Genomic DNA, 55,639 nt, shown 5'->3' with positions numbered 1-55,639 from the left:
CAAAAGAACTTTAGGGGAGGAAGCCCAATGACACAAAGGGACTGGCAAAAGGATATGGAGATGTGTCAGGAAGAACAACTGAAAGAGGATTCCAACATTCAATCTCGGATGATGGGTGCGTTAGGTTCACATATTGCATCCTACTGGCTCCAAGAAGCCAAGATGCTTAAAGAAACGATAGAAATGGCAATGAACGAATATCACCTATGGCAGAGTGGAGATACCGCAGCTCCGATGATGTACGGAATTCTTCAAGAGGCTATGTCCACCCTTTACCCAGATACCCCAGCACCCACACCCACCAAGGAGGATGGACATGGAGCGTAAACCATTCTTCAAGGGGTATCATCCACAATTCTACTTCAGAACAAATCCGAAAGTAAAAGTTGACCAGTTGCTACTCGTTAGAATGAGAGACTTTACACCTGAAGAATCAGCAGATTATGAAGCATCGCTAAATAGACTATTCAAACCAACAGGACGGAATCTCTTTGATATCACCCCAGCACCCAAGGAGGGAACAGACTGGCTTAACGAAGAGTCTTGTGCTCGTTGTGGAAGAAACACTCCCGTTGAAGGATATGAATGGTGTTCAGAGTGCAGACCGGATTTGGAAGCCAAGGAGGAAATTCATGAAATTTAACTTTACAAAGCAGCAAGTGATTATCCCGGTCCCATTATTTTTAGATGAAAATGGGATCGATACAGATTCCGAGTTGGTGAGTGTAGAAATACAAGGCGACAAGGTGGTCATTACCTACAAGGATGGCGAACAGCAATGACAAGAAACGATCTGCCTAAATTTGAATCGTGGCTTAAGAAAAAAGGCTGGACGATTGGTTTCCCTGCTGGTAATTTCGTTGTCCTTCGCGCAAAGAAAGGAAAAGAGTTTGTGACTCTTTATGCGGGTACAAATCGGGATGATTTGAGTTGGACAAAGATACACGATGGAATTGTAAACGAATTTTTAGTTGAGGAAGGAGATAACCAATGACACTCAGCTGGGGCACACCATTAAAGCCAAAGTATCTATCATTCGTATTCGGTAGTGGATGGGAGAAAGGGGATTTCAGAATGTTTCAGGTTCGGAGAGTACCGTTAGGTTGGGATATGAATATCTGGCGCATATCAGTTTCTTATGACAATTACGGGAAGGTGAAGCCGCAATGACACTCACAAGGGAAGAGATACTGAACCAGTCATCAGGCAGAAAATTAGATCGGTGGATACAGGAGCACGTTTTTAATTGGATACCTTGGGCGGAACAGCGCGGTGATTATCTTATAGTCGCTTTTCAAAAGCCCGGAGAAAGTGAGCCTTATAAACGCTCACAAAATTGGAAGTCACAAATGGACCGTTACTCAGTGATCCAATATTCAGACCTTGATCCAATGAAACACGCTGTATATGGAGACAAGGACTGGTCAACAGACATATCCGCAGCATGGGAAGTGCTAGGAAAACACAAGACGCATCAGGTCACATTTAACTAAACTGGATTCTCTCACTCAGAATTAAAATATCGAGTTATCGTAGGCAAAAATCAAAATGTCGCCTATGCAAATGCTGCGCCTGAAGCCATATGTAAAGCAGCATTATTGGCTGTACTTAACTTATAAGGGGGCTGAGACCCCAATCAAAGGAGACGATACACGATGGGCAGAGAGAATAAATTTCGCGGTAGACGCAAAAACGGCGAGTGGATGTATGGCAGCTTAGTAATAAGCAGCGAGGGTGATACGCACATCATCGACCATAAAAGCTGGCACAAATGGCAGGTTGATCCGAAAACGGTCGGGCAATTCATCGGGCTTACTGACAAGAATGGACGAGAGGTTTACAGCCACGATCTGGTAGAAGACGAAAACGGAATTGGAGAAGTTGAATGGGTACAGGAACATTGCGCTTACTTGGTATTCACCCGGAATCCTAGCCAATACCACAGACTTGAATCAGACGGACAGTTGAGCCAAACCGTGGTAGTTGGTAACGCGATAGATAATCCAGAACTAATAGAGGTATAAGGGGGAGAAGAGGATGGGTATTCCAAATCAAGGACACGGCGAAGTGGTGCTAATGCAATGTGAGGGCGGTCACGTACAGTTGAGGGACGATTTAACCCGGTTCTGGTGCGCCTGTGGTCAGCCTGCAGTTGCTTGGACCGATGAGGTCCTACCGCAGTATAGCTTCAAATGCATCAAATGCAATCATCAGGCCGAAGGCCATCGAGACGCGACCGAATAGACCCAACGAAGTGGGGGCCGGGGTAAGGTTTACATAACTTCTGCTCCCCATAAAGAGAGGAACAAGACAAATGAACTGGATCAAGCAACTATTTTGCAGACATGACTATCAGCCACATACGAAACAATCAAAGTTTCAAAATCTCAGTGGAGATCGAATCTATCATATTTGCATCAAATGTGGAAAGCACAAGGGATCAGAGTTTAGAAAACATTAATCGAGAGAGGGGCAAAACAATATGAGTGAACGATTAATCTCAGCAGACAAACTCATGCAACACATACTAGATAATTGGCAAATGGAACGTCATGCAGGAACGGATGATTCAAGGATTCGTGCAGAGGTATGGGCAGAACTAAACGACTCATTGCAGTCCGGTATGTTTGAACCCACACCAGTACAGCAAGGAACAATCGATGTAGCGAAGTTTATAGAGTGGTTAAATAGCCCGGATTCTGAATATTTCCGTATTGGAAATGATGGTATGAACGAGTATAACATTTACGATGTTTTGGTAGATAAAATCAAATCGGGTGATCTCCAAGTGAGTGCCAATGGAAACTAAATCAGGAGACATATATCAAGCGCAGATAATGACCATTAAGAACAAGAAAGGCATTCCAACAGTAATTGCAATGGACGGTCGCATTTATACTATTCAGCCATCTTATCAACATAAGGAAGTGAATAAGAATGCCAAACGATGATATTAGTGATTTCAACTTGTTCGATGAAGACTTTGTAGAATTCCAGCGCCGAGGCATGGAGGCTTACGGCATAACAGAAGATCAATTATCCGTAGTAACACCGTATGAAATCCACTCTATACTGACAGTAAATATATAAGACAGCTGTAGAGAGGAGAATTATCCATGATTGAAGTATTACCAGTAATAGAGAGCGACTTTAATCCTAAGAATGATGTTGAATTGATTTCCCAAGTGTATCAGGTGCAGTTTTTCGAAAATGCAGATCATGAAGATATTCGAAAAACCATTTGGTTGCTGAACAGTTACCGGACAATAAAGGGATTAGTGGATAGTTATGAATTTGTACTTAAACAGCCGCAGGAGAATGGGCTAAACGATTTTGATATGGCTGGAGTTGAAGGTGCAGTCAAGAGACTTGGCTCAAGTGATTCGATATCAAATTTGCCAGCCAATGTGCTCATAGCCAAAGAAACACGTCATAATAACTATCTACTATATAAACGAGTTACAGAAGCTGTAGCGCACGCAGCTAATAACATCATCGATCCACATGAACATAAGATTGTACAACTACTCTTTATAGGAGAAAGAAAATATCGATACAAGGATGCTGTCGAGTACATGCGGAAGGGTTATAAAACTGTTGCATACGGCATCGAAGCTACTACATTTGCGGAAAAACGACGCAAGGTTATTGCATCCCTTGCAAATACGCTGCTATTCAATGGAACATTGGATTACGTTACTATCGATTATGGAAGAGGACGAAACAAAGAAGGTGAAATAGGATTGAGACAGCTAAACATCCGCGAAGGGTAGATACCTTGAGCGGTATTTTTTTACCTATCAACATTATAAGGTTAGAATTCCGTAGCGTATCAGCAACAAGCCCCAAATATAATAAAGATACCGAGGCGAGAGCTTCCGTACTACTCCATATCTGGTTGCGGCAATCTGTGACGGGACATCACACCGCAGCTCATACCCGAACACCTCCTGGGCAACCGTGATCTCAGCGGCTAAAGATATGGATCGAGAACGTGAACCGGATACGTAAATAAATAACCGGGTCGAACTACTAATTGGAGACAGTGCACAGAGGGGAATACCCCGAAGCGTTAAAGGTGCACATTGTTGCCCAAGCCGGGGCATGGCGGATTAGCGGTAGCCGCGTGATATAAATTACCGCCTAACAACATAAGCTAGCGCTCAGTATGCATGGGCGCATAATAAAAACAGTCGATGGCCTTCTACAGAGGCACGTGCTAAGGGGACACTCCTGATATGAGTGTTAGACCAAGCATTTTCGACTGTTTTTATGATTTTTATATGAAGAATGAAGGTGAAATTAACATAACTACATATTCAATAACTTCTAATAATTTCATAAATATTATATAATTTGTACATTCCAAATATAGGGAGTGTGGCTTTTTTTGAAGAGGGAAGCAGTGTATCGCATGTTATCAGTGGTTGGAATAGCGGCAGTTATGCTTGGTTATAGAGAGTATAAAGATTATCGTGATCATCAGAATTTCCTTAATAATATACAGAAGGCTAAATCAAATGAAACACTAAGCTCACAGAAAAACGAATCGGAATTCGGAAGTAAAGAGGTAAAAAATATTGAGGGAAATAACACATTGTTAACTCAGGTACAAAGTACTAATTCGGGAGATGGTACTAATATAAATGGAGGGGATTTAGATACATTAAATTACAAAGCGGAAGTGACAGTATTAGAAGCTTATGCGGAGTTTCAATTTTCAGGAGAGAATGACCAGATTACAATACTGTTTAAGGTTAATATAGAACATACTGGATCTGATAGGAAGTGGGGTGTTAATTCAAGAGACTTTACATTATCTGATGAACATGGTGAAACGTCGTTAGAACATGACTACTCAAGAGTGATTGATGGAGAAAGAGAAAAGAATTTGGATTTAATAAGTCTATTACCTGGTCAAAGTGCGACTGGATGGATAGGATTTGATGCAAACAGATCCCATAAATATACTCTTTCGTATGAATATGACGGTCAATATATTCAGTTTCCTATTGAGTTTCCGGAAATGGATGGCACGCAATCTATTGATGTCTCCCTTTCGAAAACTATAAAGTATATACCGTGAATCATATTTACGCACTATTGTCGCAATAATCAAGTGATACGATGTACATATAACAAATTTATCTTCACCCAGGAGCGCCCTATGAGGCGCTTTTTCTTATTGCCCAGGAAAACTTTCCTTAACTCTAAAATGGAGGTGATGAAATGAAATTTGTACAACCAATACGAGATCCCAAAAAACTAGATGCTATGAAAAAGTACTTATATTTCAAGAACATCCGTGACTTCATTATGTTTTTTGTAGGAATTAACACAGGATTTCGTATTTCGGACATTCTTCCCCTGACAGTCCGGGATGTAAAGGGGACGCATATTACAATAACTGAAAAAAAGACCAAGAAGGTAAAGAGCGTGCTTATCCGCAAATCACTTCGGAAGGCACTTGATGCCTACATCAAAGACAAAGCGGATTTCGAATATTTGTTCCCCAGTAGGAAGCGTAAAAGAGGTAAGGCATACCCGATTTCACCAAACATGGCTTACAAAATTATTAGAGGCGCTGCTAAAGAGCTTGATCTTGAAGAGATCGGTACCCACTCAATGAGAAAGACATTCGGATATAGATTATACCTCGAAACGAAAGACATAGCGTTACTAATGGATCACTTTAACCACTCAGAAGAAAAGATAACTTTGAGGTATGTCGGACTACTCCAAGACACTTTAGACGATGCTTTAGAGGACTTTGAGCTCTAATGAATTCACTATAATAGGGCGATGATGAATTCAATTTGGGGAATAAAGAACAAAACAAATCACATCAAGGGAAATCCGCACTTTACGAATGACATACAATATATACTGTAGTGAATTCAAATACCAATTATTAGTAAAATATAACTATTTCTGAAGCCTGAGAAAAATCTGAGGCTTATTTTCATTAGCAACGTTTGACCAATTTAGACCTTTGATGTGAATTCCAACTCAAATACGTAGTAGAGCCGAGGTGAATAAAGGTGACAAGAGAGAAAAGTCCGAATCGTGAGAAAGCGTTGAAAATATGGTTGAAAAGTGGAAGAGAGAAAAAACTGAGTGAAATTGCAGCTGAACTCGGACTCAATCCTTCGATGGTTCGCAAGTGGAAAAGCGTAGATAAGTGGGCTGATATACCGGAAACAGGAAGACCGCGAGGAGCTAAGAAGGGTAATCAGAATGCCAAAGGAAATAAAGGCGGTAAGGGTGGCCCCCCCGGCAATGACAAGGCTGTTACACACGGAATGTTTAGGAAGTTTGAACCGCAAGACCCCGAATATCTCGAAATCTTGGAGATGGCTCAGCAGATGGAACCTATCGACATGATTTGGTACAACATAACGAAAGGATTCCAAAAGATCGTATGGGCTCAACGCATCTTCTTTGTTCAGGATAAAGACGATAAGACAAAAGAGCTTAAAAAATCTAAGTTGGCTACTTCTGACAAGATGGATGTTGAAGAAACTGAATGGGAGATTCAATTCGCTTGGGATAAGCATGCCGCAGCAATGAAGGCCGAGGCAGTTATCATGCGTGAAATACGCGGAGCAATCAAACAGTTTCTTGCAATTGCTCCTGAGAACGATGAACGGCGTCTGAAGCTTGAACAGATGCAAGCAGATGTCGAGAAAACCAAGATGCAGATTGAAGAGTTGAAAAACGGGGAAAACGACAAGCCAACTGAGATCAATGTAAAGAGGTGGTCCAATGTCACTCGCCCTTGATCTAGACCCCTTTGATGGCTGGGCTCCTCACGCCAAGCAAATAGAGGTTATGGAAAGTCAAGTTCGCAACAATGTATTAAACTGCGGACGGCGCGGAGGTAAGACCAACGTAGGAGCGCGGAAATTCTTCGATAACATTCTTGATGATATTGAGCGTGGCAAAGGCATGCCTTATAAGCCACCAAAGAACCTCAAAAAAATGAAGAAGCCCAAGCCTAAGCTGGAATATTGGTGTGTATCTCCGACCTACGCAATGTCTGAAATCCAACAAGAAGAACTATCAGATGTTCTTCCCGAAGAAATGATTGAATCATGGGACCTATCCAAGAACCGAGTCTGGTTAAAGGGATGGGTCCTTATTCAGTTTAAGTCAGCTGACAATCCTAAATCACTAGTTGGTAAGGGGTTAGACGGAGTGTGGCTAGATGAGGCTAGTAAGATGAAGGCTGAAACTTGGACAGGTTATCTATCCTATGCATTAGCTGACAAGGGCGGTTGGAGCGTATGGACTACAACTCCAGAAGGAATCAACTGGTTTGCTGAGGATATTGTTTTAAGAGGTCAATTTATCGATGCAGGGTTAGAAGAGGAACAGTATCTGAATGATCCAGAATGGCGTAATTTCTATTGGACTTCACTCGATAATCCTATACCCGAGCTGCAACGAAACATTCAGCGGATGATTGAGACTTACCCCGAACGATATGTAGATCGAGAAATCAGAGCGAAGTTCAACGTATTCCACGGACAAGTATATGATGAATTCAAACGTACAACCCACGTAGTTGATATGCGTTGTCTTGATCAAAGCATTCATCTTTACGAAGTGACTTATCCAGATGGGAGCACAAAAGATATAACCTTTAGTAGATTTATCGGAGGAATGGACCACGGATGGAATGATCCAGCTGTTTTGCTTGCTATAGGCTGCATAGGCGAGGACTATTACATTGTTGAGGAGGCTTATGCTCAACATGTCAATGTACTTGTAGTAGGAAATGACGGTGTATTAGAAGATTGTCTTGTTAAGCGGTATAAGGAAATGCATGACAGATACAGTTTCGATGAAATATGGGCTGACCCATCAGAACCGGAATACATCAGCACATATCGGAATTATGATCTTCCTGTTAGAGAGGCTAACAACACAATAGGACCAGGTATCCGCGAGGTATCCACACTCTATAAGGTCAAGTGTGGTACAGGAAGACCAAACATATATGTTAACCGCGAGTGCAAGAATGAAATAAAAGAAACTGAAAACTACAAATGGAAAGAGAAGGCGGGTCAACATACTGAGGAACCTGAGGATAAGAACAACCATACTCAGGATTCAAAGCGTTATGCGATTTATAACGATCGTGAATGTGACAACGGATATTCTTTTGGATCTATTTCCACTTAATCACTTAAAATATCATATCCTTCAACTCTCAAATATAGTATATTCATGTATAAATGAGGGAAAGGAGGGATCTTTTATGAATCAAAATACGAGATCGGCCGTTGCATATATAGCAGCGAGACTAATCACTGGGAAAAAATCTAGTTCTGTTTATGATTATAACCGTTCAAAGCATGTAAGTATTGATGGTAAAGTGGAAAATGGTAGTGTAGATGTATACGACTACGAAATAAGGGCATCTATTTCTGGAAGTTCATCTAACACTAATTACAATCTATATCACTATGGTTACAAACACCATATTGAATTGAATATAAAAGGTAAAAAGTTCGAAGGGTATGATTACGGAGAACGATGCCACTTTAATGGTGATGTTAATGGAACAAGTATATCATTTTATGATTACGGTGAAAGTAAATGGTACAACTATAGTATATAGATCTACGTAATAGTTCGGATGTTACGATAAAATGAACTTAATCTAAATTTAATAAGAGGTGATTCTTAATGTGGATTAATTATTGCGAAGAAGACGGAGATTGTTTTTATCAAGAGAAGAGAGAAGATTATGCTGACATCATTACCGTATTAACTTCTGGAAAGCCTGAAGTTGATGTTAAGATATCTTCACAAGAGTTTCAGTTTACCGGAAAGTATATGAAACATATCTTTTCACTCCAAGAGTTAAAAGAAGAAGGGATTCTAGAGGGCAATCTATACATCTTTTTCAAGAAAAAAGAACCAAACTTCTCATTTGGTTAAACGCAAATCCCGTAGTAACACCGAATAAAACCAATGGTATTCTTAATTCATAGAAGTATGAGCGAAATCAGAAGGTCAGGAAACATTTCCTGCCTTCTTTTTATTGTCCAAGAAAGGAGGTAAAACCTTGGGTATAAGACAAATCCTAATAGATTGGCTTGCAGCTGGTCGAACAAAGAATGAACCGGATCGGCAAACTGAGGCGTACTCACAGTCATATGGATGGTGGACACGTAGTGGAAATGCTCAGCCAGTTCCAAAACGAACTCCAACAAACCTCAGAACATTGAGTGAGTCTCCAATACCACGTAGAGCAATCAATGTGATAAAGAACGGCATCACTAAGCTGAACTGGACTGTGGCAGCTATAGATGAGAATGACACTGAGAAGTATAAAGATATATGCAAGACAATCGAACGATCATTACTCAAGCCAAACTCTGGAGACTCCTTTCGTTCATGGCTAGAGCAAATCGTTGAAGACATGCTTGTAGGCAGTGCAGGAAGTTCTGAAATACAAAGGGCAGGAGATCCGCTGAGACCATTTAGGATGTATCCAGTAGATACCTTTACAGTAGAACTCTTTCCACAATGGGACGGAAAGCCAAATTCATATCGATTTGCTCAACGAGTTAGCGGTAATACGATTCCTTTGAAAGCATCTGAAATGATGTATATCAGAATGAATCCTCGGACTAATACACCATTTGGTCTTTCTCCACTTGAGGTAGTATGGGAGTCGGCAACCAATTTTATTGAAACGCATCGTTCTGGAGGGAAACAAACCAAGTCAACATTTATGAGAAAGCTACTGAACCTCGGTAAGAGCTCAAGTCCAAAGGCTGCTGATGCGTTTATGGATTTCTGGGCTAATGAAGTTATGGGCCAAGGGAAGATGCCGATAGTAAGTGGGTTTGAAGGTACTAGCGTTCTTGACTTGGGAGCAACTGATGATAAGGCGCTTTTCATCGAATGGCAGCGCTTCTTAATCGAAATTGTGGCTTTAGCTTTTGATATATCACCCAAAAAATTAGGTCAAACCAAGGATGTTAATCGCAGCACAGCAGACAGTGAAGATGAAGATACTGAATCTACTGTACAATCTATAGCTGAAAACATAGTTGAACACATAAACAACCAGATCATTGATGGGATGTTTGGGATGGGTGACGTTCTAGAGTTTAAATTCCATTATGCTACATCCCTAAAAGACCTGAAGACCCAAGCGGACATAGACGCTATTTATTTAGATCGAAGAGTAGATACCCCAGATGAAGTAAGAGACAAACGAGGTAAGAAAGCACTTCCAAATCAACACGGCGAGGTGTTATTACAGCCAAGTAAACTGGAAGTTATTGATATCAACTCAACACAGGAAGAACTCGCAGCTACGAAAGATCCGCCGCCAGAACCTCCAGAAGCCAAACCTAACAAAGAAGAAACAAACACCGAGCAAACGTAACGGTGTTTTTATTATGCCCTGAAGGGGGGTGAGAACCAAAATGCTTAAGACATTGAAAATGAGTAACTCGAAAATGCGCGTTCAGGATTTCAAGTTATCTGATTCTGGCGGACATCCCAACAAGGTGCCATTCAAATGCGTATTATTCACGGTTGATCAACCGAGTGACGGTTCGCCCTCAGGGGCAGGCGGTAAACTGATTCGCATCTCTTCAAGTGTCTGTGACCAATACCTTCAAACATTTGTAGGAATGGCACTAAACATCGATTACGCAACAGGAATGGCTGACCATGAACCACGTTTCAAAGTGGCCGTGATCGATAAGGCTTACCGTTCCATGGAAGGATGCGCCTGGGTCGAGGGATACATTTACGGTAAAGACTTCCCGGATGTTGTAGCGACAATTCGTTACTACAATGGGTTAGCGGCTGAATACAACTGGAGCGAATACAAATTCGGCGCTTCGCTTGAAATGGAAGCTTCGGTTCAAAACGCTACAGACATGGAAAACGTGCTTGATGTCATGGAGTTCTGCGGTACTGGCGCTGCGATTCTATTCGCCGATGCTGCCGCTTATAAAACAACTAGTTTTGCAGCAAGAAACAATAAATCCATAGAGGAGGATGTTGAAATGACACCCGAACAAATCAAAGCCATGGAAGATGGCATGAAATCATTGCAGGAAGCAATGGGAGGCATTACAGCCAGTGTGCAAAGCGTTGTGACTGAAGTAGGTACTATCAAAACTGATCTGGCGAGCATGAAAGCAGCTAGTAGTGAGGCAGATCAGAAAACTGAAGAAGAAAAAGCTGCTGCTGATCTTAAAGCGGCAAAAGATGAGGCTGAATTATTGAAGCAAGAACTAGCCGAACTCAAAGCAAAGGGGGCGCCTCCAGCAGAGCCAGAGCGCAAAACCTTTTCGGCTTCACAGTTGCTTTCTAAATATGGGAAGGAACTACAGGAGGGAGAAGGCACAGACCATGCCTCTTTCTGCGCGACAGTTGATCGTATGAATCTAAGTGCTTCGGAATCGATTGTACTGAAAATGAAGCATCGTGAAATGAACACACAGTCCTAAATTATCAATTCTTAAATCGAATTAAAAACCATTTGTAATTATAAGGAGAGTGTAAAAATGAGTGTTTCTCAAACTCAATGGATCGACTTGGCGGCAGCAGCACAGATTATTGCCCCAGGTTCAATTGTTGTAGACGAATATCAAAAGGAAATTACTGATGCAATGAAGCGGAACTCCATTCTCGATGGACGAATTAACTACGTTCCGGCTACAGGCGACTTTACGGCTTACTTCGAGCAAACAGAATTGAATGGCGGTGCTTTTACTGATCCGCGAAACCCCACCTCTACAGCGACTAGCAATGCAAGAGTACCAAGATCAGCTAAAGTAAAAGCTCTCACCAACGCCACTAACTTTGGTCATTACGACATCACCTTGGGTCAACAACAAGGAAACTTCACCGAATTGCAAGCCAAAGATGTTAACGATATGATCAACGGAATTACATTAGCACACGGCAAAGGATTATGGAGAGGTAATGATACTGCTCTAGCAACACCTACTACGTTTCAATATGTAGGTCTTCAAAAGCAAATCACCAATACCTTTGAAATTCTTCCTGATGCCTCCATCATAGCGGGTATTCGTGCTAAAGTAGCGGCTATGGTTGGTTCTGAGAAATTCGAGTTACGTCCAACGGCGATCTATATTGACCCGATTGCACACTACTACTTGGAAGAAGAAGAACGTGAAGCAGCAAACAACAATACCCAAATCGCTGGATTAAGCAAAACAGTAGTCGCTGGGCTGGAAGTCAGAGCTGTAATGACATCAGCAGGAATCTTGCCAATTATCCCGGAACCATTCATCACCTCGTCAGTTAATTCAACTGATGCAACTAAAACAGATTATGGCATTGTCATTGTGACAGAGCCGATGCTTGAATATCACTATGTAGGCAAAAAAGACGCGTATGTCTTCCAACTCGGTACGACATCTGACCTACAGATGAAATTCGTAGGTATTAAATATGGTTGCCCGATTGCAAAGGGTGCTTCTTATGCGCATGCAGCTGGAAAAATCATTCGTCCAACGATTGCAACTATCGGCTAGTAGCTACTAAATTCAAATGGCGGCCCTTGTGGTCGCCTATTTTACTCTAAAAGGAGCTGATAAACGTGCCAAAACAAAAACCTCAAGACGAAGTTAATAAAGGAACTGAACAAAAAAATGAAGAATCTTCTGCTGGAGAACTGAGTAGTGGAGATCAATCATTATCAGACGCAGCGGCATCTCAAACAACCGAAACAACGCCAACTACCGAATCGATAAAACCAACTACAGAAAAATCAGACGTTGATGAAGATAAACTTGAACCAGAAGTTGTTACATTGAAAGGTTGGGAAGCTGGACGAGAAGGGACCCATAGTGTACACACTAAAAAGGGTGTATTTAATTTCGTTAATGGCAAAGCGTCCTTCTCTTCTGTAACAGCAACTGAACTGCGGGAAGCTGGTTATATTGAATGAGCCAATATCTAACTGTAGAAGACACCGACTACGTACCCGCAGGAGTGGTTCTGACCCTCCCTTTAATTATTAGAGCATCAGCTATCATTGACGGACGCTGTAAGCGTGAGATCGGCGTTAAGAGCTACAACGAGCGAATACCATTGACGAATCAACGAGGACATTTATCATTTTACCCAGTGAAAGATATCACCGAAGTTAAAGGTAGAGCTGCTTACGGTATAACAGGTGACAATTTCTTTGGTGCTCCAGGGTTTGTAGAAACCGATCTAAGCGTCTTGGACGTTGATAAAGAGATCGGTTCTTTGACATGTGGTAATTCAGAGTTTGGTGCACCATATGCGGAAATTGAGGTTACTTACACCAGTGGATGGGACCCTATTCCCGACAAAGTAAAAGTAGCTTGTGGTTTGATAATTGCTCAGTTATCTGCCAATGCAAACACTAACGTTAAGTTAAAAAAAGACGTTGACTCCACGATTGAATACTTCGGAAACAATATGATCACTCCAGAGATAGCTGATCTACTGTCAGAGTATCAGTATTGTTCATTCAGGTAGGTGAGTGTATGTTTCATGATTTCTCGCACCGACATACTCCTTGTACAGTGAACGGACTGCCGGAAGCAGTAATACTGTCTCGCGGATCAAGCGGATCTTCTCAATTTGGTAGAGAATCAGACTATATTGGTCGATTTGCTCCTGAATCGTCAGTTGTGTCAGGAGCATTGATAGAAACAGGAGAAACATTCCTTGTCTGTTCACAACGACCAACGCCAGAACGTGATAAATATTGTGGGATGGTAAAGACGAATATGATTGTCAAAATTCAGCGGTATAGTCAGAAATATGATGGGAATTACAATCCTATCGGCGACCCTGACTTTCTGGACATTGAAACGGGAGTGCATTCATTCGTTCGTTATGTAAATGGACAACTAAGACAAGAAGACCCCGGACTATTACCGACTTCAACGCATCTAGTGCGTTTGCAAAATACGGTTGATGTTCGTCGTCCTGATGATCCCAAATTGCTCAAACCAGATCGCATTGTATTTAATGGACGCCCATATCAGGTGGATGATATCAACGATATTCAATTTCCTGGGCTTTACCAGATACAGTTATCGGAGGATATGCGATGATTACCGGATATGATGCTGCAAGAGCTACTAAGGACCTTGAGAGCAAACTTGCTATTGAGATTACCGGACTTACTAAGTTAGTCTTGCTTACTGCCAAAGGTGGCATACGCTACTACCCAGCGGTACGTGACAAGCTGCAAATGGAAATGTTCGTACTTGCTAATCAAATGATCTCAGGAGATATTACAGCTGATTACTGGCAGGCTTGGTTAGAGCAGTTCGGCAAAGGATCTTTGATGGCTGATGTTACTCAGAACCCCGGATTAGTTACCTATATGAACAGTGATGCGTGGAACCGATTGAGATCACGAAGCAGCAAAGTTGTTGTTGGACGAGGACAAGGGAACTATAAAAGCATTGATGGCACAATGCGGTTCTCAGGTGGTGGTTATGCGGGAGTCGATTTAGAAGAATTGGCTGAACGCGGTGACATAGACCCAAAGTTTAAGCCATCGCCACCAACGTTTTTCCTACGAGTGGCAATTCAGTCAAATAGGAATCGAATTCTTCAAGGCATTGCTGAAGTAATCGAAAACTTTCCTTACCATCGTTACTTTACGGAGGTGAATGATTGAGTCTACAACTGATTGACGCTATTCAGAATACGCACATGGCTGATAGTGAATTCATGGCGCTATTGAAGCTTACTCTTTCGCCTACCCCTGAAGAAGTAGTCAAGCGCTTTACTAAGGGCGTAGAGCCCGAGATAACGGTCACGAAAGAGACCGTGCCACATCTATGCCAATACATCATGCCAGGGCAGTTCGCCTCCCAAAACCACCTAGTGTTTCAAGGGAAGTTCTGCATCGACTTTTACGGCAAGACAGGGTATGAGGCGAAACTGCTATTTGAGCGGTCGTTCAAACTCCTTCACGATGAGAAGATTGTTCAACCGGGGTTTCATTCCTTCCTTTGTGTACTTGCCTATGACGGTGATTTTGCAACAGGAATCAGCGGCGTTAAAGGTTATAAAGGTATATACGATATTGACTATATCCGCATGAATTAGGGAGCGATCATGAACAAAGGCACTGTTAAGCTATTACATGAGGTAGTGCAACACACAGCAGGAACAGGTGAAGTAATCGGCAAGGCTTGGAAAAGAGCCCTTCAAGAATTGAGGTGAGTAACTTGACCGTACAAAATAAATTAAAGAAAGAACCATCAGAATTGGAAGCACTAGTGAAGGAAAAAGTAACGTTGGCAAGTAAGTTAGGTTTGATGGGTGAGGGTGCACAACCGATTGAAGGTTATGAAGAAACAGAAGAGTACAAGCGTATCAACGAAATAGATTTGCGATTATGGGAATTAGTCAAATAATCTGACTGGTTCTTTTTTTATGCCATAAGGAGGCTAAATTAATCATGAGACCATTAGTATTTGATGGTGTGGGTACAGTTTCCGTTTATCAAACGGATGGAACATTGAAATACTTGGATGATAAAATTTCTAAAGTATCACTTCAACTTCAACTGGATTGGCAGAAGGTTATGGGCGGCGAATCGGGGTATGCTTTCCATTACACAGCACAGGATTTGGCGGATAAGGCTAGTATCGAAATACCGCGGTTCTCTACGATTCTGGCTGAAATCTCTCAAGGCGCTGAAACTGAACGCGGAACTGTAAAATTCAATGAAACTGAAACGGGTGTTCTAGTCGCTACCGATGGATACACAGTTAAAGCACCTGTAAAATACGGCGGGGTATTTGTTGCGGATAGCGATAAAGTGTTTTTGAAGGATGCGGACACCGGAGAACTAGTGCCTTTAACACGAGCTGCAACAGCCCCTACTGCAACTCAATACTCTATTACTGCAGCTGGAAAAATTACAACTGATGCCACAAACAACGGAAAAGTTGTAGTTGTTACATTTTCATGGACGAAAGAGGACTCCACGAAGAGCAAGTTGAGCGGCAAGCGCCGACCTAAGCCTTTTAAATTGGTCCATAGATTTGAACTTATTGATGATGCAAGTGGGAATCCAGTGCCATGCCAACTTACAATTTGGAAAGCACTAGGCGGTGGAACACTGGACGTTTCCCAGGAACGTAAAAAGCCGACATCAAACACTATGACTCTTGAAATCATGGAACCAGACATTTCAGCGGATAACCCAGATGGTGTTGCAGTAGAATTGATCTTTGGTATTTAATCTTAATTACCATATCAAAATTGAATCCCTCGCTCATAGGTGAGGGATTTTCATTTATAGGAGGAATACTCATGGATAGTCAAATTGATGAAACGCTTAATATTGGTTCAGAAGTACGATTAGCTGAAGATATTGTTAAAAATGTAAAAATCGGTAGTATTGGGTTGATTCGTAATGTACGACAAGTAATGAAGATAACACCATACAAGTTTTCCACTTCGATCGGACGAGACAAATGGCCAGCGACAGAAGATCGTAATGAGGTAGATTGGCCTGCCATTGAAGCGGCTTATCGTGAGGCTTTTAATCTGGTTTTGGTAGACGGTCTATCAGAGGACGAATATGAGCGAGTAGATGATAAAGGCATCAAGGAGTTGGATACTCTCCTAGATCGATTTCTATAATGAGTCCTTTCCTCCAGATCCAGATGCAGAAGATGAAGAGGAAAACGACGAAGTTGAAGAGGAAGAAAAAGAAACTAATTGGCTTGATTTATGGGCTTTGTGCGTAAGTAATGGGATATCAGATAGCGAATGGATTAACATGACGATCCCAAAAATTCGTGCACTTATGAAAGCAAAGAATAAAAATAGAGAATTCGAAGTCATTCTGCACGGTGGGGAAGTTGGAATCAAAAAGCCGAAGCAGGCCAAGTATCTTTCAGACTTAGGGTTCTTTCCAAAAAAATAAATAAGAGACCTCCGTTTATCAGCGGCAGGTCTTTTTTTCTGTATATATGGCATGTCACTAGTTCAGGAAAAATTTCCTGACCACCAATAAGGGGTGAAAATACATTGACAGATATGAATAAAGATGTTGTTGGGGCGAAGCTTAGTCTTGATACTTCGAAGATGCTCCCAGCCTTTCAGGCCATTGACCGAGGAGCAAAAGGCAACGCCGAGACATTCAAGGTATTGAATTCAGAGATTACCGTAACTACAAAGAACTATACTGCTTTAGCCGCAGCAGCAGACAAGATGGCTCTGACATCCGAAGATCGACGTAAAAAGATTATGGCTGAGTCAGAGGCATTAATTAAACAACGTACGGCACAAGCTGAATTGCTTAACACCAAGAAGAACCAACTTGATCAAGCGAATCAGATCGTAAATGCGAAGCTTGCTGCTCAGGAAGCAATTATTAAGAAGAGATATGATGCCATAGAACATCAAGAGCTTGAACATCAAAAGCGGATGGAAATCCTTCAGAATAAAGCGTATGCCAGTGCTCTTAAGGTAACAACTACAAGAGGTTCCAATACTTCAGACAGAACTAGAGAACGAGTTTTAATGGAAGAGCAGTCTATTCGCCAAAAGCTCATGCAGTTAGCAGAGAGAGAAGGACAACAGGCAAAGCAACAGGCAGCAGAATATGAGCAGTTTTGGATTAAGGCACTAAGAACTCGGGAAATCAAAGCAGAACAGATGCGTGAGAAAGTATTACAGGAAGAGCAGAAGATTCGTCGCGCAATACAACAAACTGCTACACAGTCAAATGGATCGTCAAGTTCTATATTTGACACTTCTGGAGAAATGAATTCTGCCACATCAGGGTGGGCATCGAGATTACAACAAATGGCAGCCCATGCCGTGGTCTTTAACACAGTTTATCGTGGTATCCATGAAGTTCAAGCTGCCATGAAAGTAGGCTTAGTGGATATCGAGTCTAATATGGCTGGATATGTTCAGACAAATGAAAAGTACTTCCTTGAACATAAAAATGGCACTGAAGAAATGGTTATGAATACTCAAATCCTCAACGAAGAAACTACTAAATTTCTCCACACTGCACACAATCTTGGTTCAGAGATTACAGATGTAACCGAATCAGCGCGTCTGTGGGGACGGATGTACAAGGATGCTGCTGTTGTTCAGGAAATGGTGCGGAAGTCCACCATGCTATCTACAGTAGATATGGTGAGTCTTGAAGATGCTACAAAGAGTATGGAGTCTACCTTAGCGCAATACGGAGTGCAGATTAATAACGCTAATGATGCAATGGTATTAGGTGGGCGCATATTGGATTCCTGGTCTAAGGTAGCACATGATACCATGGCACCAGCGAAAGACCTTGGAGCAGCATACGAACGTACGGGTAAGATTGCTGCTGAGACAGGCGTTTCATTTGATGTTATGAATGGACTGATATCATCGGGTGTTAGAAACACTGCTCTTTCGGGTGAAAACCTCGGGAACATGTGGAAAACGGTCCTTGGTACAATCCGAACAGATAAAGCGGTAGCAGAAATTGAAAACTTAGGTGTTGCAACGAAAGAAATTGTAGATGGGAAAGAGCAATGGCGTAGAGCAGATGATATCTTACTGGATCTCTCTACTAAAGTCATCGATAAGAATTATGACTTAACTAAATCCTATGCAGATATATCACGCGGGGTATATCAATACGCAAAATTAGCAGCATCACTTAATGCGGGTGACATTTTACTTGGCACTGCCGCGTCCATTGGATCTACTGGATCAACTCTGGAATACCTCAAGGTACAGATGGATACAATCTCACGGAAAGCAGCTCAAACCAAAACATCGCTACTAGAGATATTCAACCAAGCTGGAGATGATGGCCTGCGTTCAGCCATTAAGAATTCCTTGGATGTAATAGATCAATTATTAATTGGACTAACCAAGATTCCCAAGGGAGCGGTAGGAGCTACTGCCTCTATTGCAGGCCTCATTGCGTTATACAAGCTTATGTCACCATTACTAACCCAGTGGAAGACAGCTCAGACTGCCTTGAGTACGGCTATTGCTATGAACACGACACTACAAACAGCAGCTACAGCAGAAATGGTTGCTTTTACAGCAGCAGCAAGAGCGGCCATGTTGACAACAGCGGCATGGACAGCTGGGATCACTCTCATTGTTGGGGCTATTGCTTTATTCGTCTTTCAAAGTGGTAAAGCGGAGAAAGCGACCAGAGAGCATGCCCAGGCAATGAAGGACCAAGATTCTTCCAGCCAGCAAATAATTAGCCAATATGAACGTCAAATTGAATTGCTTCCTAAATTGGTTAACGCTCATAAGTCTTTAGAACAATCCATGAATTCTGGAAATATGTCAGCTGAGAAGCAATCAACAGTAAAAAAACAATTGGATGATGTTACTAAAGCTCTGATCATTACTCTTGGAGAAGAGGGAGCTAAGCAACTAGAAGCCGCCAATTACACAGACGAAGCTGTTAAAATCCAAGTTAACGCGCTAAATCAACTGATTACAAAACAGAATGAAGCTAGAAAGAATGTATTGCTTGATAGTAAATCATCTTTGGAAGGGCAATTAGCAGAGAATTCCGAAAAACTGTCTAATGCCCGAGAAAAACTTAGTAAAGCAGAAGAAAAACTTACTCGTCTCCGTGAGGATGGAGTTGGGGTATCTTTTAAGGTAACTAATGCTGAAAAAGATGCTCAAACAAAGGTGGAGGAACTAACTACTGCTCATAACAAGTTGCAAGAATCATTAGCGGATACTAATGTACAATTGGGCCAACTAACAGTAGATGGTCTTGATCAACTCGCGGGGAAGGCTGGTGTATCTTCTGAGAGCCTTAATGACATGGGGGCAGTACTTGCAGACCTCCGAGAACAGATAGATGGAAATGGGACGGCTATCAGTGAAATGAATAGCATCTTGAATGAACTTTCTGGAGAGCAATCTTTAAATGCATCTGCTGCCGCAGAATTAATCTTAAAATATCCGCAATTAGCTACTGAAATATACAAGACTGCAGATGGATGGGAGTTTGAAAAGGGAGCACTTGAGAAATTAAGAAAAGAAAAAGTCGCTAAGGCAATAAGTGATCTAGAAGCTGAAAAGACATCTGCTTTTAATACTAAAATAGCTACCGAAGATAGACTTGCTGCTTATGGAATAGAAGCCGCAGCAATCAAGAGTCTTGCTGATCTGAAGGCTAAAGTGAACGGTTCTAAGGTAATCACAGCAGATAATGTAACCACAACAGGAGATGACTTAAAGTACTTTAAGTCAGAGTTTAAGCAGCAAGGATTGGATCAGGCAAAGGCTGAAAGTGAATTAGACGGATTGTTTGCTGAATACGATGCCGAGGCGAAATCTTATGATGAAAAAATAAAAGCTTTAGGTGCTCTTTATAAAGATCCTGATTTTGGAGTAAGTTCGACCAAGGATAGTAAGAAAAGTAAAAGCAAAAGTGCTGCTGATAAATCTGCTGAAAAAGCAGCAAAGGATGCAGCAGCGGCTAGGAAAGAAGCGTATCAGAACGATCTTGATAACTTTAAGTATGTTGCGGAACGCCAAAATTGGACCATAGACCAACAAGTATCTGGATATGAAAAATTAAAGAAACGGCACGCGCAGTTCTTGTCGGAGGACAAAGATGCGCTAAAGCAATGGAGTAGGGACGTCGTAGCTTTAAGTGATGCAAGGTACACCGAAGATGTGGCCAACTTAGAAAAGAAGACTGAGCGCATGCGGCAAGCCAACCTTCAGGAAATCGAAATGGTTAAAGCTTCTCTTGATTTTTATACCAAGGAACAAAACAAGACCTACCTGACTACGGAACAAAAGACTGAAGCACAAAAACAAGTCTATGATTTGACAAAGCAATATAATGAGATGCGATATGTTAACTCCACGAACTGGATCGATAAAGAATCCACAAAGATGGAGATGGCTGGGAAGAAAAAAGCTGAGATTGCACAAATGGAACTAGATGCATATAAACGCATGTCTCTAGACAAATCACGAACTGCTGAACAAAACTTCGCATTAGAGAAAAAAATCTATGAAAAGAAAAAGAGTTTAGTTGAAGAAGAATTCTCGCAATTTCAGAAGAATGTAAATCACAAGAAAAACATCGGGGAACTAACTACAAAAGAGGAACTAAATGAGTGGATCAAGATCCAGAGTATGTATAGAGAAGGAACTGATCAGCGAATGGAAGCGGATGAACAAGTATACTCCCTTCGCAAGAAACTCATAGAAGAGGAAACGAAGATTGTTGATGAACTCGGAAAGAACTACAAGAAAAAGTTAGAGGATTCTAAAAACGCAGCTATAAAAGCAATAGAAGCAGAGCGGGACGCTTATATTGCCGCGAAGGACGCTGAAATAAAGGCTATTGATGATTTACTTAGCAAACAACAGGAATTAAATGAAGATCAGGATTACGAAAGTGCGTTGGCAGAAAAACAAGCTAGATTAGCTTTACTTGCTTCAGCTGTGGGACCGGATGGAATCGCAGAACGAAAACAGGTTCAAAAGGACATCGAGAAACTGCAACTCGATCATGAGCGTACCTTAGCTAAGAGAAGTTTGGAAGAACAAAAGCAAGCCCTACAGGATGAAAAGGACGCCAAGAAGGAATCTTTTGACAAAGATATCGAATCTACAAAAACGCATTACGATGAGTTACTTCAAGCGTTAGAAAGTTTTTCATCAGATACCGCTAATCGTTCGGAGATTATGAAAAACATTCAAGTTCTTAAGGAAGCTGAGAAGAACGCCGAGATATTGGCTCAGCTAGATCAATTTATCTCAGACTACCAGCATAAGATGAGCGCGATCAATTCTTTAACACCAACTGTAGGTGGCTCTTTATCTTCCATTACAACAATGACAACATCTAAGAAGGATTTGGATTTAATCGAGTACAATTCTAACAAGGATGCATGGGATGCGGCAAAAGCGGCTGGTAAAAAATCAGAAATGGAGCGTTTAGCGGCAAGAAATGAGGAGTTGCGTAATAAATACGGCATTGATAAAGACACTGGAAAACTTCAAAGCTTTTCTGAAGGCGGTAAAGTTAAGGGACCCCGTGGAGCAGCCACATTGATTGAAGCACATGCAAGTGAAATTGTTGTGAATGAGCGACAACAGGACAACTTACTCAAACTGATGAACTTTAGAGTGCCTTCATTCAGCTTCGCAATGCCTAGCACATCAGCAACAAATTCTTTTGGTGGATCAAATCCGCAGCAAATCCACAACCATTTCGAATTATCCTCAGGAGATAATTATTTTGAGAATAAATCAGATATTAATGTTTTTTGGAACGAAAGAGACAACTTTGTGCGGAGGGCACAATCCAGAACGGGGGCGAAATAATTGGTTGTAGCAACAGCTGACGGTGTATCCTTTGAGAGTATAGGCTTGGGGCTTAAATCTCATAACATCCCTGTATTACCACCAACAAAAGATAATACACTAGAACTCGCAGATCGAGATGGAGCCATAGATTTTGGCAGCACTTACGGACCACGAACATTTAACCTCGAATGCATCGTTATGGCTGATGATTCGACAATAGACTATCACAACAGAGTCGCCCAAGTGGCGGCTCTTTTTAATATCCGTAAGGGGGATATTGTATTTACGTTCTCAGATCGACCAGGCAAACGTTATAGGGGTCGGTATGCTGGAACAATGGATATTACCAAAATTATCTTCGATGGGGAATTAATGATCCCTATAACCATGGCTGAGAATCCATTCCCAGAAAGTGAAGAAAAAATCCTCGAAACAACAATTACCATTTCTCCAGAAGTTTTTTTTGTTAGCTCTGATGGTGATGAAAAATCAGAACCAGTTATCACTCTTACGAATATCGGAAGCAATTCAATACGAAATTTCAAATTAACCAATGAATATTTTTTAAACTAACATTAGGAGATGATCAAATTGGCAATGCAAATATCGAATTGGCTATCTGCAGCATTTCTGAATGCAGCATTTAGAAACGTAGCATTAGGCGCTCCACCAACAGTGTACTTGGCGCTATATACGTCAGATCCAACGCAAGCAGATACTGGAATCGAAGTTACTGGTGGAGGATATGAGCGTCAACCTATTACATTCTCGGTTGCCGCACTAGAGAATGGGAAAATGACGGTCAGATCTGCAATTGACGTTAGTTTCCCTATCGCATCTGCTGATTGGGGGATGGTGACACACGTAGCCTTAAGAACGGCGGCAACGGGGGGCAACTTGATGTCTTCACAACCATTACAAGACGTAAATGGAAAACCAGCAAGTAGATCAATCCTCATAGGGGATAAAGCGAAGTTTTACGCTGGGTCAACTCTAGTGAGATTCTCACAATAGCATTCACTTTTAGGAAAGGAGGGTATGGAAAATGGCACAACAGCCAATGTACCCAGCTGTAGCGAACAGTATAATAACGGAGTTGGCAGCGGATGTTACAAATTCATCAATAACGATAACAGTAGTTAATGGAGCATCTCTCCCAGCAGGACCGAATTTGATAACAATAGGTTGGGATGAAACAGCAGAGACGGTTCTTTATACAGCAAAGAGTGGAAACACACTAACTGGTTGTACTCGTGGTTTTGGAGGAACGATAGCTAGACCTTGGGGAACATCATCAAGAGTGGCACGATATTTTACGGCAGCAGATCATGAGTCATTTCGGAAAAACATCTTAGATGTTGCGGGAGAGGTTGAAACAGCCCGAACAGGAGCGGGTCCAGACTATATTGGATATGACTCATTGCCTGAGAGACTAGAAGCCGAGAAGGCAGAAATTGACTCTCGGATCGATGCTGCTAATGCGCAGTTGGCGGATATAGCGAAATTTCAGTTTGTTGAGGATATAGTTAATACGACTTATAAAGCGGGTAAAAAAATTGATCTAAACTACGTACAATCTCAACAGGCTATTTTGCTAGCTAAATTTTATCAAAAATTACGAAATGGATTAGAAACAAAAATTATTTGTAAAGGCGATTCTTTAACTTATGGCTATGATTTAATAAGTTCTGATATTCGACCTGGAATAAACGGGAGCACAACTACCATAGCAAGTGCAACATATCCAGAAAAGCTACAGGAGTATTTAAATCAAATCTACAATAACAAGGTTACGGTACTAAATCGAGGGTATAGTGGAGATTGGGTTAAACAAGGGTTTTACAGATGGCAAACTTACCAGGCTTCTGATTTAACCATTTGCATGTATGGTACAAATGATTATAATGCAAGCTGGGTTCCTGATGACATACGAGGCAATATCGAACAATATTTATATTGGTATGAGCAATTTATAGTGCGTGAAATTTTATGGGGGAAAGCCGTTATTATTTTAACTTCTCCTAAGATGCAAAGCGCTGCAGCAAATGCCCTTGATGTATTTAGAAACTCACTATATTTGTTAGGGGAAAAATATGGCGTCCCTGTTATTGATGCAGAAAAATTTTCAAAGAACTATCCTATTTCTATTTATTCAGACACGGTACATTTTAATGGCGCTGGTTACTCTGTTTTTGCTGCACGTTTGGCAAGTGTTTTTATAGGTGAAGGTCTCAAAAATATAAATTTTGTGGGTAATGGATCTAAACTTTTAAGTAGACCAACTATGGATAATATTGTTTATTTTAACGGGTCTAGCTTTACAGTAAATAGTCCAACTAACACACCTAATGAAACGGATGCAAGCAAAGGAATAGTAGCGAGTATTCCCAATGGAGCAGGAATTATTTATAGCTTTTATGCTGAAAAGGATGACCTGGTTGTCCTTCCTTATGCTTATTTAACTGGCGGATCTATGATTTTAGAATTGGATTTCGGCGTAATCCAACCACAGAATAGTATTGATGGTGCACTATTTAGTCCATATGGTTCAGAATTAGAACCAAGTTCTATTACGTATCTTAAACTGGCAAATGATTATTCTAAGCGCATGATTTTAAAAAATAATTTAGCTACATTAAGAATAGTGAGTGATGGATGGCATACATTGAAAATTAAATCAGCAGGTGGGACCACTATCTTCAATGGTGTAGAATTTATCTCAAAAGAAAGTTTCATCGATTTACCAAAGAAAAGCTCTTATTTGGGAAGAACGTCAGATACCTATACTTCAGACGTCATAACAGAGACAAGAATAAACTTAGATGATCTAGTTATTTCTTTGGGATTAAGAGATGTATTTATTGAGACATCACAGTATTGGAAACATCCAGCTATTGAAATAACAGTGTCGAATTATACACAATCTGTGATTAAGTATCAGTATATACAAGGTTCCATGAGTGATAACTCCGGTAGTGCTTTTTTAGGTGAAATTAGTAGGAAAAATATTGCCGCTACGCCAGTAGAAAGAACTATATCAAATGTCACCTATAACACACAGACCAACGAATTTGTAATCACATGGAGTGGAGCTACGAATAAACCTGCCGTATTTAGTGTTAGGTTAGCGTAAACAAAGACAATATGACCATACTGCGGCTAGATTGTCTCTTAGATATGAGGAAAGTAGATGTCTAAATCCTGAGAATTTATAAAAGTCGGTGTTTACACCAAGTATCTTGTGATAATGTTGATATAAGAAGCTGGGAAATCAACAGCTCCGCAGACTATGATCCCCTCAGGCCTCAGTGATTTGAAACAGTTGGTAATTGAAATGGGACTTATTCTTCTACAATTACAAGGTCAGAACTTGAAATTTGATTCTGAGCTCCACAGTCATCACACTTCATAACAATAGTGTTCGAATTTGCTAAATGAATCGTCATTTGAGGATTTCCTTCAACGACAATTCCTTGATATGTTTGAGTATTTCCACATGTTTTACATCTATATTTTACCGATTCCATTATTCCACCCCCTTTACATAAATATATTCTACTGGGAAAGTGAGGATATGGGTAGGTGAAAAGTAGCATCCACACAGAAGGGTCATACAACTTATCCCAATTCTAATGTAAATAAACTAATTGCAAGAAAGTTCATTGCTGTATTGAAAGAAACTAGTCAGTTTTATAGTCTGAATCGGATTCTTTTCTACTATAGTAGGTGAAAATCAACCACATGAGGTTATTAAGTGGTATATATGTTATAATATCCCTGAATTTAAGTCATGGAGGCGATCTCATGTTTGATATGTTCGCGTTGGACCGGACTATTGACTACGGAGGAATTATTTATCAAGTAATAGAGGTATTAAAAAGTGACATGTTGCTAGTTGTAGAGAAAGCTGTCTTCGATCGCCGTGAATTTCCTATGCCGACATTTATCATCCCTGGTCAATAGAATCTACGGGTAACCTTTAATTATTGAAAAATAGGACCATACTGTTCACTAGTGTGTATTGATGTGTATTGATATTCACCTGTGTATATTGGACAATATTACCATGCTTGTAGGAGGTGGTAATGCTGGTCACATCGAGACACAACATCACGGTTGAAGATGAAGTCTATGAAGAGTTCTGTCGGTTCGCCGGGAAGAAGGGCATTAAGATTTCAACTTGGGTAACGCAGAAAATGAAAGAGTTCATCGAAGAAGAACAGATGATCGAGGAGTTCAGAAAGAAGCGCTCATAATGGGTGCTTCTTTTATTTTGTACAAACCAAAATAGGAGAGTGAAGAAGATGAGTAAAAATAAAATCACTGTAGCAGATGTTGAAGCGATCTATGAAAACTCGGAGATTAAAGTTTCTAAAGAATTTGGTAAAACCACGGTAGTCAGTTGTAAGCTGCCCAATGGCTTTGTGATTGTCGAGTCCTCATCCTGTGTAGATCCTATCAACTTCGATGCAGCTATGGGGATGGAGATCTGCAAACAACGCATAGTTAATAAGATTTGGGAGCTTGAAGGCTATAAATTGCAGTGTGAACTTGCTGCGCAGTAGTAGATATTAACCCTTATAAATGCCTATAAATGCTGATAAATCAACGTTTATGGATATATCGGAGCCAAGGACCATACTGCGCACTAGTGTAAGTGTACTTGATAGCAATAAAACCCTATCAGTTACCGCCGATAGGGTTTGGAACGATTATGAAAATTGTAGTTTTGCTTCAGAAACAAGATTTTTAAGATAATCGTAATAAATCGTGCACAAGTTTAGAATTGAGGTATCTTCATATGGGAGATCCTCAGGCAATCCGATTAATGAAAGCTGAACATCAAGTGCTTCCTTGCCAATCGTAATGTAGAACTTCTCTTCTTCGCCGAACTCGTTCTTAATCGTCCAGCCCGAACCTCCATTTTCATCAACCATAAAGAATCCTGTGTGGTTTGGTGGTTTCGGCATATACTGTAAAAATAAAGTACTAAAATAGGCAATGTTTGCTGATACACCTGTATCGAGTTTACCTTCATGAATAATCTGGTTTCGAACTTCATTAAAATATTTGAAAAGAGGGTTTGCAATCATTTCTTGTTGTTTTGGCTTGTACCAAGTTTCAAAATCATCAACGTGCGATTTTAGTTTTTGAATCGCAAAAGTGACGGTACGCCCAAAAGTAATAATGTTTCTAATTGAAGCATGTCTGCGTTCTGGTAAATCATTCTTTAAATCTTTTAGAGCAATTTCGACTGTTTTTAGTGTATCATCGATATTCTTAAATACTGCTTGTTTGGATGACATTCCTCTCCTCCTGGCATATAATAAGAGTGTGTGGTTGCATCGCACGAACACCGAAGAGCGAACGATTGCGAACCAGGCTAGAGCTAGTAGGTGTCCACGCACTTAGGTTTAATCGCAAAATCCTCCTTCCCTTTAAATGGCGACGACATGTCCATTCTATAGGGATTGGGGATTTTTTACTATTAAAAAAAGATAATGACCACACTATTCACTACTGGACAACTGAAAATGTGGATTAAAAAAGAGCTGCCGGATCACTCCAGCGGCTCTTTTCTATATTCAATAATATCTGATAATTCACAGTCCAATTCAACGCATATCTTATCCAGGTTCTCTACTGGTAGTGATTTGACTTTGTTCAAACACATTTCACTGATGGTAGGATGCCGGATTCCGGTCCTTCTTGCGAATTCTCTTTGAGAGATATTCTTTTCCTTAAGCAAACTAACCAGTTTGATAATTATCACTTGTATCGCCTCCTTAAAGTTGTTACGAAGATAGTACCATTATCCTATTGTTACGTAAATAGTAACGTTGTATTATGGATATATGATAACGAAATTCGTAACAATAGGAGGTCATCATGAATAATGTTAGTGAACAACTATTGTCCGATGTCGTGGCCGTGATCTATGAGTCCTTTCCTGAGTTAGAGGTTGAACGCACAAAATCCATATTGTCCGCCGTAGTGGCTAGATACCATATTCAAAAGATCGAAGAAGATGAACCACATCCAGACTCAGATGAGAAAATTAAGATGTTCCTCTCTTCTAAACGTTTGGAGGGGCTGAGCCCTCTAACGCTGGATGGATACGCCTTGGACCTGCACATATTCTTTAAGCATGTACGCAAGCGCACAGACGCTGTAACGGCAGCCGATATTCGAGCTTACCTGGGACAGTTTGATAAACTGAAAATGAGTACAATCGGCAAGAAGTTGTCTGTACTTAAAAGCTTCTTCGGTTGGCTAACATCTGAAGAGATCCTGCCCCGTGACCCATCAGCCAAGCTGAAAACGCCGAAACTCGAAAAGCGCATGCCGAAGGCACTGACTATTCCAGAACTTGAAATGCTTCGGGAAGCTTGTAAAACAGTTCGGCAACGTGCCTTTATCGAGGTAATGTATGCTACTGGTTGTCGGTTATCAGAAGTCTATGGCATGGATCGTGATGCAATCAATCATCAATCTATGAGTTGCCGTGTAATCGGTAAAGGTAATAAAGAGCGTGAGGTATATTTTAGTTTTAAGGCTATGTATCATCTAATGAAATATCTGAAAATCCGCACAGACGATTGCGAAGCACTCATGGTTACTGAGCGTAAACCTCATCGTCGCCTGACTAAACGTGGTATACAACGGGAGATTTCTGTTATCGCTCGGTCGGCTGGGTTGCAGGATAAAGTCAGTCCGCATGTGCTACGGCACACTTTCGCCACGCTTACACTGAATAATGGAGCAGAGCTTGTTGCAGTGCAGGAGCTCATGGGTCATTCGGATCCGCAAACAACTCTTCGTTATGCTCGTATCACTGAAGATCGCAAAAGAGAACAACATAAGAGATATCTGGTTCAATAATACAGATAGTCACACCCTCGGACATTATAGCCGAGGGTTTTTATTAAGTAAGGAAACTTTTCCTGACCTAAGGAGGTGAAATGATGTTCGGAGGCGCGTTTAACCGTATTGTATTTGATGGAGGATACATTCCAGAACTAACATTCGGAGCTGATTTTGAGGTTAAGACTGAATTCGACTCTAGAATGAATTTAGACATGGCTATAACCGCAATGTTTGAGTTTATTTCGGAATTCGAAGCTACAATGGTTCGTGAACAAACATATAATGCTGATTTCCAATTTATGACTGGGCTTGAAGCAACGATGGTGAGAGAGCGTTCCATGGTTGCCTTGTTCGAATTCAAGACTGAACTAAAGGCTGGAGTCAGATATACACATACGGATGAATTTACGTTCACTGGAGAGTTTAATCCCTCAGAGCGAATTGTAATCGACACTAAGAAAATGAAAATCACTAAGAATGGACAAAACGTTTTTCACTTACACGGTGGTGAATTTTTAGAAATAGCTTTCGGGGAAAACACAATCACGTATACAGATTCAGAAGGTTCTAGAGCTGTTTTGACACGAGTTACTCATAAAGACAAATACCTTTATTAGAAGTGGGTGATATTTTTGAATGATTATCTACTGTCTTATGACAAAAACATGAAGCCACTTGGGGCTTTAGTAGATGTATTAAGGAACGAAATTCAGCGCAAACGACGCATTAATTCTGATTATGAGCTGTCATTCACAGTGCCGATGATTTCTGAAGATTACAGAGATTTAATTAAGCTTAAGGGTCATATCAAAGATGAACGCGGCCAATTTTACGTAATTAACAGTCGATCTAGGGTAAGAGAAGATCGCAAATTGACAGCATCAATCATGTGTACTCACATAATGTTCAAGCTTGCAGATTATAAATTCCCATATGCTGGCTATATCGATGAAGCATATGGCGTTCATATTTCTCAGTTAACAAATTTGATTTCCTTAGCAACTGGCGAACGATTCACTTTTTCGATTGATGATACGTTTGATTTGGTTGATGTCAAAGATTTCGGGCGGGGGAATTGTCTTCAGGCACTTAATAAAATTATTGAGATGTATGTGTGTGAAGTAGATCCAGATAATTTTGTAATACACTTAAAGAAAAAAATAGGGAAAGATGATGGAGTACAATACAGAATAAAAAAGAACATTATTTCAGACCAGTTCAAAGATGATACAACTTCTCTTGTGACTAGGCTGTTTTGCGAAATGAAGGATGGTGTCACTTGGATAGGACAACCGGCTTCAATTCTCTCGAATGAGGAAAGGTTCCTGCTAGAGGCAGTTCCTGGGGCAATTGTCGATGGGCTATTGCGAGTAAACTATCTTATTTCTCCATATACTTCTGTTTGGTCTAGTGACTCCGTTCCTTTTTATGATGGAGAATTAACAGAACAAGATATTGATGCAAGTGTTGACCTACCAAAAGCAGTTTCTCAACTATTGGAAGCAGCTAGACGTACACTAAGGGAAAAAGAAATCCCTGCTTTTGAAGTAACTGCAGATGGCGCTGATCTTTATAAGATCGACAATGAAGAGCCGAAACCTGGATTGGGAGATATAGCTTATTGTCATGACCCTGATATGGAGATAGTAAAATTAAAAGCGCGGATTACGGAACTGACGGAATATCCATACACAAAAGAAAAACACGCTCAAGCGACTATCTCTAATATTATGCCAAGTGATATGGATGATCTCATTGCGGACTTAGATAAAAGCAAAACGATAGTAGATAACATTTTCAGTGGTGGAAGAGTTCGAGCAGCTATTTTCGAAGAATTCGCTAGATTAGCCGTACACGATATCAATAACTCTAAAACGGAACTTATTTATCCACCTGAAGGTGGCATCCTTGCACAAGACAAAAATAATCCATTACGTCAGGTACGATTGACTTCAGCAGGGCTCGGTATATCTACAGATGGATGGAACACCTTACGAGCAGCAATAACAGCTGATGGTGTGATGGCAGAACAGGTCATAGGACAATTTGGTAACTTTGTATCCATGTTAATTGGAGAAGGCAACAACGTGGTGCAAATAAACACGCATGGAATGGCAGCAGGTCATGCCAATTTCAATGAAGCTAAGTTTCAAGTAAATATGGCAGGAGACGTAATAGCCAGATCCATAAAACTCACAGGAGAAATTGAACAATCTACGATGATATCTTCTTTAGTTCAGGCTAGTCGATTTGTAGGAAATGAAATTGAAGGTGGAGTAATAACAGGTTCTTTTATAAGGACTGCTGCTTCCGGACAGCGGGTTGAAATGGATGTTAACAGTTTCAGATCCGTAGATGCATCTGGAAAGATAAGAGTATCGATCTCACAAAATGGTAAGTACGGTGTTGCTGGAACAGAGTACTTTGATGATCACGAAATATTCAAAGGTGGTGTTTATGGTATTGATGACGGATTGTACATTGAGGCTCCAAGCTATATGAATTTATACAGTCCTATTATTGCGTTTAACGGAGAGATTAGATTTGGCAATGCATCTGTAAAAGGAATTCAAATTGGATCAATCGAAGGACTACAAGCAGAAATAAATGCTTTATGGTCTGCATTGAGCGGAAAGTCAAATTTAGGTCATAGTCACTCATACAGCGTCTCGATTCCGAATCATAACCATGGAAATCCTGCAAATGTTAACAGTGGCGGGGGGACATTCCCAGTTACTTAATATAATGACACTCTCCTATTAGGATGTTATGATTATAATAATACCAATATCGGGGAGTGTGAAATTGATGAAGAAGTGGACATACATGTTAAGTGGTATTGTAATAGGGGCCGTTCTCATGGCTTCTTCTAATGTATTTGCAGATCAAATAAAATCATTAGTCGGTAAAACAGTGGCAGGGGAATATACAGTGAATGTTAACGGTAAAGTATTGAGTGACAAGGCTATTGTAGTTGACAGTAAGTCACATATTCCCTTGCGTGCTATTTCTGACTCATTGGGGGCTACGATAAAAGTGGAAGGAAAAACTATTGAAGTGACTACAAATGTAGAAGAGGCAGGCGCTGTCACCATTGCAGATACTATAACCAAATCTTCAAATCCATATTTAGGTCAGTCTAAAGAGAGTTTGCAAGAGTCCAGAAACATATTTATGAACAAAATAATCATCCCATCTCAAAAATACAAGCTTCAACTAGAAGAAAAGATGGTTATCAATCAAAAAAATTTGGAACTAGCAGAGAAAGATAGTGGGACGAAGTTTAAAGAAGCTGTTCTTGATTCCATTACAACTACTAAAAATGAACTAAACACTATGAATCAAGATATTCAGAATGCTGAAGCTCAAGTAAAGTTAATTGATGAAGCTCTTACTCTATTGCAAAATTAAAGGTTAATCAATAACCGTAGCAATACAGTATACAAATTACAATATCCTATAACTAAGAAGGTCTCTCCTATGGAGGGGCCTTTATTTATTCGAACGAATCCTATCTAAAGGGATTTCTTTGGATAGAGCGAATATTTATAGGTGAGGTGTTGAAATGGATAATTTACTTGGAACTATTGTATTTATACTACCAGGATTTCTAATGTACTTTTGGCTGCAATCTTTTGGAATCAATCCAGTCGTTAAACATACACCTGGAGAATTCACAGCAATTTCGGCGCTTCTATGGTTGCCTGCGTCATTTTCAACTCTTTTACTTTACAACGGAGTAGTGGGCCTATCAAAGAAAATATCAAAGGCCGAAGCGATCTGGTCAATTCAAGGTTTAAAGGATAAGTCGGGCAGTCTGACATTCCTCATTATGTTTTTACTCATGAGTTCAGTGGTTACGTTTGTATTGTGCGTAATTTGGGCTAAGTGGCTTTATCCGATACAGATGAAGATAATTAACAGAATTCGAAAATGGCGAGGTATAGCCAATTTTTCAAAAACGCCTTCTGTTTGGGATGAAATATTCACAAATAGCGACCCTCAAGTCGTTGAAATTGGGAAGATAGATAAAATGGGCAAGGAAGATGGATCAATAATTGGATGCATAAATAAAGCGTCCCGGACTTTTGAACCGGAACGCTATCTAAACCTTAACGATGTTGAATTTTTCACTGATTTAATTAAAAGACATAAGATCGAGGTTTCTCAGATTTTTTACGATACAAAGTCTGGCACCTATGTAAAAATATTTGATCCAGTTGAAATTAAAGAAGCCCAACTAAGGGATATTAGCGCTACTTCTTCGGAGGTGTCGGCTGAATAATACGTGCTGAACCTTTATCTACGGAATTATTATGTTTTGTAGGAGAACTTACCGTAGGTTTTTGAGATGTAGTGCTTGATGGTTTATTTTTGTTCATTATTCTTTTCTCCTTTCGAAGTACCACCTGCGCTTTGAGTTGGCACGCTCTTAGCGCTGGATAGTGGTAACTGAGTTATTCTTGCAGACAATTTGTCAACGGACCCTTTTAACGAAATCCATTTTTGTTCCTTGCTGTTTTCGGTCATTTAATACCTCCTTATGTTTACTGAAATTCTACATTAAGAAATAATATCCTTCAAAGACATTGATAGGATCGGTAAAGCTACTAGACATTATTTTTTCTCGATTGTGCTTGAGGAACTAATTCTTGCTGAGCTTTTATCTACTGAATATCTTCTGGTAGGTGGCATTGGACTACCTCTAACAGAGCCTTTGTGCTGGTAAATACCCTTATCGGATCGTTTGGTTCTTAATGTAATGTCACTACTGGTGTTTTTAATTTTCCGCACTTGAAACTCCTTTCACAACTCTTCGAACAGGGACAGAAGATGTGGATCGCGGTATAGGGACAAAACTGCCTTTAATTCTTGCTGATGGTTTATCGACAGATCGGTTTAGATAATTTTTAGTTCTGTTGATCTTGTTATTAGCCATGAGTAATCCCTCCCGTTATTTGTCCCAAAGTTCGACGTTTATGTATAAAATACCTTTATTATATCAGTAGTAAATCAGAATCATTTAATATGTATGATTAATATAAGAAAGCCTCTCCAAATTTTGGAGGGGCTTTTACTTTTGTCTGGAAGGAGGGACATAGTTGGTAATTATAAAAAAACTTGAATTAGCACTTGATCTGACGAGACCAGCTGAAGAGTTAGTTGAAGCGATCGTAACAGTATTAGAATTTTACCCCGGGCGACAATTTGAGATATTGCAGCAAGTTGATCATATAGTTGGTGAGATGTTAGCGGCATTGCAACCAATGGTCGGGGAAGAATCAGAACCTGAAGCGAAGGAAAACGATGATATTCCATAGAGATAAAGGAGAATCGTGATAATGGAAGTATCGACAATTGTACCGATCATATCCGTTGCAGCAGCTCTAAGTGGTATCGCTCTTGGTTGGATTGGCCGCACTAAGGCATTTAAACAAGAGGTAGCACAAGAAGCTGGAAATGGAGCTGTACTGCGGACTGACGTTGAGTACATCAAACGCGGGGTCGATGATATACGGGCAGATGTTAGAGTACAGGGGCAAAGAACCGATGCACTGGTTGAACGCGTAACGCGTGTTGAGGAATCCGCCAAGCAGGCGCACAAGCGGCTAGACAAAATCGAAGAATAGAAAGGGTGGTTTGTTATGGAATGGAGTGCAGTAGCTAATTTTATCAATCCTGAGTTGTTACTTGTTGTCACTGTCTGCTGGGTGATCGGATACATACTTAAGCAGACACCGCGCGTACAGGACTGGACAATCATTTATATTGTAACAGTAATGGCTATTATTATCGTGGTTTTGACACGCGGATTTACCCCGGAAAGCATCTTGCAAGCAATCTTGTGTGCTGCTGTAGCTGTCTACGGAAATCAACTAGTTAAGCAGACCCTAAAAGGGGGGAGTAATAATGATGACGCTGGATCAAGTAAAGAATAAATCATCTGCGAGAATGATAGGCTTGCACCCAGTGGTACTAGATGCTACTACAGTTTTAATTGAACGCTGTTACACTCGGGGAGTACCTATTTTGATAACTCAAGGATTAAGAACTATCGCGGAACAAGATGCTCTTTACGCACAAGGTCGTACCAAGCCTGGAGCAGTTGTCACCAATGCGCGGGGCGGGTATAGCTATCATAATTTTGGCTTGGCTGTAGATTTTGCTCTTTTGCTGCCAAATGGCTCAAGTGTGTCGTGGGATATGCGCTTGGATGGTAATAACAATCAGATTGCAGATTGGCAGGAGGTTGTAAAAGAGGCCAAGGCACTTGGATTCGAATGGGGCGGTGATTGGACTAGCTTTAAGGACTACCCTCATTTTCAAATGGTCTTTGGCTTAACGCTTACTCAGCTGAGAACTGGTATTAAGCCATCAGAGATCGCTATGGCAAAAGCAACAGCTGTTATAGATCGACTAAAAGAGGAGGTGAATGAAGACATGAGTAAAATCGAGGAACTGGAACAAGTAATTGCGAAACAAGATGGACGGATAGCAGCCCTAGAGAAGCGCTTAAATATCTCGGGAAAGGAAACATATGCGAAGGACTATGAAAAGGAAATACTGGCCGCCAAGGATGCCGGAATTATTACTTCTTCAGCAGAAAAGTCTAAGCTCGAATTGAACGTAATAACTATGCTGGTTAATGCGGGACTGGCGAATAAAGCTCTTATTTCTTTCTTCAAAAACTTTAAGGCTGATGTGAAATGATATTTATTTAATATTTATAAATTTACCCACCCACAATAATTTTGAATTACATCGGAAGCGCCGATCAGCGTAGTCGGAAAGAATCAGCAAATACCCCATCAACCTTAATTGGTCGGCGGGGTATTTTATTTATCTGTTTCACCTTCCACCCTCAGTCGTACCACGCGCGAAATACTCTCCACATCATTTATTTGTACCCATACTGGCCCATCAATCGCATTGATCTTCACTCGCTCTGGGTCGGTAGCCACTTCCGCGATTCCCTTTATCTTCTCCCCACTTAAGAGCCATATAACAATTAATTCACGTCTCACGGCTGCGACCTTCAAACTTTGTTTAAGCTTCTTATCCATAAGACACCTCTATGTTTTTAGATCAGTATAAATTATCATGACCAAAGAAGCGACCTCTGCAATCTTTTTCCATTGCCAAATATTGAGCATTGGGTATATAATACAAACAAATGTTCTTATTTTCTGTGGGTTGATTTTAAATTTCTTTAAGGAGCTGATCAGCATTAGTGAATTAACTAAAAGAGAAAACGATGCTCTGAATGCAATTAATAATTTATATGACCGTTTAAAATATTCACCGACTGTACAAGAGATTGCGGATGAGATGGGGCTATCTTCTAAATCTACAGCCTTCAGGTATATACAGGTGCTGGAGGAAAAAGGATTTATTGAGCGTAAGGAGAGTTCTCCAAGGGCATTGAGAGTGATAAGGCATGTTAAGTGATACTGCGCGGAAATTACTTATGATTATGACTCACTCAGCAAATCATCACGCTCATATGCCAAGTTTACCGGAGTTAGAGCGGCTAAGTGGTCGCATGCCGGTACCGATTAAAGCAGCTCTAAAGGAGTTAGTTGAGGAAAACTATATTGAGTGGAATTCAAACACGCCGCCTGAGATGGCGATAATAATTGAAGGTTGGGAAAGGGCAGACCCGCGATTCAAAAGAGTTGAGACAGCGACACATGAGATACATTGGGGCATGGACGGAAGTAACACTGATTACTGGACGATGTATTAGGAGGACTTTATATGGCTAGAAAAAAACTTGAAGGTAATGGACTTTGGGAGGGAAGTCGGATGATTATGCCAGAGCATAAACAACGCATACTTAATGATTCACTAATGGAGGTGGTACGTAACAAGCCTGATTTAGATTCTCAAGCGATAGCTGAGATATCACAGGTTTTAGCTCAATCGCTAGAAGATTGTAGTCCGGTTACACTTACAGTATTTGGGGAATATGAGGACATATCCATCCATGGAATAGTCATGAGAGTAGATCAGCAGCTTAAACAGATTAAGTTCCGTCATGGCGATGATTTGGACTGGATAAAGTTAGCGGATATTATTAATGCTGAGGTCTAGTAATGCGACTTATTAGGGGGCATAGTTAGCCCCATTTATACATAGGTATATAGTAAAAATAAACTTTCAGCTGAGAACCGCAGCGGCAAGCCGCAAGGAAGCGGAAGCGAAAGTTAAGAGCATGACCAAATAGGGAAAGTATACAAAAAGTCTACAAATCCCAAAATTGATCGGCCCGGACAGAGGAATCAACCTCTCGAAGGGCCTTTAATATTTTCTTCATAACGGCAGGTGATGGAATGTAATCCTTATCTGAACATGACTTACTGATTGTATTTCGGCTTACTTTTGACAGCCTAACTAAATCCTCTTGATTATAACCCGTTCTGTCCAACCACTTTCCTAACGGACTCCTTTTTTTACCTAAACCCCACAAAAGAATCACTCCCTTTATGGTTTATTTTGTCCAAGCTTCGCAAATTTATACGAATCTTTCACAATTTTTTGCGAATATTGACCAAGCAGTGTTCAGTATGCTCTTGTATACCAACGTTTACAGGAGGTAAACAAGATGAACGATCCAATTACATTTCGACTTCGGAAGGATCTCGACGCAGATATAAAAGAGGCTGTAAAAGACATGGATAAGAAAACTGTGAGCAGCTTGTCTAGAGATGGATTGCGTTTGATGCTAGGGATTAGGACTACTAAAAGCGCAACGGTTACTGAACGGCCATTGGTTGTACCTGATAGGCCTCTGGTTGTGTCTGATCGAGCATTGCCATGGTTAACTGCAGAGACTAAAGGCAAGCCAGTAACAAGTAAACCTGCTGTATACATCCCTAATAGGAGATGATTAACATGTCGAAGTTGCAAACAGTAAGTTGGGGTGAATTTTTCATTGAGAAAAAACAATTGAAGGAGTCTTTCATATTCATTGATTTGGATGAAATCCGTGAAAAGATCACCAAATCCGTTATGAAAAAAGAGACACTGATCAAGGTTGCGGGAATAACTTTGCTTCTGCTTATAGGTTTACCAGGAACGTCTCACGCTGCAACCGGTATAGATGCAGTAGCAGACAAGTTGTATAAGAAACTACTCAACGTTGGAAAATGGATAATCATCATGAAAGGCGGTATCGATACAATACAGAGTGCTATTCAAGGAGATGTTCAATCTGCTAAGAAAAACTTCTTGGGATATTTACTTGTATACGTTGTTCTATGGGCGCTGCCTTGGGGATTAAAGCAGGTAGATGTTGTGTTTGCTGATATGGGAGCGTGAGATGATGAATCCTTTTATAGATGGGCTAAAGGAGCACTCACGGGAAGCAGTGAAGGAGATTGTAATAGGGGCTCTTAGTGGATTAAAGGATGTAGCAGTAGATCTATCGTACTCTATTGCACTGGTTGGTGGAGGCTTATCTATTATTTTATACGTGGCTGGTTGGGAAAAGGGGAAACGATGGACCAGTTTGTTAGTTGTTGGTTACACGCTAATTAAGTATCTAGTGGGGTGATCGTATGAAGGCAATCAAGTTTAGAGAAGTCCTGCGAATAATCAAACCTGAATATGTGTACTTGCGGCTGAAGCCCAGTAATAGTATTCGAAATAATAACACTCACAAGCTGGCTCGGGTTATAGGGTGCCTATATAAGAATGTTTTTGAGTCAATCCGGATGGAAGATGAACGGGTTATACATGTGCTAGGTCAACGATTATCTGTTCCTGTTTCAATGTCGTACTCCTTGCCAGCTAAGGTCGGGTACTTTATTTATCTAGAAAAACAAAAAGTAGAGTTTTACTTTATTATTCCTCGGCAGCATTTAGGGTTGATGAAAGAAAAGATGGGCGATTCTTGGCAAGGTGTTACGATCGAGGAAGTTTTTGAACTTCCTAAGTTTGAATCTGGAACTGCAAAGTATCATTTGAGTTATAAGAAAGAAGATGCTCTTAGTCTCACTGTGGATCGGAGAAATAATGACTGGCTAAACTCATCACTAAATGTTATTGAAGCGTTAGAGGATGGAGATCGAGCAGGAATACTATTTAACCTTATGCCGACCTCTCAATTTAGCTGGCGTAGCACATATAAGGCAACAATTGATAAAGTTCGAAGAGGGATGCCAGTAGATCGTAATAAGGTAGGGATTGGGTACTTACTACGGATGGCAGTATCTATGCTCGCTGGCATCGCTGGTGAGGTTAGCGAGCTGATAGGGGGTGAACGTAAGGCTGCGCGAGAGAATACGTTTGATGGGCTCCTACTTCGTCTGAATGGGGGCGGAAAAACTAGCTCTAGCACAGAACAAAAGGAAACAGCAACAATACTTAATACACAAATAATAGTAATGAGTGAGAGCTCAGATGGGTTACGTCAGAGGAATAATGGGCGAAGTCTTACGCATAGCTTCGATGTTGTTAGTGGAGACAACGAGCTTACTTCTCGATTACTCAGGAGTAAACCTAGATATAATGATTTTTATTTTCGTGGAGCTGCGGTAAATAAGGTGGGTGAAGAAGAACTACAGAATTTTATAGCACTAGCTGGGCGTGACATTTTGGAACGATATGATTTTATAGATAAGGTCGAAACACAAGAAACCGAGGTTCCTGAGGATCTGCAGCAGGGGGCTATTCGGATTGGTACCAATTTGTATAGAGGTAAAGAACAGGCGGCTTATATCAGTAATGACAGTGAGTATAAAAATTTAACTCTTGTTTTGATCGGGCCAACACGCGCCGGGAAATCGGCATTGATCGGAAACATGAGTAAAGACGCAATTGCAGCTGGCGAATGCGTAGTCATTTTTGATTATATTAAAAACTGTGAATTGAGTTCAGAAGTAGCTGCTTCATTTCCGGGAAATCAAACTCTTACAATTAACTGCGGTGATGTAAAAACAATACAGGGATTGGGATATAACGAGGTGGGCACTAGTACTGATCCATTTATCCAATATGACAATGCAAAAAAGCAGACTACGCAGCTTATGACACTGATCAATAGTATTAACTCTGATGATACGCGCCTCAGCGCCAAGATGGAGCGATACCTAACCAGTGCATCCCTTGTAGTCTTTGTGTCTACAGGAAGTATACGGGATGTATTCAGCGTCCTACAGGACCATGTGGCGCGTCATACATTTATTGATAAAGTCCCGAGACAACAGCAAGAAAACCTTTCTGAGTATATCAACAGCCTTTGTGAACTAGATGAGTACAAGGATATAAAGCTTAAAGAGGATGGGGTAACTACATCAATTTCGCAACTGATCGGAACAAAAGAACATCTTATCACTGGTGTAATTGATCGTTTAAATAAACTTAAAGCTAATACTTACATGGAGATGATGCTTAAAAAATCAACGGCTGGCAATATCGATCTAGCCAAGGAGCTACAAAAGAACCAACTGATTACAATTCGGATGCCAGAAACCATGTTTAGTACTGACGGTGAACGGGATGTATACACAACGTATTGGATTACAAAACTTTGGCTGGCTCTCCAGGTACGTGGGCAACATATCCCAGATCGTAATAAGCTTACAAAAGTAAATATCGTGTTCGATGAATTGTATCAGGTTCAGAATACAGAAAAGTTCTTGACCGAAAAGCTCAGCCGTCTTGCAAAGTTTGCAGCTAAGCCCATTATTAGTTGTCATTATTTAAACCAACTAAAATATATCCGTGAAGAGCTTAGAAGTGCTAATGCTTCATATATGCTCATAAGTGGATGCGATAAGAAAAACTTCAATGAGCTGAAGGATGAACTATCACCATTTGAACTAGAGGATCTTCTACGACTTCCACGTTTTCGTAGTTTGAACCTTCTTAAGAATAAAAATGGTTATGCCAGATTTATCACTAGTCTACCTAAGCCCATACAATAATTAAACCCCGTCGGTGATTATACTGACGGGGGATTCTCATTTCTATTCTTTATCTTTCTTTGCAAACCATAACTCTGGGCAATCATGTACCCCGAAATAAACAGGCTGAAGAAAATAGTAGGCTTCATACATTTTTTCAATTTCTCCAAGAAGCTCTGTCTCAGAAAAATCTGACTTGCCCATTTTATTCGCTTGAATTAGCATCCCAATCTCGACACACATGCGCGCACCGAGTTGATCAGCATCTTTCGGAGCATACTTAAGGCTTTCTGTCATTAAACAGTGTTTCCACTCTTCAATTGTCTTTTCCACAATTATCGTTCCTCCTTATATTCAATGATCTCAGCGATATCTTTAATTCCAAGTGCCACCATAACCTTTTCAAGATGTTCCCGGTTAATAGAAGTTCTGATGTTATTACATAATTCGCTTATAGTTGTCGGTCTAAGTTTTGTTATTTCAGATAGTTCCTTCTGCGTTATTCCTCGTGCGTCAATGATATTTTGCAGTCTTATGTGGATCATTTAGGGCAAACCTCCTTTATATAATAAATTACCACCAAAACATAAATAACGCAATATCGTTATTTATGTTGACAATAAAAAAGGTAAAGTGTATATTGAATGTAACAGAATAACCATATAACGATATTTGGTTATTGTAATTATACCGACGGGGATATGTGGGAGGGAAAAGGATTTTAGAAATCTATAGATGGGAGGGAAGAAGCAAGTATATGCAATCAATAACGTAACCGCCTGAATGTGAAAAACTACTATTTCTTTAAAAGATCTCCTTTATAATAAATCATGTATAACATACTAACTCAGGCGGTGTTTATCTATGTTGGATACATTAACTTATATTTTACTAGGTATTTTCGATGCTACAGCTGCGGTACTTTTAATTTTGAAACTTTATATGCTACCAGTTAAAGAATATCGTTTTAAAATTATCTCATTTGCAATATTCATTGCCCTTTTTTCATATTTAATGCGAATGCTTTTGAATGTTCCTAAGATTGACTTACCGTCACAATATATTTTGTTTGTTTTATTTTTAAGATTTGGAATGCAGGTAAAGACACATATTGCATCTTTCATTGCTGGGGCAGGTATATGTGCATACGCGATAATTCAAATGACCATCTTTTATGTTTATGATTGGATGGATCTGATTCATGTTGGTATTCTAAGTGAAAACAACGGTCTTTACCTATATTTTTTCCAGACATCATGTATTGCAATTACACTGTTGCTATCTATCTTGTTGAGTAAGTTCAATTTTGGGTTCTCCTTTATTATAAAACCACCACATGATTTTTTTTCAAAAGAAAACTATCTTACGAGAAGAAATGTGATGCTCCTTTTAGGAAGTATAGTTTCATTGTTAACTGTTTCTGTCACAGTGCTTCTTTTATACAGTTCCAATCCATTAGGATTACTAATAATTGCAGCAATTTCCTTTATAATTTCATTTTACTTTTCAGGTCGGAGTGATAAAGATGATATTAGAAAAGCTATCGAGGCATATAGCGATAAAAATAAAGTCGGCTGATCCACAAGGTCCAGGGTCAGTTGAAGTATTAGAATATGGTATTGGAATCAAACTTAATCTCTATTTCGGTATCATTTCCACAGTAATCTTCGGTTATATTTTTAGTAACGTATTGAGTTCGATGATAGCACTTCTATCATTTATGGCACTTCGGAAGTTTTCAGGGGGGGTTCACCTTCCAATCACTCTATGTTCTCTCGTAACGGGTCTAGCTGCAGGACTCATACCTTTGGCTGAAATTAGTCAACCAGTTCAATATTCCATAGGATTAATTTCACTAGTCATAATGTGGATGTACGCCCCGAATGATTATGAGGATATAAATGCGGTCGGATTCAATGAACATTGGTCAAAATTAACTTCTATTGCAATAGTGATAGTCAGCCTGTGTTTTTCGAATTCAATAGTAACAATCTCTTTCTTTGTTCAAGCTATTTTGATACTGCCTATATACCCTAGGAAAGGGGGTGTGTGAATTGAAGAAATCTACAGCACGCATTTTGTCTAAACTGACAACTGATTTTGCGTTAAAGGCTGCTAAAGGCAGAAAGACAATTGTCGGAGCAATGCCGGTTCCTAAAGAACTGCGTAAAAGTGAGTAGTTTTTATGGATCATCATAATCGTTTAGTTGTTGGTGTCGCAGTCGGTAATGGTAGAGGAAACTCTCAACACCATTTTTCGGAAAAAGATATCATGAGCGTAGAAATGTGGAAACCGAAAAGCAACTACAACACACCATTGTTCCATACAATAAATGGTTCATTTACCATCTTGACGACTATGGAAGAATGCGTAGCTGCTTTTCCGGATTTCTGTTCTCTCGATGGAAATAATCTGGTGAATATAAGGAATGTTAGTCGTTTTAAGACCGGAAGTTACGGCGGGATAGCATATTTTAGAAACTCTGAATTGAGTACAGGTATTAATATTAAAACCGTGTCGAGTTTGGATGATATCGTTGAACAAGCGAAAAGAAGGAAACTGGATACCAGATCTATTTTGGTAGCACCTATACTGAACTTAAATACGTTGGGTGAGGGAGAATTTATATCTGTTAGCGATGTGTTTTACATAGATATGTGGGAGCCGAAGAAAAATTATAATGTTCCGCGTTTCTACACTAAAACAGGTGTTTATACTGTAGGCTTAACCCTTCAGAAGTGCAAAGATGCTATTCCTTACTTTTATCCGGCATACAATGGTAATATTATAAATCTGGATTTAATTGATCAGGTAGACAAAGATATGTTCGGGTATACCGTAAGGTTTAGAGGTACTGAATTTACATCACCAATAGCAAGAAATAGAGCGGAATATCTGTTACCTCTATTGAAAAAAAGATCCTAACTAGATAGTTATGCTAGTTAGGATCTTTTTTTGTTCATACATTACTGTAAAAGTCAAGAAAAATCCGTACTAGGATCACGCATAAAGTTTCGATATTATTCGACATATTACACATTGTGGTAATGTTACAATAGTTATGAAGAATAACTAATGATGTATAAGAAGTGAGGTGATTAGTATTCTTTTTCGGTACTTATAGGTACCGAAAATATCCGAGAGGGGCGGCGTTTGCCGCAACCTACTTCATTTTCCATTCATATAAATATTCCATATGAATGCCGAGTACTCTCGATATAATGTACATCGCACTAGTACTCATTGGTCTAGATCCCGAACAATAAAAGGATATCATCCTAGCGGCGTAACCAGTTCTTCTGGATAATTCAGCCTGAGACATTCCTTTTAGATCTAACCAGTCCTGAAGTAGACATCTCCCTCTGGAGACTTTAACCACAGTTCTATCTCCTTTGGTTAGGAGTGATTACGTAAAGAATTATATCATAAAAAATGGAACAAGGACTTACCGGGTAGGGTAAGTCCTTGAGAGAAACTAATTAATAAAAACTCTATATTTACTTTACCACATTTATCTACATTTGATTACAGTGTTTATACGGCGAATTTATATTGACAAGATGTTTACTGCACTGCATATGGCATAATTAACGTTAGTCACTTAAGTTAGCTATTACAGAATAGGGAGAGATACAACATGGAGAACATATTTTTGTGGCTTGAACCTAGTATAGATAAAAGAGTGTCGGAAATAAGTGACGATATACTTGTGAGTGAAAAAGAAAATGGATACATAGCATTCATGGATCTTCTGCGAACAAAAGTTAACATTCCACCCGAAATAATTATGGAATTAGGGGATATCTTTATTTCTCACACGCAAGAGACGGTTGAAGAAAGCTACAAAAAAGGTGTGATGGAGATGTTGATTATAAAGTCCTGAAAAATAAGCTCAGTCGCTCCTTTAAGTGGGCGCGACTGAGCTTAAATCATTGGTGTATAAGGGTTATCGCTTTTTCATTATTATTGTTGATTGTCTTTCCGAAGCTCCAGTGACCAAATCGTGTTGGCATTCCATAAGCGCCGAATGTATAAATAATATCTGCTGGGCATATTTCATAACGCATGGGATAAAAATCCAAGCCGAAGCCAGTAGCTATTTCAGTAATTTCAGCAATCGCCCGCTCCAACGCATTAATTTCTTCGCTTGGCATGATTCTGTGCTCCCTCCTATAATTCTGTAGATCCAACCTGAATAAACCCTCACGAAATGGGGTTTGGCTTCATATAGATGGGTCGATCAATGTAGTTCATATTATATATATGGGTAGGGGAAGGGCAATATGACGACTCTTCCTCGTTGTCCCTATGGCACAAAGACTTTTGAATGTCGGGAGAATATCACTCCATCAAGATAAGTAGCTTCTTGTTAAGCAATCCATTCTCCAGTGTGAATTTCTCAACATGAAAGCTACAGCATTGCAGATTTAATTTAATTAAATATAAATAAGTTTATATGAATACCGTTTCGGTATTTACAATCGCCAATGCATGTGCTAATTTAGCGATGTAACCGTATTCATATGTAGATTTGTTAAATGATTAACAAAAACATAAATCTTGTTTGGAGCATTCCTTATTCAGCCTAAATTTAACAAGTGGGAGTGATAAGATTGGAAATCCTCGGTTGACGATGTTGAGATACAGGAAGGAGCAGATGAACATAGTATAGCTGCACATCCCAGTGGTACTCCTCAGTGATTATGATTATGGAGGTAAAAATGCGTAAATTTAAAATAAATATTTTATGGAAATTTCTACTTTCATATATTATTGTCTTGTTGCTGCCGCTTTCTGTTATTATCTTTTATTACTATCCATATTCCAATTCAATTGTGAAGAATAAAATATTGGACTGGAATACACATATTACCGAGCAAGTAGCCAGCAGTATGGATCTGTTTATGCGGCCAATCTATTCTCTCCCCACTTCGATTGTAGCTAATCCTGAAATCAAATTATCCTTATTAAAAAATGATGCATACCAGCGATACGTCGTGGCTAATGAGATGAAGAAATACAAAACAACAGATACCCTCTTGAATGATACTTTCTTATATATCAAACAAAGTGGGTATCTGTTCTCAAGTACAGGGTATATCTATGAGTTGGAGCGCTTTATGAATCCTAAGAATGGTTATGTATATACGTCTTGGAGTCAAGAGCAGTTCAACCAAGAGATCAATGTAATCAACTCTATTCAAGTTCGCCCTTCAGAGGATGTTGCCATTCTTGGCGAAGGACGCGTTAAGATGATTACGGTGATGATTCCTCTTCCTCTAGGTGTCGACCAATCCGAAGGCTGCGTCATCTATATGATCAGGCATGATACGATCGAGCGAATGATGAAGTCAGTGTCTAATAGCTATACAGGAGATTTCATCATTCTTGATCAACATAACACCCCTATCTTTTCACTCAACCATCGTGATGATTTGCATGAGGCGAATTTCAAGCAATTTATTCAGCAGCTGCAAGCATCACCATCAGGCGGTGAAATGGATTATGACGGAGATGCTTATATTGCCTCCCAGACCGTTTCCAAGCAGAATGGCTGGAAATACATAAGCATGAATCCGCTGGAATCGGTACTAATGGAGACGAAGGAAACGCAGCGCAACACAATTATTCTCGTTATATCCATCCTGCTTACTGAGATTATTATCATCTATTTATCCATCCGTAATAATTATGCCCCGATTAAGTCCCTTGTCCAATTCTCCAGGCATGCATTTAAAGGCAACACGGAAAGTGGCGGCAATGAGTTTGATATTATACGCTCCACGATCCAGAACCTGTTTCAGTCAAAAGAGCAATTAGACCGGAATGTCCAAAGTATCGTTCCGAAGTTACGTGATAATATTCTGTATGAAATCATAAGTGGACAGTACTCTTCACTTCAAGACATGCTGCTTGAGGCAAAGTCCTATGGCATCACCTTTACGTATGCGAAATGCACGACTGTGGTCATCAATGTGATTGGAGATATCGAGCAAGTATTTGAAATTGTGAAGAGCGTTAAATTACAGCCCGAGGACGCAATGGAAGGGTATTTTATTCGGAGTATTCATAATGATGATATTCTATTTATTTCCACACACACAGCGGAGCAAGCATTACGGGAGATGTTCATGAAGCTGCAGGCTGAGATTGAATTGGTTACCGGCGCTAAGCTTGTGATCGGAATAGGAAATACCGTTGATAACCCAGGCGAATTTCATGCATCTTATATTAATGCGCTTAGAACAGTCGAACATTTACGCATCAAGAATGAAGATTCCATCCTGTCCTTTCATGATCTGATGCAGCAGCGGAATGAGCCTGTACCTTATCCGGCTGAAACGATTCAATCGCTGGAATTGTTCATCATGACGGGTGATGTCACCGAAGTGCAGAAAACAGTTCAACGACTCATTGAGTTTCTACAACATGATCGAACGCCTCCCTATATGATTCGGGCTGTATTTGTAAATATCTCGACCATTATATTAAACAATCTGATTCGTTTAAAGCATCAGGAGAATATGGAGCAGCTTGGGATTACATCGTTTCACAATCGTATTACGGTAGCCCAGATCACTGAGATTTTAGAGAAAAGTGCGGATATATTATGTGAATTGATGGCTAGTACGCATACTTCCTCTAAGGCGGCTACATTGGATGAAGTGCTTAAATATATTCAAGAGAATCAGTTCGATATCAACTTCTCACTACAAGCTATTGCCGATCACTTTGGGATGTCGGTGTCGAATTTTAGCCACTATTTCAAGAAGAACGCCGGACAGAACTTTAAAGACTTTATGGATGGGCGCCGAATCAATCATTCGAAGCAGCTGCTTATTCATTCCGATGAAACTATTGATTGGATTGCAGGCAGGGTAGGCTACACTAACCCTTCCAGCTTTATTCGCGCCTTCAAAAAACATGTAGGAGTCACACCTGGGCAATTCAGATTGTTTAACAAGTGAATATCTTCTTGTCTATTGCAGATATAAGCTACGGGGGGATTCAATATGCGAGGAATGAGACGATGGGTTATATGTGTATGTATGCTACCGGTGATTATACTGCTCCAGGGATGCAGTGCGAATAATGAGTCTGAACATACTACAGAGCGCAATGTAGAGCCGCTAGACAGGGTACAGATTAGCGTGATGACACCTACACATCAGCTATCCAAGAATCTTCAGGATATTCCTTATTTGAATCGCATCGCTTCTGATGCAAAAATTCATGTGAACTGGATGCAGAAACGTAACGGATGGGAAGAAGCGAAAAGCACTGCTCTGACAAGCGGAGAATTGCCTGATGCTTTTTTGGCTGGATTGACCGATCAGGATATCATCGCGAATAAAGATAAATTCGTAGACCTTAGTGAATATATCGATAAATATGCCCCGAATATCAAGAGAATGTTTGAAGAAGTTCCCGAAACCAAGCGGGTGAGTACATTTCCGGATGGGAAGATGTATTCTCTTCCCGGTGTAAGACCGATTAATACAGATAGCTATAATGTCTTGATGATTAATAAGAAATGGCTGGATAAGCTTGGACTGACAGAACCGACTACGCTGGAAGAATTGCGCGAGGTATTAACCGCCTTTCGCAATGGAGATCCCAATGGCAACGGGAAGCAGGATGAGCTTGGAATGGACTGGTGGGCAGGTGCTGGAGGAAGTCTGGGGAGCAGAGGTCTATTTAGTGTGACCAGTTTACTAGGGGCTTATGGAGTGACAGATAATTTCACCGAGGAGATGATCGGAGTGACGAAAGGGCAGATCCGATTTTTGTTCGAGAGTGATGAATATAAGAGCTTAGTCTCTTACCTGGCAGAGCTCTGGAAGGAAAAGCTGATCAACCCTGACGTGTTCACGCAAGATTATTCAGGAATGAAAGCAAGTGCGCAACAAGATGATGTGGCAACGGTTGGTGTGACCTTCGGCTGGTCATTAACAGATCGCGTTGGTAAATGGGCCGATGAATATGTGGCTTTGCCACCGCTGCGCAGCAGTAGTAATGTGGCGCCATTATGGCCAATGAGTCCTTCTCGCGTAAGAATAACAACCAATCTGTTTAGCATGACAACAGCTAATCCGCATCCTGTTGAGACCATTCAATGGATTGATCAATTCTACTCTGAGGAAAATTCGATCCAAGGCTATTACGGCTCCATGCCTGATTATGTGGCTAAGGAACCTGGCGGCATATATACCATAGTACCCGCTCCAGAAGGTGATCAGGATACACAGCAATGGACGAATGCTCTCGTGGATAATGGTCCGCTTTACTTTTCGCAATCATTGGAGAACAAAACGATTGTTCCTCCTGCGGTAACGATACGAAGAGAATTGGACAGCATCTATAAAGCTTATGAACCTAAACCAGTGGACATCTATCCGATGATTAAATTTTCGTCAGAGGCGCTTAATGAAATGGCCTTGGCGAAATCAGATATATTTAAACTGGTCGATGAGAAATTTGCGGAATGGATTATGAATTCAACTATAGATAAAGAATGGGATCAGTATATTAATCAGCTGAAACAAATGGGACTGCCAGTACTGTACAGAATATATCAACAGGGGTATGAGGATTATTATGCTCAACCAAATTTGAACGTCAACAATAATTGAAAACGAATTCAAAAAACACGCGAAATCATAAAGTTGTTAACGCTTTCAAATATTGCGAATACTTAAATTCTTGTTCGTATACAACCGCCTCAACCCCGGGTTAAAGTTGCGATGTGGCCGTCATGTAAAGCGCGAGCAGCAAGAAGCAATAAATTATATTCCAATTGCTCGCCTCACAGCTTGAACGTGCGCGTTAAACCAAAAAGGGAGGTTCGTTGTATGAGGGGATATTTGTCAAAGGTAATGAAGCCCGTATTAGCACTTAGCCTATTTGGAACAATTCTTGCGGGGTGTGGAGGCGGGAGTAATGAGGGTGCCTCTTCTTCTAATTCAAGTTCGTCCACGAATTCTACAACCGGTACAGTCAAACTAAAAGGGATCATGCTGAAGCATCCTCTTACGCAAGAGTTCGCCAAAATGGAATGGTTGGCCAAGGTTGAGGAGCAAGTGGGGGTAGATATTGAGTGGCAAGAAATTTCAGCGGACTGGGATCAGAAAAAAGGCGCTTTGTTAGCCGGAGGAGATATTCCGGATATCCTTATAGGACCGAATGTGATCACGGATGCTGATTTTGCCCAGTTCACCGGACTGTTTCAGGATTTAACCGAGCTCATTTCAACAGGCGGCCCTAACATTCAACAGATGTTTACAGAAAAGCCGGAGACCAAATTAATTGCTACACAGCTGGATGGCAAAATATACGGTTTACCGAAATATCAACGATTCTGGCCGGATACGGTAAGCCGGCAATATATCAATAAACAATGGCTAGACAATTTAGGTCTCAAGGAACCGACTAATTGGGATGAATTATATAATGTGCTCCTGGCGTTCAAAGAGAAGGATGCCAATGGAGATGGTGATGTAAATGATGAAATTCCTATGGATTTCGCTCCGGTGGGGACGACTGGATTTGGTTATTTTCAGCCACAAATATTGCTTGGCAGTTTAGGTATTACATTAACGGATAGTAGTGGTCAGGGATATTTCACTGAGGGTGGCCAGATTAAAAATTACTTTGTGGATGATCGATACAAGCAGTTCGTGGAATTCATGAATAAGTGCTGGCAGGCTGGCTTAATTAACCCGGAAGCCTTCACGCAGGATTATTCCAAATTCCAATCGGTTGCGCGCGGCAGCGGGGACAAAGCGAAGGTTGGCTTTTCATGGGGCTGGGAAGTAACGGACCGCTTCGGCAACACCTTGGCTCCACAATATGAGTCGATCGCTCCGCTTAAAGTCTCGGCAGATTCAACGATTAAGCAGTCCTATGACTATGACGGCTACTCACTGAATTTCGGCGGTAATATGGTCGTCATGTCTGCTAAGTCCAAGAATAAAGAAGCGGCAATGAAATTTATTAATGAGCTGTATAATCCTACAGTTAGTATGCAGGTACTATTCGGTTCACTTGGTACGAACATTAAAGATAATGGAGATGGAAGCTACGCGGTCCTGCCACCTGCTGACAGCCAAATGGACCCAGGCACATGGAAGTGGACATCAACCTGGGCGGATAATGGACCTACCTTTATCTCTGATTCATTGAAGCTGACACTTGGAACTGATATGCAATCTGTTGGCAAACAGACAGAACCCCTGCAGGCGGTCCTCAGTGGGATTGACAAGGATAACGATATTTTACCAAGCATGTTCATTAAATATAACCCGGAAGACAACAATGCCATGGTGTTAGTGAATACGAATATGATTAATCTGGCGATGTCTAAGTTCTCGCAGTGGGTTACCAAAGGGGGAGTTACCAAGGAATGGGACTCCTATGTGAGTAACATTAAGCAGATGGGGCTGGATAACAACTTGTCCACTATGCAGAAATACTATGATGATTACAAAAGTAAGAAATAAGCTGTAAAGATTTATAGAACATCTGGAGACGGCTTTTCTTTACAGGATGAAGAGAAGCTGTCTCCTTATTAAGGAGGCTTATGATGTCCTCAATAACTCCCAATAAACATAGAAGAAATCTAATGGAGCTTAAACGCGACTATCAATTATGGATTATGATTATTCCGGCGATCGTTGTAGTTATCATCTTTAACTATATTCCAATGTATGGAATTCAGCTTGCCTTCAGGGATTATGATTTCTCGCGTGGATTGGCAGGCGGGGCCTGGCGCGGTCTGCATTATTTCTCACAATTCATCAATAACTATCAGTTTTGGGATTTGATGAGAAATACTGTGATTATCAGCATCACAACAATCGTTCTTGGATTTCCGGCACCGATCATACTAGCGCTTATACTGAATCAGGTGAAATGGTTCCGCACTAAGAAGCTGCTGCAGACCATCGTATATATGCCTCATTTTATCTCAATTGTAGTTATGGTTGGATTGCTGAATGTTCTCCTGTCACCGAATACAGGAATCCTTGGTCAACTGATCTCCAAGCTTGGCGATGCAGACATTAATTTGCTCGCCTCCACGAATTCATTCGTCCCGGTGTTTGTGATTTCGGATATTTGGCAGCATGCTGGATGGAATAGTATTATTTATCTGGCCGCATTATCAACAGTGAGTCCAAGTCTCTATGATGCTGCCAAGATTGACGGAGCAAACAAATGGAAGATGATTCTGCATATCGATATCCCTGCCTTGGTTCCGACAATCATCATATTATTTATTCTGAGTATGGGGAATGTACTGGGAACCGGATTCGAGAAGGTATTCTTGATGCAGAATTCATTGAACCTTCCCGTATCAGAGGTCATTTCCACCTATGTTTATAAAATTGGTATTCTTTCCAATCAATTCAGTTATTCGTCAGCTATCGGATTATTTAATACCGTCATCAATTTTTTCTTTTTGGTTACCATGAACTGGATTTCCAAACGCAACTCAGATATTAGCCTCTGGTAAATGGAAAGAACATCGAAAGGTGATGCTTATGCAGGCGACAACTATTCACAAGCGCAGCACGGGTGAGATTCTATTTGATATTTTGATCATTATCTTATGTGTTCTAATTTTCCTGATCGTCGCTTATCCCTTGTACTTTGTGATTATTGCTTCTGTCAGTGACCAGACACTGGTTTCCACAGGCAAGGTTACTCTATTTCCCAGAGGAGTCAGTTTCTTTGGCTACGAGCAAATTTTTCAGGATATGCGTATTTGGATAGGGTACAAGAATACCGTTATTTATACAGTTTTGGGAACACTGTTTAATCTGCTTCTTACAATTCCTGCAGCGTATGCACTATCCAGACAAGAGTTCCGTGCACGCCGATTACTGATGTTTTTCTTCGTCTTCACATTGTTCTTTAATGGTGGACTAATTCCAACATATATCCTGATGAAGGATTTATCCTTGACCAATTCGATGTGGGTTTTTATTATTCCCTTTGCAGTGAATGTGTTTAATCTCATCATCGCACGCACGTTCTTTGAAGCTTCACTGCCTAAAGAAATTTATGAATCTGCAGCATTGGATGGATGTACTCATTTTAAATTTTTCTTCTATATTGCGATTCCTTTATCTAAGTCCGTCATATCGGTCATTGCGCTGTATTATCTGGTAGCACATTGGAATGATTTCTTTACTGGGCTTATCTATATTCATTCTAATGACCTGCAGCCGTTACAAATCATTCTGCGTGATATTCTATTATCCAACCAGGTTTTCTCCCAAGGCGGAGGCTCGGGCGGCAGTGCAGGCGGATATGCTCAGCAATTTGCTGACCAGGTTAAGTATGGAGTTATTATTGTATCTACTTTACCGATTCTCATTGTGTATCCGTTTATTCAGAAATATTTTGAAAAAGGTGTTATGATCGGTTCGATAAAGGGCTAGGAGAACAAACAAACACAATCAGCCGGCGAGATATATTCTCGGCCGGTTATTTTTGTTCTTCAGATTTAAGCCCTGCATCGCATGATTCCGTCTTTGTTGAAAACAGTGGGGGTATTTTCTGAAATTTCCATTGACGCGTATTAAGTTTTCAAGGTATATTAATCATTGTTTTAAACGCTGTTTAAATGTATGTAGAGTTGAGGAGAGTTATATGACGAAGGAGAAGATTTTGGACGCCACATTGCAATTGATTAAGTCTGAAGGGATTGATAGTGTCACCATTCGGAAAATTGCTAGTGAAGCGGGCACTAATGTAGCGCTGATTAATTATTATTTCGGGTCGAAAGAAAAGCTTATTCATGAAGCAATGAAGATGATTCTGGAAACATTCCGCTCAGCGTTTGACATATTTGATGTTGTGGAGCATCCGCCAATCGAACGGTTGAAACAATTCATTTTGACGTACGCTTCATTTCTTCAAGACTATCCTGATTTGCTTAAGCGAATTCTTGGCCATGATCCATTGTTTGAATCGGTGGCCGAATATGTACATTTTATGAAGCAACAAGGGTTCGAAAAATTAAGAGCAGTCATGACAGAAGTGACAGGTATAACAGATCCAAAGACTTTATTGTTGATGACACAGCATATGTTTGCTGCCATTATGTCACCGTTCACCAAAGTTAATCCTGCTGCTAAATGTCAGCCGAACGATCGCATTCAATCGTCTCTACTCGATATCCCTTTATCGATTGAGGAGAGCATCGACTTGTTTTTCGAGCATTATTTTCACAAATATTCAGTCAAAATTTAGAAAGCAGAGGTATCACAATGACATCAAATGCTGCAACAAAACCCCTTACGCAGGAAGGCGACACATTCTCCCTAAAAGCTATTCTGCCACCTCTGCTTGCGATTATCGTTGGTATGATTATGGTTATTCTGGATAGTACAGTTGTTAATAATGCAATTCCCAAATTAGTGGAATATTTCAATACAGATCTAAAGACGATTCAATGGGCAATAACGGGGTACACATTAGCACTATCCGCAGTCATTCCACTTGCCGGGTGGATGACAGATAAATTTGGCGCAAAGCGAATTTTCCTTATAACGATTGTGATGTTCACTTTAGGGTCACTTCTATGCGGCTTAGCACAATCACCCGAGCAACTGATTTTATTCCGTATTATTCAAGGTCTAGGCGGCGGTATGGTTGCACCGATCGGAATGGCGATGGTATTCAAATTAGCTCCACCTGAACGTCGCGGTTCTATTATGGGTGTTCTTGGGATTCCAATGTTGATGGCACCAGCTTTTGGTCCTGTAATTTCCGGTTATCTTGTCGATTATGTGAGCTGGCACTGGATCTTCATTATCAATTTGCCAATTGGCATCTTGGCCTTTATTCTGGGTAAGAAATATTTACCGAAGACTGAGCCTCAGAAGTCAACACATCTTGATATTCTCGGGATGTGTCTTGCGCCAATCGCGTTCGCTATGCTTGCTTATGGTGTGAGCGAAGGGGGAACAGATTGGTCTTCAACCGGTGCGATTACAGGCTTAACCATCGGTGGTATCGCATTAATCTTGTTCATTATAGTGGAGCTTAGACAGAAGTATCCATTGCTCGAACTGAAGGTGTTTAAATCATCTGATTTCACACGTGGGATTATTCTTACTTGGATCGTACAGATGGCATTGTTCGGAGCTACACTGATGATTCCTTTGTATTTACAGAATATTAAAGGTTATACCGCACTTCATACCGGTTGGATCGTGATGCCGCAAGCGTTGTGCGCGGGTCTGATGATGCCGATTAGTGGTCGGTTGTTTGATAAAATTGGAGCTCGTCCATTAGCATTCTGTGGGTTGAGTGTTATCGCCGCTGCGATGTTTATACTCTCGACGGTAAATGTGGATACACCGATTTGGATGGTTATTGTCGCGGTGTGTGTGATGGGGTTAGGTATGGGGTCAACCATGATGCCACTCAATACACATGTATTAAACTCAGCTCCACGTGATTTGGTTAGCCGTGTGACGCCGTTGACCTCAGCAGCTCAACAGGTTGTCGTGTCGTT

72 protein-coding genes and 1 pseudogene (2 of these 73 only partly in view) are annotated in these 55,639 nt (G+C 40.5%); 63 read left to right on the top strand and 10 right to left on the bottom strand.

From position 1 onward, the window contains the following. The 32 genes from M2444_RS26435 to M2444_RS26280 all read left to right on the top strand — a co-directional run. A protein-coding gene (locus tag M2444_RS26435) for a hypothetical protein (protein ID WP_280788449.1) crosses the window boundary here: on the top strand, nucleotides 1-14 show its final stretch. It extends 295 nt beyond the left edge of the window; 14 of the gene's 309 nt are visible here — the last part of the coding sequence; its start codon lies beyond the left edge, outside the window; its stop codon occupies nucleotides 12-14. A gap of 13 nt (nucleotides 15-27) precedes the next feature. Next, nucleotides 28-327 carry a hypothetical protein gene (locus tag M2444_RS26430; protein ID WP_280788448.1) on the top strand — a complete coding sequence of 100 codons (300 nt, stop codon included), beginning with the start codon at nucleotides 28-30 and terminating at the stop codon, nucleotides 325-327. Beyond that, on the top strand, nucleotides 317-643 hold the full coding sequence (locus M2444_RS26425; protein ID WP_280788447.1) for a hypothetical protein: 327 nt from the start codon (nucleotides 317-319) through the stop codon (nucleotides 641-643). Before M2444_RS26430 ends, M2444_RS26425 begins: the two co-directional genes overlap by 11 nt. After that, nucleotides 633-782, top strand: a complete 150-nt coding sequence (locus M2444_RS26420; RefSeq protein WP_280788446.1) for a hypothetical protein — start codon at nucleotides 633-635, stop codon at nucleotides 780-782. Before M2444_RS26425 ends, M2444_RS26420 begins: the two co-directional genes overlap by 11 nt. After that, a complete protein-coding gene (locus M2444_RS26415) occupies nucleotides 779-994 on the top strand; it encodes a hypothetical protein (protein ID WP_280788445.1) in 216 nt (71 codons plus the stop codon). Before M2444_RS26420 ends, M2444_RS26415 begins: the two co-directional genes overlap by 4 nt. Next, the gene (locus M2444_RS26410; protein WP_042124847.1) at nucleotides 991-1,170 is read left to right on the top strand and encodes a hypothetical protein; all 180 of its coding nucleotides are present in this window, start codon (nucleotides 991-993) and stop codon (nucleotides 1,168-1,170) included. Before M2444_RS26415 ends, M2444_RS26410 begins: the two co-directional genes overlap by 4 nt. Then, the gene (locus M2444_RS26405; protein ID WP_280788444.1) at nucleotides 1,167-1,493 is read left to right on the top strand and encodes a hypothetical protein; all 327 of its coding nucleotides are present in this window, start codon (nucleotides 1,167-1,169) and stop codon (nucleotides 1,491-1,493) included. Before M2444_RS26410 ends, M2444_RS26405 begins: the two co-directional genes overlap by 4 nt. Nucleotides 1,494-1,655: 162 nt before the next feature. Continuing rightward, the gene (locus M2444_RS26400; RefSeq protein WP_042124850.1) at nucleotides 1,656-2,024 is read left to right on the top strand and encodes a YopX family protein; all 369 of its coding nucleotides are present in this window, start codon (nucleotides 1,656-1,658) and stop codon (nucleotides 2,022-2,024) included. 458 nt (nucleotides 2,025-2,482) lie between these two features. Next, complete coding sequence (locus tag M2444_RS26395; RefSeq protein WP_280788443.1) at nucleotides 2,483-2,809, top strand: hypothetical protein; 327 nt, start codon at nucleotides 2,483-2,485, stop codon at nucleotides 2,807-2,809. Between the two features lie 128 nt (nucleotides 2,810-2,937). Continuing rightward, nucleotides 2,938-3,090 (top strand): hypothetical protein, encoded by a 153-nt coding sequence (locus tag M2444_RS26390; protein WP_280788442.1) that lies wholly within the window; start codon nucleotides 2,938-2,940, stop codon nucleotides 3,088-3,090. A 26-nt stretch (nucleotides 3,091-3,116) separates the two neighbouring features. Continuing rightward, nucleotides 3,117-3,773: a hypothetical protein gene (locus M2444_RS26385; RefSeq protein WP_280788441.1), complete on the top strand. Its 657-nt coding sequence runs from the start codon at nucleotides 3,117-3,119 to the stop codon at nucleotides 3,771-3,773. Nucleotides 3,774-4,390: 617 nt separating this feature from the next. Then, nucleotides 4,391-5,086, top strand: coding sequence for a DUF4352 domain-containing protein (locus tag M2444_RS26380; protein WP_280788440.1), 696 nt, complete (start codon nucleotides 4,391-4,393; stop codon nucleotides 5,084-5,086). Nucleotides 5,087-5,229: 143 nt separating this feature from the next. Then, complete coding sequence (locus M2444_RS26375; RefSeq protein ID WP_280788439.1) at nucleotides 5,230-5,781, top strand: tyrosine-type recombinase/integrase; 552 nt, start codon at nucleotides 5,230-5,232, stop codon at nucleotides 5,779-5,781. Between the two features lie 260 nt (nucleotides 5,782-6,041). Next, nucleotides 6,042-6,782, top strand: coding sequence for a phage terminase small subunit (gene terS, locus M2444_RS26370; protein ID WP_280788438.1), 741 nt, complete (start codon nucleotides 6,042-6,044; stop codon nucleotides 6,780-6,782). Further along, the gene (locus M2444_RS26365; protein ID WP_280788437.1) at nucleotides 6,766-8,187 is read left to right on the top strand and encodes a terminase large subunit domain-containing protein; all 1,422 of its coding nucleotides are present in this window, start codon (nucleotides 6,766-6,768) and stop codon (nucleotides 8,185-8,187) included. The genes terS and M2444_RS26365 overlap by 17 nt, the downstream gene beginning before the upstream one ends. Before the next feature lie 76 nt (nucleotides 8,188-8,263). Next, nucleotides 8,264-8,626 carry a hypothetical protein gene (locus M2444_RS26360; RefSeq protein ID WP_280788436.1) on the top strand — a complete coding sequence of 121 codons (363 nt, stop codon included), beginning with the start codon at nucleotides 8,264-8,266 and terminating at the stop codon, nucleotides 8,624-8,626. Nucleotides 8,627-8,694: 68 nt separating this feature from the next. Then, entirely contained in the window at nucleotides 8,695-8,949 is a 255-nt protein-coding gene (locus M2444_RS26355; RefSeq protein ID WP_280788435.1) for a hypothetical protein, read from the top strand. 127 nt (nucleotides 8,950-9,076) lie between these two features. Continuing rightward, entirely contained in the window at nucleotides 9,077-10,411 is a 1,335-nt protein-coding gene (locus tag M2444_RS26350; protein ID WP_280788434.1) for a phage portal protein, read from the top strand. Nucleotides 10,412-10,451: 40 nt separating this feature from the next. Beyond that, the gene (locus M2444_RS26345; protein ID WP_280788433.1) at nucleotides 10,452-11,489 is read left to right on the top strand and encodes a 3-oxoacyl-ACP reductase; all 1,038 of its coding nucleotides are present in this window, start codon (nucleotides 10,452-10,454) and stop codon (nucleotides 11,487-11,489) included. Nucleotides 11,490-11,546: 57 nt separating this feature from the next. Then, nucleotides 11,547-12,542 carry a hypothetical protein gene (locus M2444_RS26340; RefSeq protein ID WP_280788432.1) on the top strand — a complete coding sequence of 332 codons (996 nt, stop codon included), beginning with the start codon at nucleotides 11,547-11,549 and terminating at the stop codon, nucleotides 12,540-12,542. 65 nt (nucleotides 12,543-12,607) lie between these two features. Next, the gene (locus M2444_RS26335; RefSeq protein ID WP_280788431.1) at nucleotides 12,608-12,958 is read left to right on the top strand and encodes a hypothetical protein; all 351 of its coding nucleotides are present in this window, start codon (nucleotides 12,608-12,610) and stop codon (nucleotides 12,956-12,958) included. Then, nucleotides 12,955-13,518, top strand: coding sequence for a hypothetical protein (locus tag M2444_RS26330; protein WP_280788430.1), 564 nt, complete (start codon nucleotides 12,955-12,957; stop codon nucleotides 13,516-13,518). The genes M2444_RS26335 and M2444_RS26330 overlap by 4 nt, the downstream gene beginning before the upstream one ends. An 8-nt stretch (nucleotides 13,519-13,526) precedes the next feature. Continuing rightward, nucleotides 13,527-14,102 (top strand): hypothetical protein, encoded by a 576-nt coding sequence (locus tag M2444_RS26325; protein WP_280788429.1) that lies wholly within the window; start codon nucleotides 13,527-13,529, stop codon nucleotides 14,100-14,102. Continuing rightward, a complete protein-coding gene (locus M2444_RS26320) occupies nucleotides 14,099-14,677 on the top strand; it encodes a hypothetical protein (protein WP_280788428.1) in 579 nt (192 codons plus the stop codon). Before M2444_RS26325 ends, M2444_RS26320 begins: the two co-directional genes overlap by 4 nt. Beyond that, entirely contained in the window at nucleotides 14,674-15,111 is a 438-nt protein-coding gene (locus M2444_RS26315; RefSeq protein ID WP_280788427.1) for a hypothetical protein, read from the top strand. The genes M2444_RS26320 and M2444_RS26315 overlap by 4 nt, the downstream gene beginning before the upstream one ends. A 122-nt stretch (nucleotides 15,112-15,233) precedes the next feature. Beyond that, nucleotides 15,234-15,422, top strand: coding sequence for a hypothetical protein (locus M2444_RS26310; RefSeq protein WP_280788426.1), 189 nt, complete (start codon nucleotides 15,234-15,236; stop codon nucleotides 15,420-15,422). A gap of 44 nt (nucleotides 15,423-15,466) precedes the next feature. Then, nucleotides 15,467-16,255, top strand: a complete 789-nt coding sequence (locus M2444_RS26305; RefSeq protein WP_280788425.1) for a hypothetical protein — start codon at nucleotides 15,467-15,469, stop codon at nucleotides 16,253-16,255. A gap of 71 nt (nucleotides 16,256-16,326) precedes the next feature. Beyond that, a complete protein-coding gene (locus M2444_RS26300) occupies nucleotides 16,327-16,659 on the top strand; it encodes a hypothetical protein (protein ID WP_280788424.1) in 333 nt (110 codons plus the stop codon). A gap of 399 nt (nucleotides 16,660-17,058) precedes the next feature. Then, complete coding sequence (locus M2444_RS26295; RefSeq protein ID WP_280788473.1) at nucleotides 17,059-22,353, top strand: transglycosylase; 5,295 nt, start codon at nucleotides 17,059-17,061, stop codon at nucleotides 22,351-22,353. Then, nucleotides 22,354-22,908, top strand: a complete 555-nt coding sequence (locus M2444_RS26290) for a phage tail domain-containing protein (protein WP_280788423.1) — start codon at nucleotides 22,354-22,356, stop codon at nucleotides 22,906-22,908. A gap of 24 nt (nucleotides 22,909-22,932) precedes the next feature. Continuing rightward, nucleotides 22,933-23,349, top strand: coding sequence for a phage tail fiber protein (locus tag M2444_RS26285; protein ID WP_280788472.1), 417 nt, complete (start codon nucleotides 22,933-22,935; stop codon nucleotides 23,347-23,349). A gap of 31 nt (nucleotides 23,350-23,380) precedes the next feature. Continuing rightward, nucleotides 23,381-25,468, top strand: coding sequence for an SGNH/GDSL hydrolase family protein (locus M2444_RS26280; RefSeq protein ID WP_280788422.1), 2,088 nt, complete (start codon nucleotides 23,381-23,383; stop codon nucleotides 25,466-25,468). Nucleotides 25,469-25,676: 208 nt separating this feature from the next. On the opposite strand, the gene M2444_RS26275 is transcribed toward M2444_RS26280, so the two are convergent. Continuing rightward, on the bottom strand, nucleotides 25,677-25,862 hold the full coding sequence (locus tag M2444_RS26275; RefSeq protein WP_280788421.1) for a hypothetical protein: 186 nt from the start codon (nucleotides 25,860-25,862) through the stop codon (nucleotides 25,677-25,679). Between the two features lie 277 nt (nucleotides 25,863-26,139). On the opposite strand from M2444_RS26275, the gene M2444_RS26270 reads away from it, so the two are divergent. The 3 genes from M2444_RS26270 (at nucleotide 26,140) to M2444_RS26260 (ending at nucleotide 26,900) form a co-directional block, all read left to right on the top strand. After that, on the top strand, nucleotides 26,140-26,298 hold the full coding sequence (locus tag M2444_RS26270) for a hypothetical protein (protein ID WP_280788420.1): 159 nt from the start codon (nucleotides 26,140-26,142) through the stop codon (nucleotides 26,296-26,298). 122 nt (nucleotides 26,299-26,420) lie between these two features. Continuing rightward, nucleotides 26,421-26,591: a hypothetical protein gene (locus M2444_RS26265; protein ID WP_280788419.1), complete on the top strand. Its 171-nt coding sequence runs from the start codon at nucleotides 26,421-26,423 to the stop codon at nucleotides 26,589-26,591. Between the two features lie 48 nt (nucleotides 26,592-26,639). Beyond that, the gene (locus M2444_RS26260) at nucleotides 26,640-26,900 is read left to right on the top strand and encodes a Gp49 family protein (protein ID WP_280788418.1); all 261 of its coding nucleotides are present in this window, start codon (nucleotides 26,640-26,642) and stop codon (nucleotides 26,898-26,900) included. A 147-nt stretch (nucleotides 26,901-27,047) separates the two neighbouring features. Here M2444_RS26260 and M2444_RS26255 read toward each other — a convergent pair whose 3' ends face one another. Together M2444_RS26255 and M2444_RS26250 are read right to left on the bottom strand one after the other, a co-directional pair. Further along, nucleotides 27,048-27,641 (bottom strand): hypothetical protein, encoded by a 594-nt coding sequence (locus M2444_RS26255; protein ID WP_280788417.1) that lies wholly within the window; start codon nucleotides 27,639-27,641, stop codon nucleotides 27,048-27,050. A 254-nt stretch (nucleotides 27,642-27,895) separates the two neighbouring features. Continuing rightward, entirely contained in the window at nucleotides 27,896-28,108 is a 213-nt protein-coding gene (locus M2444_RS26250; protein WP_280788416.1) for a helix-turn-helix domain-containing protein, read from the bottom strand. A gap of 116 nt (nucleotides 28,109-28,224) precedes the next feature. On the opposite strand from M2444_RS26250, the gene M2444_RS26245 reads away from it, so the two are divergent. From M2444_RS26245 to M2444_RS26225, 5 genes are all read left to right on the top strand, one after another. After that, the gene (locus M2444_RS26245) at nucleotides 28,225-29,217 is read left to right on the top strand and encodes a tyrosine-type recombinase/integrase (RefSeq protein WP_280788415.1); all 993 of its coding nucleotides are present in this window, start codon (nucleotides 28,225-28,227) and stop codon (nucleotides 29,215-29,217) included. A gap of 80 nt (nucleotides 29,218-29,297) precedes the next feature. Beyond that, nucleotides 29,298-29,819 (top strand): phage distal tail protein, encoded by a 522-nt coding sequence (locus M2444_RS26240; RefSeq protein WP_280788414.1) that lies wholly within the window; start codon nucleotides 29,298-29,300, stop codon nucleotides 29,817-29,819. 15 nt (nucleotides 29,820-29,834) lie between these two features. After that, nucleotides 29,835-31,943, top strand: a complete 2,109-nt coding sequence (locus M2444_RS26235; protein WP_280788413.1) for a phage tail protein — start codon at nucleotides 29,835-29,837, stop codon at nucleotides 31,941-31,943. Between the two features lie 67 nt (nucleotides 31,944-32,010). Further along, the gene (locus M2444_RS26230; RefSeq protein WP_280788412.1) at nucleotides 32,011-32,613 is read left to right on the top strand and encodes a 2,' 3'-cyclic nucleotide 2'-phosphodiesterase; all 603 of its coding nucleotides are present in this window, start codon (nucleotides 32,011-32,013) and stop codon (nucleotides 32,611-32,613) included. 154 nt (nucleotides 32,614-32,767) lie between these two features. Further along, a complete protein-coding gene (locus M2444_RS26225; protein WP_280788411.1) occupies nucleotides 32,768-33,487 on the top strand; it encodes a hypothetical protein in 720 nt (239 codons plus the stop codon). Between the two features lie 83 nt (nucleotides 33,488-33,570). On the opposite strand, the gene M2444_RS26220 is transcribed toward M2444_RS26225, so the two are convergent. Beyond that, complete coding sequence (locus M2444_RS26220; RefSeq protein WP_280788410.1) at nucleotides 33,571-33,732, bottom strand: hypothetical protein; 162 nt, start codon at nucleotides 33,730-33,732, stop codon at nucleotides 33,571-33,573. A 572-nt stretch (nucleotides 33,733-34,304) separates the two neighbouring features. Here M2444_RS26220 and M2444_RS26215 point away from each other — a divergent pair. The 4 genes from M2444_RS26215 to M2444_RS26200 are packed head-to-tail and all read left to right on the top strand — an operon-like array spanning nucleotide 34,305 to nucleotide 35,913. Next, a complete protein-coding gene (locus tag M2444_RS26215) occupies nucleotides 34,305-34,523 on the top strand; it encodes a hypothetical protein (protein ID WP_280788409.1) in 219 nt (72 codons plus the stop codon). A gap of 21 nt (nucleotides 34,524-34,544) precedes the next feature. Next, complete coding sequence (locus M2444_RS26210; protein WP_280788408.1) at nucleotides 34,545-34,832, top strand: hypothetical protein; 288 nt, start codon at nucleotides 34,545-34,547, stop codon at nucleotides 34,830-34,832. 15 nt (nucleotides 34,833-34,847) lie between these two features. Beyond that, the gene (locus M2444_RS26205; RefSeq protein ID WP_280788407.1) at nucleotides 34,848-35,141 is read left to right on the top strand and encodes a phage holin family protein; all 294 of its coding nucleotides are present in this window, start codon (nucleotides 34,848-34,850) and stop codon (nucleotides 35,139-35,141) included. Further along, nucleotides 35,113-35,913 carry a M15 family metallopeptidase gene (locus tag M2444_RS26200; protein WP_280788406.1) on the top strand — a complete coding sequence of 267 codons (801 nt, stop codon included), beginning with the start codon at nucleotides 35,113-35,115 and terminating at the stop codon, nucleotides 35,911-35,913. Before M2444_RS26205 ends, M2444_RS26200 begins: the two co-directional genes overlap by 29 nt. Before the next feature lie 125 nt (nucleotides 35,914-36,038). Here the strand turns inward: M2444_RS26200 and M2444_RS26195 are convergent, their stop codons facing one another. Further along, nucleotides 36,039-36,266, bottom strand: a complete 228-nt coding sequence (locus tag M2444_RS26195) for a hypothetical protein (RefSeq protein WP_280788405.1) — start codon at nucleotides 36,264-36,266, stop codon at nucleotides 36,039-36,041. A 37-nt stretch (nucleotides 36,267-36,303) separates the two neighbouring features. On the opposite strand from M2444_RS26195, the gene M2444_RS26190 reads away from it, so the two are divergent. The 3 genes from M2444_RS26190 to M2444_RS26180 are packed head-to-tail and all read left to right on the top strand — an operon-like array spanning nucleotide 36,304 to nucleotide 37,296. Further along, nucleotides 36,304-36,651, top strand: coding sequence for a LexA family protein (locus M2444_RS26190; protein ID WP_280788404.1), 348 nt, complete (start codon nucleotides 36,304-36,306; stop codon nucleotides 36,649-36,651). Then, on the top strand, nucleotides 36,641-36,949 hold the full coding sequence (locus M2444_RS26185; RefSeq protein WP_280788403.1) for a hypothetical protein: 309 nt from the start codon (nucleotides 36,641-36,643) through the stop codon (nucleotides 36,947-36,949). The genes M2444_RS26190 and M2444_RS26185 overlap by 11 nt, the downstream gene beginning before the upstream one ends. 11 nt (nucleotides 36,950-36,960) lie before the next feature. Next, nucleotides 36,961-37,296 (top strand): YolD-like family protein, encoded by a 336-nt coding sequence (locus M2444_RS26180; protein ID WP_280788402.1) that lies wholly within the window; start codon nucleotides 36,961-36,963, stop codon nucleotides 37,294-37,296. Between the two features lie 151 nt (nucleotides 37,297-37,447). Here the strand turns inward: M2444_RS26180 and M2444_RS26175 are convergent, their stop codons facing one another. Continuing rightward, nucleotides 37,448-37,681: a helix-turn-helix domain-containing protein gene (locus M2444_RS26175; RefSeq protein WP_481857538.1), complete on the bottom strand. Its 234-nt coding sequence runs from the start codon at nucleotides 37,679-37,681 to the stop codon at nucleotides 37,448-37,450. Between the two features lie 126 nt (nucleotides 37,682-37,807). Between M2444_RS26175 and M2444_RS26170 the strand changes: the two genes are divergently transcribed. The 4 genes from M2444_RS26170 to M2444_RS26155 are packed head-to-tail and all read left to right on the top strand — an operon-like array spanning nucleotide 37,808 to nucleotide 41,132. Continuing rightward, on the top strand, nucleotides 37,808-38,092 hold the full coding sequence (locus M2444_RS26170) for a hypothetical protein (protein WP_280788400.1): 285 nt from the start codon (nucleotides 37,808-37,810) through the stop codon (nucleotides 38,090-38,092). A gap of 5 nt (nucleotides 38,093-38,097) precedes the next feature. Next, nucleotides 38,098-38,523 (top strand): hypothetical protein, encoded by a 426-nt coding sequence (locus M2444_RS26165; protein ID WP_280788399.1) that lies wholly within the window; start codon nucleotides 38,098-38,100, stop codon nucleotides 38,521-38,523. Nucleotide 38,524: 1 nt separating this feature from the next. Beyond that, nucleotides 38,525-38,758 (top strand): hypothetical protein, encoded by a 234-nt coding sequence (locus M2444_RS26160; RefSeq protein ID WP_280788398.1) that lies wholly within the window; start codon nucleotides 38,525-38,527, stop codon nucleotides 38,756-38,758. Nucleotides 38,759-38,762: 4 nt separating this feature from the next. Then, entirely contained in the window at nucleotides 38,763-41,132 is a 2,370-nt protein-coding gene (locus M2444_RS26155; protein WP_280788397.1) for a type IV secretory system conjugative DNA transfer family protein, read from the top strand. Nucleotides 41,133-41,174: 42 nt separating this feature from the next. Here M2444_RS26155 and M2444_RS26150 read toward each other — a convergent pair whose 3' ends face one another. Both M2444_RS26150 and M2444_RS26145 read right to left on the bottom strand, forming a co-directional pair. Beyond that, nucleotides 41,175-41,444: a hypothetical protein gene (locus M2444_RS26150; RefSeq protein ID WP_280788396.1), complete on the bottom strand. Its 270-nt coding sequence runs from the start codon at nucleotides 41,442-41,444 to the stop codon at nucleotides 41,175-41,177. Nucleotides 41,445-41,446: 2 nt separating this feature from the next. Further along, nucleotides 41,447-41,656, bottom strand: a complete 210-nt coding sequence (locus M2444_RS26145; RefSeq protein ID WP_280788395.1) for a helix-turn-helix domain-containing protein — start codon at nucleotides 41,654-41,656, stop codon at nucleotides 41,447-41,449. A gap of 319 nt (nucleotides 41,657-41,975) precedes the next feature. Between M2444_RS26145 and M2444_RS26140 the strand changes: the two genes are divergently transcribed. Genes M2444_RS26140 through M2444_RS26130 form a run of 4 tightly spaced genes read left to right on the top strand, consistent with a single transcriptional unit; the run spans nucleotide 41,976 to nucleotide 44,037 of the window. Continuing rightward, entirely contained in the window at nucleotides 41,976-42,689 is a 714-nt protein-coding gene (locus tag M2444_RS26140) for a hypothetical protein (protein ID WP_280788394.1), read from the top strand. Then, a complete protein-coding gene (locus M2444_RS33655; RefSeq protein WP_481857537.1) occupies nucleotides 42,637-43,164 on the top strand; it encodes an accessory gene regulator B family protein in 528 nt (175 codons plus the stop codon). Before M2444_RS26140 ends, M2444_RS33655 begins: the two co-directional genes overlap by 53 nt. Nucleotide 43,165: 1 nt before the next feature. After that, nucleotides 43,166-43,291: a hypothetical protein gene (locus tag M2444_RS26135; protein ID WP_256989822.1), complete on the top strand. Its 126-nt coding sequence runs from the start codon at nucleotides 43,166-43,168 to the stop codon at nucleotides 43,289-43,291. 5 nt (nucleotides 43,292-43,296) lie between these two features. After that, nucleotides 43,297-44,037, top strand: a complete 741-nt coding sequence (locus tag M2444_RS26130) for a hypothetical protein (protein ID WP_280788393.1) — start codon at nucleotides 43,297-43,299, stop codon at nucleotides 44,035-44,037. Between the two features lie 238 nt (nucleotides 44,038-44,275). On the opposite strand, the gene M2444_RS26125 is transcribed toward M2444_RS26130, so the two are convergent. Continuing rightward, nucleotides 44,276-44,491 carry a helix-turn-helix domain-containing protein gene (locus M2444_RS26125; RefSeq protein WP_280788392.1) on the bottom strand — a complete coding sequence of 72 codons (216 nt, stop codon included), beginning with the start codon at nucleotides 44,489-44,491 and terminating at the stop codon, nucleotides 44,276-44,278. Nucleotides 44,492-44,749: 258 nt separating this feature from the next. On the opposite strand from M2444_RS26125, the gene M2444_RS26120 reads away from it, so the two are divergent. Next, complete coding sequence (locus M2444_RS26120) at nucleotides 44,750-44,995, top strand: hypothetical protein (RefSeq protein WP_280788391.1); 246 nt, start codon at nucleotides 44,750-44,752, stop codon at nucleotides 44,993-44,995. Between the two features lie 85 nt (nucleotides 44,996-45,080). On the opposite strand, the pseudogene M2444_RS26115 reads toward M2444_RS26120, so the two are convergent. Then, a pseudogene (locus M2444_RS26115) lies at nucleotides 45,081-45,266 on the bottom strand (SpoVR family protein); the annotation flags it as partial. Between the two features lie 567 nt (nucleotides 45,267-45,833). Here M2444_RS26115 and M2444_RS26110 point away from each other — a divergent pair. From M2444_RS26110 to M2444_RS26080, 7 genes are all read left to right on the top strand, one after another. Further along, complete coding sequence (locus tag M2444_RS26110; protein WP_179281602.1) at nucleotides 45,834-48,080, top strand: helix-turn-helix domain-containing protein; 2,247 nt, start codon at nucleotides 45,834-45,836, stop codon at nucleotides 48,078-48,080. A 45-nt stretch (nucleotides 48,081-48,125) separates the two neighbouring features. Continuing rightward, nucleotides 48,126-49,745, top strand: coding sequence for an extracellular solute-binding protein (locus tag M2444_RS26105; RefSeq protein ID WP_280788389.1), 1,620 nt, complete (start codon nucleotides 48,126-48,128; stop codon nucleotides 49,743-49,745). A 219-nt stretch (nucleotides 49,746-49,964) separates the two neighbouring features. Continuing rightward, nucleotides 49,965-51,611 (top strand): extracellular solute-binding protein, encoded by a 1,647-nt coding sequence (locus M2444_RS26100; RefSeq protein WP_094878772.1) that lies wholly within the window; start codon nucleotides 49,965-49,967, stop codon nucleotides 51,609-51,611. 122 nt (nucleotides 51,612-51,733) lie between these two features. Beyond that, a complete protein-coding gene (locus M2444_RS26095) occupies nucleotides 51,734-52,624 on the top strand; it encodes an ABC transporter permease (RefSeq protein WP_256990701.1) in 891 nt (296 codons plus the stop codon). A gap of 22 nt (nucleotides 52,625-52,646) precedes the next feature. Further along, nucleotides 52,647-53,555, top strand: coding sequence for a carbohydrate ABC transporter permease (locus M2444_RS26090; RefSeq protein WP_373455854.1), 909 nt, complete (start codon nucleotides 52,647-52,649; stop codon nucleotides 53,553-53,555). 211 nt (nucleotides 53,556-53,766) lie between these two features. Beyond that, on the top strand, nucleotides 53,767-54,369 hold the full coding sequence (locus M2444_RS26085; RefSeq protein WP_094870421.1) for a TetR/AcrR family transcriptional regulator: 603 nt from the start codon (nucleotides 53,767-53,769) through the stop codon (nucleotides 54,367-54,369). Nucleotides 54,370-54,386: 17 nt separating this feature from the next. Beyond that, on the top strand, nucleotides 54,387-55,639 hold the 5' portion of the coding sequence (locus M2444_RS26080; protein WP_094870420.1) for an MDR family MFS transporter. The gene runs 238 nt beyond the window's last position; the window shows 1,253 of its 1,491 coding nt (coding positions 1-1,253); its start codon is at nucleotides 54,387-54,389; its stop codon lies off the right edge, out of view.

The organism is Paenibacillus sp. PastF-3 (assembly GCF_029893135.1).
In the GTDB taxonomy this organism is placed as follows: Bacteria; Bacillota; Bacilli; order Paenibacillales; family Paenibacillaceae; genus Paenibacillus_AQ; species Paenibacillus_AQ nitricinens.
This window is presented reverse-complemented; position numbering and strand designations above follow the sequence as displayed.

Coding starts and splice junctions, on each gene's coding strand:
- M2444_RS26430 (WP_280788448.1), top strand. CDS start 28: ATGACACAAAGGGACTGGCAAAAGGATATGGAGATGTGTCAGGAAGAA.
- M2444_RS26425 (WP_280788447.1), top strand. CDS start 317: ATGGAGCGTAAACCATTCTTCAAGGGGTATCATCCACAATTCTACTTC.
- M2444_RS26420 (WP_280788446.1), top strand. CDS start 633: ATGAAATTTAACTTTACAAAGCAGCAAGTGATTATCCCGGTCCCATTA.
- M2444_RS26415 (WP_280788445.1), top strand. CDS start 779: ATGACAAGAAACGATCTGCCTAAATTTGAATCGTGGCTTAAGAAAAAA.
- M2444_RS26410 (WP_042124847.1), top strand. CDS start 991: ATGACACTCAGCTGGGGCACACCATTAAAGCCAAAGTATCTATCATTC.
- M2444_RS26405 (WP_280788444.1), top strand. CDS start 1,167: ATGACACTCACAAGGGAAGAGATACTGAACCAGTCATCAGGCAGAAAA.
- M2444_RS26400 (WP_042124850.1), top strand. CDS start 1,656: ATGGGCAGAGAGAATAAATTTCGCGGTAGACGCAAAAACGGCGAGTGG.
- M2444_RS26395 (WP_280788443.1), top strand. CDS start 2,483: ATGAGTGAACGATTAATCTCAGCAGACAAACTCATGCAACACATACTA.
- M2444_RS26390 (WP_280788442.1), top strand. CDS start 2,938: ATGCCAAACGATGATATTAGTGATTTCAACTTGTTCGATGAAGACTTT.
- M2444_RS26385 (WP_280788441.1), top strand. CDS start 3,117: ATGATTGAAGTATTACCAGTAATAGAGAGCGACTTTAATCCTAAGAAT.
- M2444_RS26375 (WP_280788439.1), top strand. CDS start 5,230: ATGAAATTTGTACAACCAATACGAGATCCCAAAAAACTAGATGCTATG.
- M2444_RS26365 (WP_280788437.1), top strand. CDS start 6,766: ATGTCACTCGCCCTTGATCTAGACCCCTTTGATGGCTGGGCTCCTCAC.
- M2444_RS26360 (WP_280788436.1), top strand. CDS start 8,264: ATGAATCAAAATACGAGATCGGCCGTTGCATATATAGCAGCGAGACTA.
- M2444_RS26355 (WP_280788435.1), top strand. CDS start 8,695: ATGTGGATTAATTATTGCGAAGAAGACGGAGATTGTTTTTATCAAGAG.
- M2444_RS26345 (WP_280788433.1), top strand. CDS start 10,452: ATGCTTAAGACATTGAAAATGAGTAACTCGAAAATGCGCGTTCAGGAT.
- M2444_RS26340 (WP_280788432.1), top strand. CDS start 11,547: ATGAGTGTTTCTCAAACTCAATGGATCGACTTGGCGGCAGCAGCACAG.
- M2444_RS26330 (WP_280788430.1), top strand. CDS start 12,955: ATGAGCCAATATCTAACTGTAGAAGACACCGACTACGTACCCGCAGGA.
- M2444_RS26325 (WP_280788429.1), top strand. CDS start 13,527: ATGTTTCATGATTTCTCGCACCGACATACTCCTTGTACAGTGAACGGA.
- M2444_RS26320 (WP_280788428.1), top strand. CDS start 14,099: ATGATTACCGGATATGATGCTGCAAGAGCTACTAAGGACCTTGAGAGC.
- M2444_RS26305 (WP_280788425.1), top strand. CDS start 15,467: ATGAGACCATTAGTATTTGATGGTGTGGGTACAGTTTCCGTTTATCAA.
- M2444_RS26300 (WP_280788424.1), top strand. CDS start 16,327: ATGGATAGTCAAATTGATGAAACGCTTAATATTGGTTCAGAAGTACGA.
- M2444_RS26295 (WP_280788473.1), top strand. CDS start 17,059: ATGAATAAAGATGTTGTTGGGGCGAAGCTTAGTCTTGATACTTCGAAG.
- M2444_RS26285 (WP_280788472.1), top strand. CDS start 22,933: ATGCAAATATCGAATTGGCTATCTGCAGCATTTCTGAATGCAGCATTT.
- M2444_RS26280 (WP_280788422.1), top strand. CDS start 23,381: ATGGCACAACAGCCAATGTACCCAGCTGTAGCGAACAGTATAATAACG.
- M2444_RS26275 (WP_280788421.1), bottom strand. CDS start 25,862: ATGGAATCGGTAAAATATAGATGTAAAACATGTGGAAATACTCAAACA.
- M2444_RS26270 (WP_280788420.1), top strand. CDS start 26,140: ATGTTTGATATGTTCGCGTTGGACCGGACTATTGACTACGGAGGAATT.
- M2444_RS26265 (WP_280788419.1), top strand. CDS start 26,421: ATGCTGGTCACATCGAGACACAACATCACGGTTGAAGATGAAGTCTAT.
- M2444_RS26260 (WP_280788418.1), top strand. CDS start 26,640: ATGAGTAAAAATAAAATCACTGTAGCAGATGTTGAAGCGATCTATGAA.
- M2444_RS26255 (WP_280788417.1), bottom strand. CDS start 27,641: ATGTCATCCAAACAAGCAGTATTTAAGAATATCGATGATACACTAAAA.
- M2444_RS26245 (WP_280788415.1), top strand. CDS start 28,225: ATGAATAATGTTAGTGAACAACTATTGTCCGATGTCGTGGCCGTGATC.
- M2444_RS26240 (WP_280788414.1), top strand. CDS start 29,298: ATGATGTTCGGAGGCGCGTTTAACCGTATTGTATTTGATGGAGGATAC.
- M2444_RS26230 (WP_280788412.1), top strand. CDS start 32,011: ATGAAGAAGTGGACATACATGTTAAGTGGTATTGTAATAGGGGCCGTT.
- M2444_RS26225 (WP_280788411.1), top strand. CDS start 32,768: ATGGATAATTTACTTGGAACTATTGTATTTATACTACCAGGATTTCTA.
- M2444_RS26220 (WP_280788410.1), bottom strand. CDS start 33,732: ATGACCGAAAACAGCAAGGAACAAAAATGGATTTCGTTAAAAGGGTCC.
- M2444_RS26210 (WP_280788408.1), top strand. CDS start 34,545: ATGGAAGTATCGACAATTGTACCGATCATATCCGTTGCAGCAGCTCTA.
- M2444_RS26205 (WP_280788407.1), top strand. CDS start 34,848: ATGGAATGGAGTGCAGTAGCTAATTTTATCAATCCTGAGTTGTTACTT.
- M2444_RS26200 (WP_280788406.1), top strand. CDS start 35,113: ATGATGACGCTGGATCAAGTAAAGAATAAATCATCTGCGAGAATGATA.
- M2444_RS26195 (WP_280788405.1), bottom strand. CDS start 36,266: ATGGATAAGAAGCTTAAACAAAGTTTGAAGGTCGCAGCCGTGAGACGT.
- M2444_RS26190 (WP_280788404.1), top strand. CDS start 36,304: ATGACCAAAGAAGCGACCTCTGCAATCTTTTTCCATTGCCAAATATTG.
- M2444_RS26185 (WP_280788403.1), top strand. CDS start 36,641: ATGTTAAGTGATACTGCGCGGAAATTACTTATGATTATGACTCACTCA.
- M2444_RS26180 (WP_280788402.1), top strand. CDS start 36,961: ATGGCTAGAAAAAAACTTGAAGGTAATGGACTTTGGGAGGGAAGTCGG.
- M2444_RS26170 (WP_280788400.1), top strand. CDS start 37,808: ATGAACGATCCAATTACATTTCGACTTCGGAAGGATCTCGACGCAGAT.
- M2444_RS26165 (WP_280788399.1), top strand. CDS start 38,098: ATGTCGAAGTTGCAAACAGTAAGTTGGGGTGAATTTTTCATTGAGAAA.
- M2444_RS26160 (WP_280788398.1), top strand. CDS start 38,525: ATGATGAATCCTTTTATAGATGGGCTAAAGGAGCACTCACGGGAAGCA.
- M2444_RS26155 (WP_280788397.1), top strand. CDS start 38,763: ATGAAGGCAATCAAGTTTAGAGAAGTCCTGCGAATAATCAAACCTGAA.
- M2444_RS26145 (WP_280788395.1), bottom strand. CDS start 41,656: ATGATCCACATAAGACTGCAAAATATCATTGACGCACGAGGAATAACG.
- M2444_RS26140 (WP_280788394.1), top strand. CDS start 41,976: ATGTTGGATACATTAACTTATATTTTACTAGGTATTTTCGATGCTACA.
- M2444_RS33655 (WP_481857537.1), top strand. CDS start 42,637: ATGATATTAGAAAAGCTATCGAGGCATATAGCGATAAAAATAAAGTCG.
- M2444_RS26130 (WP_280788393.1), top strand. CDS start 43,297: ATGGATCATCATAATCGTTTAGTTGTTGGTGTCGCAGTCGGTAATGGT.
- M2444_RS26120 (WP_280788391.1), top strand. CDS start 44,750: ATGGAGAACATATTTTTGTGGCTTGAACCTAGTATAGATAAAAGAGTG.
- M2444_RS26110 (WP_179281602.1), top strand. CDS start 45,834: ATGCGTAAATTTAAAATAAATATTTTATGGAAATTTCTACTTTCATAT.
- M2444_RS26105 (WP_280788389.1), top strand. CDS start 48,126: ATGCGAGGAATGAGACGATGGGTTATATGTGTATGTATGCTACCGGTG.
- M2444_RS26100 (WP_094878772.1), top strand. CDS start 49,965: ATGAGGGGATATTTGTCAAAGGTAATGAAGCCCGTATTAGCACTTAGC.
- M2444_RS26095 (WP_256990701.1), top strand. CDS start 51,734: ATGGAGCTTAAACGCGACTATCAATTATGGATTATGATTATTCCGGCG.
- M2444_RS26090 (WP_373455854.1), top strand. CDS start 52,647: ATGCTTATGCAGGCGACAACTATTCACAAGCGCAGCACGGGTGAGATT.
- M2444_RS26085 (WP_094870421.1), top strand. CDS start 53,767: ATGACGAAGGAGAAGATTTTGGACGCCACATTGCAATTGATTAAGTCT.